The sequence below is a fragment of the Streptomyces sp. NPDC093586 genome, from assembly GCF_044764905.1.
Taxonomy (GTDB): Bacteria; Actinomycetota; Actinomycetes; order Streptomycetales; family Streptomycetaceae; genus Streptomyces.
In genome coordinates this window covers 282404-338045 of sequence record NZ_JBIWJA010000004.1, presented here as the reverse complement: position 1 = coordinate 338045, position 55642 = coordinate 282404, and the positions used below count along the sequence as shown (strand labels likewise).

Annotated in this window: 51 protein-coding genes, 9 tRNA genes and 1 other RNA gene (1 of these 61 only partly in view); 34 read left to right on the top strand and 27 right to left on the bottom strand. The window is 72.4% G+C overall.

Translation table 11 applies throughout. The features are described 5' to 3' along the window. The 3 genes from ACIRFH_RS07405 to ACIRFH_RS07395 form a co-directional block, all read right to left on the bottom strand. Window positions 1-1120, bottom strand: partial view of a DEAD/DEAH box helicase gene (locus tag ACIRFH_RS07405; protein ID WP_403517756.1) — the 5' portion only. Its footprint begins 1094 nt before the window's first position; 1120 of the gene's 2214 nt are visible here — the first part of the coding sequence; the start codon lies at window positions 1118-1120; the stop codon falls past the left edge of the window. A 295-nt stretch (window positions 1121-1415) separates the two neighbouring features. Beyond that, the gene (locus ACIRFH_RS07400; RefSeq protein WP_403517754.1) at window positions 1416-1973 is read right to left on the bottom strand and encodes a hypothetical protein; all 558 of its coding nucleotides are present in this window, start codon (window positions 1971-1973) and stop codon (window positions 1416-1418) included. Between the two features lie 123 nt (window positions 1974-2096). Continuing rightward, the gene (locus ACIRFH_RS07395) at window positions 2097-2447 is read right to left on the bottom strand and encodes a metallopeptidase family protein (protein WP_161165491.1); all 351 of its coding nucleotides are present in this window, start codon (window positions 2445-2447) and stop codon (window positions 2097-2099) included. A 97-nt stretch (window positions 2448-2544) separates the two neighbouring features. Between ACIRFH_RS07395 and ACIRFH_RS07390 the strand changes: the two genes are divergently transcribed. The 7 genes from ACIRFH_RS07390 (at window position 2545) to ACIRFH_RS07360 (ending at window position 9370) form a co-directional block, all read left to right on the top strand. Next, window positions 2545-4182 (top strand): metallophosphoesterase, encoded by a 1638-nt coding sequence (locus tag ACIRFH_RS07390; protein ID WP_403517752.1) that lies wholly within the window; start codon window positions 2545-2547, stop codon window positions 4180-4182. Between the two features lie 80 nt (window positions 4183-4262). Then, window positions 4263-4335: transfer RNA gene (locus ACIRFH_RS07385), tRNA-Glu, on the top strand. Window positions 4336-4384: 49 nt separating this feature from the next. Continuing rightward, a tRNA-Asp gene (locus tag ACIRFH_RS07380) sits at window positions 4385-4459 on the top strand. A gap of 24 nt (window positions 4460-4483) precedes the next feature. Beyond that, window positions 4484-4557 (top strand) — tRNA-Phe (locus ACIRFH_RS07375). Between the two features lie 149 nt (window positions 4558-4706). Beyond that, entirely contained in the window at window positions 4707-8675 is a 3969-nt protein-coding gene (gene hrpA / locus ACIRFH_RS07370; protein WP_403517750.1) for an ATP-dependent RNA helicase HrpA, read from the top strand. Window positions 8676-8782: 107 nt separating this feature from the next. Next, window positions 8783-8857 (top strand) — tRNA-Asp (locus ACIRFH_RS07365). 288 nt (window positions 8858-9145) lie between these two features. Continuing rightward, on the top strand, window positions 9146-9370 hold the full coding sequence (locus ACIRFH_RS07360; protein WP_403517748.1) for a DUF6274 family protein: 225 nt from the start codon (window positions 9146-9148) through the stop codon (window positions 9368-9370). A gap of 469 nt (window positions 9371-9839) precedes the next feature. Here ACIRFH_RS07360 and bldC read toward each other — a convergent pair whose 3' ends face one another. Both bldC and ACIRFH_RS07350 read right to left on the bottom strand, forming a co-directional pair. Beyond that, window positions 9840-10046, bottom strand: a complete 207-nt coding sequence (bldC, locus tag ACIRFH_RS07355; RefSeq protein WP_003949541.1) for a developmental transcriptional regulator BldC — start codon at window positions 10044-10046, stop codon at window positions 9840-9842. Between the two features lie 532 nt (window positions 10047-10578). Next, window positions 10579-11424: a hypothetical protein gene (locus ACIRFH_RS07350; protein ID WP_403517746.1), complete on the bottom strand. Its 846-nt coding sequence runs from the start codon at window positions 11422-11424 to the stop codon at window positions 10579-10581. A gap of 219 nt (window positions 11425-11643) precedes the next feature. Between ACIRFH_RS07350 and ACIRFH_RS07345 the strand changes: the two genes are divergently transcribed. After that, on the top strand, window positions 11644-12738 hold the full coding sequence (locus ACIRFH_RS07345) for a Leu/Phe/Val dehydrogenase (RefSeq protein WP_403517744.1): 1095 nt from the start codon (window positions 11644-11646) through the stop codon (window positions 12736-12738). A gap of 334 nt (window positions 12739-13072) precedes the next feature. Further along, window positions 13073-13321: a DUF3073 domain-containing protein gene (locus ACIRFH_RS07340; protein ID WP_403517742.1), complete on the top strand. Its 249-nt coding sequence runs from the start codon at window positions 13073-13075 to the stop codon at window positions 13319-13321. Between the two features lie 83 nt (window positions 13322-13404). On the opposite strand, the gene purM is transcribed toward ACIRFH_RS07340, so the two are convergent. From purM to ACIRFH_RS07310, 6 genes are all read right to left on the bottom strand, one after another. After that, window positions 13405-14472 (bottom strand): phosphoribosylformylglycinamidine cyclo-ligase, encoded by a 1068-nt coding sequence (gene purM, locus ACIRFH_RS07335; protein ID WP_403517741.1) that lies wholly within the window; start codon window positions 14470-14472, stop codon window positions 13405-13407. A gap of 54 nt (window positions 14473-14526) precedes the next feature. Beyond that, complete coding sequence (gene purF, locus ACIRFH_RS07330; RefSeq protein WP_403517740.1) at window positions 14527-16053, bottom strand: amidophosphoribosyltransferase; 1527 nt, start codon at window positions 16051-16053, stop codon at window positions 14527-14529. A 62-nt stretch (window positions 16054-16115) separates the two neighbouring features. Beyond that, a complete protein-coding gene (locus tag ACIRFH_RS07325; RefSeq protein WP_403517738.1) occupies window positions 16116-16922 on the bottom strand; it encodes an META domain-containing protein in 807 nt (268 codons plus the stop codon). Between the two features lie 36 nt (window positions 16923-16958). After that, a complete protein-coding gene (locus ACIRFH_RS07320) occupies window positions 16959-17756 on the bottom strand; it encodes a sterol carrier family protein (protein ID WP_403517736.1) in 798 nt (265 codons plus the stop codon). 10 nt (window positions 17757-17766) lie between these two features. Next, on the bottom strand, window positions 17767-18648 hold the full coding sequence (locus ACIRFH_RS07315; protein ID WP_403517735.1) for a M23 family metallopeptidase: 882 nt from the start codon (window positions 18646-18648) through the stop codon (window positions 17767-17769). A gap of 31 nt (window positions 18649-18679) precedes the next feature. After that, window positions 18680-19165 carry an ArsR/SmtB family transcription factor gene (locus tag ACIRFH_RS07310; protein WP_403517795.1) on the bottom strand — a complete coding sequence of 162 codons (486 nt, stop codon included), beginning with the start codon at window positions 19163-19165 and terminating at the stop codon, window positions 18680-18682. A gap of 147 nt (window positions 19166-19312) precedes the next feature. Here ACIRFH_RS07310 and ACIRFH_RS07305 point away from each other — a divergent pair, with 147 nt between their 5' ends. Further along, window positions 19313-19897 (top strand): Uma2 family endonuclease, encoded by a 585-nt coding sequence (locus ACIRFH_RS07305; protein WP_403517734.1) that lies wholly within the window; start codon window positions 19313-19315, stop codon window positions 19895-19897. Between the two features lie 55 nt (window positions 19898-19952). Here the strand turns inward: ACIRFH_RS07305 and purL are convergent, their stop codons facing one another. The 3 genes from purL to purS are packed head-to-tail and all read right to left on the bottom strand — an operon-like array spanning window position 19953 to window position 23157. Next, window positions 19953-22211, bottom strand: a complete 2259-nt coding sequence (purL, locus tag ACIRFH_RS07300) for a phosphoribosylformylglycinamidine synthase subunit PurL (protein ID WP_403517732.1) — start codon at window positions 22209-22211, stop codon at window positions 19953-19955. Further along, entirely contained in the window at window positions 22208-22888 is a 681-nt protein-coding gene (gene purQ / locus ACIRFH_RS07295) for a phosphoribosylformylglycinamidine synthase subunit PurQ (RefSeq protein WP_356557245.1), read from the bottom strand. The genes purL and purQ overlap by 4 nt, the downstream gene beginning before the upstream one ends. Continuing rightward, window positions 22885-23157, bottom strand: a complete 273-nt coding sequence (purS, locus tag ACIRFH_RS07290; protein WP_403517730.1) for a phosphoribosylformylglycinamidine synthase subunit PurS — start codon at window positions 23155-23157, stop codon at window positions 22885-22887. Before purS ends, purQ begins: the two co-directional genes overlap by 4 nt. Before the next feature lie 340 nt (window positions 23158-23497). On the opposite strand from purS, the gene ACIRFH_RS07285 reads away from it, so the two are divergent. From ACIRFH_RS07285 to ACIRFH_RS07250, 8 genes are all read left to right on the top strand, one after another. Continuing rightward, window positions 23498-23815 (top strand): Lsr2 family protein, encoded by a 318-nt coding sequence (locus tag ACIRFH_RS07285; RefSeq protein ID WP_127894179.1) that lies wholly within the window; start codon window positions 23498-23500, stop codon window positions 23813-23815. 176 nt (window positions 23816-23991) lie between these two features. Continuing rightward, window positions 23992-24063, top strand: a tRNA-Gly gene (locus ACIRFH_RS07280). Window positions 24064-24143: 80 nt separating this feature from the next. Then, window positions 24144-24216: transfer RNA gene (locus ACIRFH_RS07275), tRNA-Gly, on the top strand. A 135-nt stretch (window positions 24217-24351) separates the two neighbouring features. Next, window positions 24352-25314 (top strand): ABC transporter ATP-binding protein, encoded by a 963-nt coding sequence (locus tag ACIRFH_RS07270; RefSeq protein WP_403517728.1) that lies wholly within the window; start codon window positions 24352-24354, stop codon window positions 25312-25314. Continuing rightward, window positions 25311-26138 carry an ABC transporter permease gene (locus tag ACIRFH_RS07265; RefSeq protein WP_403517726.1) on the top strand — a complete coding sequence of 276 codons (828 nt, stop codon included), beginning with the start codon at window positions 25311-25313 and terminating at the stop codon, window positions 26136-26138. The genes ACIRFH_RS07270 and ACIRFH_RS07265 overlap by 4 nt, the downstream gene beginning before the upstream one ends. 59 nt (window positions 26139-26197) lie before the next feature. Next, the gene (locus ACIRFH_RS07260) at window positions 26198-27463 is read left to right on the top strand and encodes a sensor histidine kinase (RefSeq protein WP_403517793.1); all 1266 of its coding nucleotides are present in this window, start codon (window positions 26198-26200) and stop codon (window positions 27461-27463) included. Next, complete coding sequence (locus tag ACIRFH_RS07255) at window positions 27460-28074, top strand: response regulator (protein WP_403517725.1); 615 nt, start codon at window positions 27460-27462, stop codon at window positions 28072-28074. The genes ACIRFH_RS07260 and ACIRFH_RS07255 overlap by 4 nt, the downstream gene beginning before the upstream one ends. Before the next feature lie 34 nt (window positions 28075-28108). After that, window positions 28109-28184 (top strand) — tRNA-Gly (locus tag ACIRFH_RS07250). A 49-nt stretch (window positions 28185-28233) separates the two neighbouring features. On the opposite strand, the gene ACIRFH_RS07245 is transcribed toward ACIRFH_RS07250, so the two are convergent. The 6 genes from ACIRFH_RS07245 to ffs form a co-directional block, all read right to left on the bottom strand. Beyond that, on the bottom strand, window positions 28234-29130 hold the full coding sequence (locus ACIRFH_RS07245; protein ID WP_403517723.1) for a phosphoribosylaminoimidazolesuccinocarboxamide synthase: 897 nt from the start codon (window positions 29128-29130) through the stop codon (window positions 28234-28236). Window positions 29131-29214: 84 nt separating this feature from the next. Continuing rightward, a complete protein-coding gene (locus ACIRFH_RS07240; protein ID WP_403517718.1) occupies window positions 29215-30732 on the bottom strand; it encodes a N,N-dimethylformamidase beta subunit family domain-containing protein in 1518 nt (505 codons plus the stop codon). Window positions 30733-30897: 165 nt separating this feature from the next. Beyond that, the gene (locus tag ACIRFH_RS07235) at window positions 30898-32817 is read right to left on the bottom strand and encodes a hypothetical protein (RefSeq protein WP_403517716.1); all 1920 of its coding nucleotides are present in this window, start codon (window positions 32815-32817) and stop codon (window positions 30898-30900) included. 290 nt (window positions 32818-33107) lie between these two features. Continuing rightward, window positions 33108-34385, bottom strand: a complete 1278-nt coding sequence (purD, locus tag ACIRFH_RS07230; protein ID WP_403517714.1) for a phosphoribosylamine--glycine ligase — start codon at window positions 34383-34385, stop codon at window positions 33108-33110. A gap of 129 nt (window positions 34386-34514) precedes the next feature. Next, complete coding sequence (locus ACIRFH_RS07225) at window positions 34515-36791, bottom strand: DNA polymerase III subunit gamma and tau (RefSeq protein ID WP_403517713.1); 2277 nt, start codon at window positions 36789-36791, stop codon at window positions 34515-34517. Between the two features lie 45 nt (window positions 36792-36836). Continuing rightward, window positions 36837-36935: signal recognition particle sRNA small type (ffs, locus tag ACIRFH_RS07220), an RNA gene on the bottom strand. Between the two features lie 73 nt (window positions 36936-37008). Here ffs and ACIRFH_RS07215 point away from each other — a divergent pair. After that, window positions 37009-37096, top strand: a tRNA-Ser gene (locus ACIRFH_RS07215). A gap of 596 nt (window positions 37097-37692) precedes the next feature. Here ACIRFH_RS07215 and ACIRFH_RS07210 read toward each other — a convergent pair. From ACIRFH_RS07210 to ACIRFH_RS07195, 4 genes are read right to left on the bottom strand one after another with little or no spacing between them, the layout of a single operon-like run. Further along, window positions 37693-38457 carry an SDR family NAD(P)-dependent oxidoreductase gene (locus ACIRFH_RS07210; protein WP_403517711.1) on the bottom strand — a complete coding sequence of 255 codons (765 nt, stop codon included), beginning with the start codon at window positions 38455-38457 and terminating at the stop codon, window positions 37693-37695. Beyond that, a complete protein-coding gene (locus tag ACIRFH_RS07205; RefSeq protein WP_403517710.1) occupies window positions 38454-38933 on the bottom strand; it encodes a cupin domain-containing protein in 480 nt (159 codons plus the stop codon). Before ACIRFH_RS07205 ends, ACIRFH_RS07210 begins: the two co-directional genes overlap by 4 nt. Window positions 38934-38938: 5 nt before the next feature. Continuing rightward, a complete protein-coding gene (locus ACIRFH_RS07200) occupies window positions 38939-39547 on the bottom strand; it encodes a GNAT family N-acetyltransferase (RefSeq protein WP_403517708.1) in 609 nt (202 codons plus the stop codon). Beyond that, window positions 39540-41609 carry a penicillin acylase family protein gene (locus ACIRFH_RS07195; RefSeq protein ID WP_403517707.1) on the bottom strand — a complete coding sequence of 690 codons (2070 nt, stop codon included), beginning with the start codon at window positions 41607-41609 and terminating at the stop codon, window positions 39540-39542. Before ACIRFH_RS07195 ends, ACIRFH_RS07200 begins: the two co-directional genes overlap by 8 nt. A gap of 82 nt (window positions 41610-41691) precedes the next feature. Here ACIRFH_RS07195 and ACIRFH_RS07190 point away from each other — a divergent pair, with 82 nt between their 5' ends. From ACIRFH_RS07190 to ACIRFH_RS07175, 4 genes are all read left to right on the top strand, one after another. Beyond that, window positions 41692-42414 (top strand): siderophore-interacting protein, encoded by a 723-nt coding sequence (locus tag ACIRFH_RS07190; RefSeq protein ID WP_403517705.1) that lies wholly within the window; start codon window positions 41692-41694, stop codon window positions 42412-42414. Between the two features lie 236 nt (window positions 42415-42650). Beyond that, window positions 42651-43328: an HdeD family acid-resistance protein gene (locus tag ACIRFH_RS07185; RefSeq protein WP_403517703.1), complete on the top strand. Its 678-nt coding sequence runs from the start codon at window positions 42651-42653 to the stop codon at window positions 43326-43328. A gap of 324 nt (window positions 43329-43652) precedes the next feature. Further along, on the top strand, window positions 43653-43949 hold the full coding sequence (locus tag ACIRFH_RS07180) for a type II toxin-antitoxin system VapB family antitoxin (RefSeq protein ID WP_003999914.1): 297 nt from the start codon (window positions 43653-43655) through the stop codon (window positions 43947-43949). 160 nt (window positions 43950-44109) lie between these two features. Beyond that, on the top strand, window positions 44110-44730 hold the full coding sequence (locus ACIRFH_RS07175) for a LytR C-terminal domain-containing protein (RefSeq protein ID WP_403517791.1): 621 nt from the start codon (window positions 44110-44112) through the stop codon (window positions 44728-44730). A 27-nt stretch (window positions 44731-44757) separates the two neighbouring features. On the opposite strand, the gene upp is transcribed toward ACIRFH_RS07175, so the two are convergent. Continuing rightward, window positions 44758-45393, bottom strand: a complete 636-nt coding sequence (upp, locus tag ACIRFH_RS07170; RefSeq protein ID WP_403517701.1) for a uracil phosphoribosyltransferase — start codon at window positions 45391-45393, stop codon at window positions 44758-44760. Between the two features lie 139 nt (window positions 45394-45532). Here upp and ACIRFH_RS07165 point away from each other — a divergent pair, with 139 nt between their 5' ends. The 8 genes from ACIRFH_RS07165 (at window position 45533) to ACIRFH_RS07130 (ending at window position 50275) form a co-directional block, all read left to right on the top strand. Next, window positions 45533-45817 carry a hypothetical protein gene (locus ACIRFH_RS07165; protein WP_403517699.1) on the top strand — a complete coding sequence of 95 codons (285 nt, stop codon included), beginning with the start codon at window positions 45533-45535 and terminating at the stop codon, window positions 45815-45817. Between the two features lie 320 nt (window positions 45818-46137). Then, window positions 46138-46686 (top strand): hypothetical protein, encoded by a 549-nt coding sequence (locus ACIRFH_RS07160; protein ID WP_403517789.1) that lies wholly within the window; start codon window positions 46138-46140, stop codon window positions 46684-46686. A 95-nt stretch (window positions 46687-46781) separates the two neighbouring features. Then, window positions 46782-47216 carry a tRNA adenosine(34) deaminase TadA gene (gene tadA / locus ACIRFH_RS07155; protein ID WP_403517787.1) on the top strand — a complete coding sequence of 145 codons (435 nt, stop codon included), beginning with the start codon at window positions 46782-46784 and terminating at the stop codon, window positions 47214-47216. Window positions 47217-47281: 65 nt separating this feature from the next. Further along, window positions 47282-47366 (top strand) — tRNA-Ser (locus ACIRFH_RS07150). A gap of 157 nt (window positions 47367-47523) precedes the next feature. Next, a complete protein-coding gene (locus ACIRFH_RS07145) occupies window positions 47524-47700 on the top strand; it encodes a hypothetical protein (RefSeq protein WP_077801305.1) in 177 nt (58 codons plus the stop codon). Further along, entirely contained in the window at window positions 47700-47993 is a 294-nt protein-coding gene (locus tag ACIRFH_RS07140; RefSeq protein WP_403517698.1) for a Dabb family protein, read from the top strand. The genes ACIRFH_RS07145 and ACIRFH_RS07140 overlap by 1 nt, the downstream gene beginning before the upstream one ends. Window positions 47994-48170: 177 nt before the next feature. Further along, window positions 48171-49055, top strand: coding sequence for an RNA polymerase sigma factor SigF (locus tag ACIRFH_RS07135; protein WP_403517696.1), 885 nt, complete (start codon window positions 48171-48173; stop codon window positions 49053-49055). Between the two features lie 293 nt (window positions 49056-49348). Beyond that, a complete protein-coding gene (locus tag ACIRFH_RS07130) occupies window positions 49349-50275 on the top strand; it encodes an RNA polymerase sigma factor SigF (protein ID WP_403517694.1) in 927 nt (308 codons plus the stop codon). Between the two features lie 152 nt (window positions 50276-50427). Here ACIRFH_RS07130 and ACIRFH_RS07125 read toward each other — a convergent pair whose 3' ends face one another. Beyond that, complete coding sequence (locus tag ACIRFH_RS07125) at window positions 50428-50628, bottom strand: hypothetical protein (RefSeq protein ID WP_403517693.1); 201 nt, start codon at window positions 50626-50628, stop codon at window positions 50428-50430. A 206-nt stretch (window positions 50629-50834) separates the two neighbouring features. Here ACIRFH_RS07125 and ACIRFH_RS07120 point away from each other — a divergent pair, with 206 nt between their 5' ends. From ACIRFH_RS07120 to ACIRFH_RS07110, 3 genes are all read left to right on the top strand, one after another. Next, complete coding sequence (locus tag ACIRFH_RS07120; RefSeq protein WP_403517691.1) at window positions 50835-51335, top strand: MarR family winged helix-turn-helix transcriptional regulator; 501 nt, start codon at window positions 50835-50837, stop codon at window positions 51333-51335. 13 nt (window positions 51336-51348) lie between these two features. After that, complete coding sequence (locus ACIRFH_RS07115) at window positions 51349-53886, top strand: MFS transporter (RefSeq protein ID WP_403517690.1); 2538 nt, start codon at window positions 51349-51351, stop codon at window positions 53884-53886. A gap of 142 nt (window positions 53887-54028) precedes the next feature. Next, window positions 54029-54850: a YceI family protein gene (locus ACIRFH_RS07110; RefSeq protein WP_403517688.1), complete on the top strand. Its 822-nt coding sequence runs from the start codon at window positions 54029-54031 to the stop codon at window positions 54848-54850. On the opposite strand, the gene ACIRFH_RS07105 is transcribed toward ACIRFH_RS07110, so the two are convergent. Beyond that, the gene (locus ACIRFH_RS07105) at window positions 54833-55543 is read right to left on the bottom strand and encodes a GAF and ANTAR domain-containing protein (RefSeq protein WP_403517686.1); all 711 of its coding nucleotides are present in this window, start codon (window positions 55541-55543) and stop codon (window positions 54833-54835) included. The genes ACIRFH_RS07110 and ACIRFH_RS07105 overlap by 18 nt on opposite strands. Window positions 55544-55642 lie beyond the last annotated feature (99 nt).

Sequence of the window (55642 nt, the reverse complement as noted above, 5' to 3'; positions counted from 1 at the left end):
CGGCGCGGTGCAGGTAGTCCTTGTGGTCGCCGGCCGGGTCCACGTTCAGCACCAGGTCGATGCCGTCGACGTGGATGCCGCGCGCGGCGACGTCGGTGGCGACCAGGACGTTGACGTAGCCGTCCTTGAAGTCTGCCAGCGTGCGGGTGCGCGCGCCCTGGGTCATGCCGCCGTGCAGCGCGTCCGCCTTCACGCCCGCGTCGCGCAGCTGCTCGGCGACGCGGTCGGCGCCCAGCTGGGTGCGGACGAAGATGATGGTGCGGCCCTTGCGGGAGGCGATGGCCGCGGTGACCGGCGCCTTGTCCTTGGGCTTCACGATGAGGATGTGGTGCGACATGGTCGTCACCGCGCCCTGGGCGGCGTCGACCTCGTGGCTGACCGGGTTGTTCAGGTACCGGTCGACGAGGGTCTTGATCTCGTTCTCCATGGTGGCGGAGAACAGCATCCGCTGACCGCCCGGCGGCACCTGGTCGAGCAGCTCGGTGACCTCGGGCATGAAGCCCAGGTCGGACATCTGGTCGGCCTCGTCGAGGACGGCGATCTGCACGTTCTCCAGGGAGCAGGCGCCGCGGTTGATGATGTCGCGCAGACGGCCCGGCGTGGCGACCAGGATGTCGACGCCCTTCTCCAGGGCGTAGATCTGGTTGCCCATGGACGTGCCGCCGCAGACGACCTTCATGCGCAGCCCGACGACGTCCCCGTAGGGCTGCAGCGCGTCGGCGACCTGCATGGCCAGCTCACGGGTCGGCGTCAGGATGACGGCGCGCGGCTTGTGCTTCTCGGTGCGGCCGCCGGCCAGCGTGGCCAGGGCCGGCAGACCGAAGGAGAGGGTCTTGCCGGAGCCGGTGCGGCCCCGGCCGAGGATGTCCTTGCCCTCCAGCGCGTCCGGGATGGTCGCGGCCTGGATCGGGAAGGGGGTGGTCACACCGTTCTGCGCGAGCTTGCGCACGATGCCCTCGGGCAGACCGAGGTCGGCGAAGGTGACCTCGGGGGCGCCGGCGGCCTCGGAGGTCTCGACGACCTCGGGGGCCTCCTGAGCCTCGGAGACGATCTCGACAACGCCCTCGGCGTTGTCGGCGTTCTCGGGCACGACGGCGTGATCAGTACTGATGATGGACATGCGAATGCGAAACCTTCCGGAGTCTCTCGTCGGCACGCGCCCGTCAACTCCGTGAATCGCGATTCGCAATACGACCGCCTCGATGCGGTCCATCACGGCAAGGGAGAGAGTACGCGCCACACGGCGCGCTCTGCGATGGCGCCGGGCAAATGGGATCAAACGATCTACCACCATACGCACCCCCCACCCCTGATGGCAAACCGGATAGCACATGCCCAGCTCAGCCGGTCCTTCACCCCATCTGCGGACCCACGCCCGCACCCCCCGGCACCCGGCCCGGACCTCACCGCCCGGCCTACACCGGCGCCCCCGCCTCCGGCGCCGGCTCGCGATGCGCCAGCTGCGTCCCCGGCGGCTCGTGCGCCGACGAGGACGGCTCCGGCGTCGGCTCCGGGGGCGGAGAGGCGGGCGGTTCCGGGGGCGGCGTCGGCTCCGGGTCCACCGTCCGCGGGGGCTCCGGGTCCACCGTCCGCGGGGGCGTGGGCTCCTCCGGTCCGCCCTCCCCCGGGGCGGACGCGGTCGCGTGCGCGGAGGGCGGCCCCGAGGCGGACCTGTCCTCGCCCTCGCCCTCACCGTCCTTGCCGCGACCCTTGCCCTTCCGCTTGCCGCGGTCGCCCTCGCCCTTCTCCTCTTTGCCGTGTCCACGCCCCTCGCCGGTGACCGCCGGGCCGTTCCCGGCCCCGCCGCCCGGCGCCGCCGGCCCGCCGCCCGACGCCTCGCCGCCGCGCTCCCCGGCCGAGTGCGACGGCCCGGCCTCCCCTCCGGAGTCGTCACCGACGCTCATGCAGCCGGCGGCAGCGGCGACGGCCACGACCGTGGCGGCCAGACGGACAGGTACGGACAAGGGGCGCACGGCGGCCACCTCCGAGGGGTCAGGAGTCGCCGTGCCCAACTCCCGTCACCCGCGACAGGACACGCGCCCCGCGCCGAAGACCGTCACCCGCATCCCCGACCGCGGGCCGCCGCCCGGGGCCCCTCACCCGTAGCCGAGGGCGTGCAGGCGCGCGTCGTCGATCCCGAAGTGGTGCGCGATCTCGTGCACCACCGTCACCTCGGTCTCCGCGACCACGTCCTCACGGGTGTCGCAGAACCGCAGCGTCGGCCCCCGGTAGATGGTGATCCGGTCCGGCAGCACACCGGCGTACCACTCCCCGCGCTCGGTCAGCGGCGTCCCCTCGTACAGCCCGAGCAGCTCGGGATCGTCCGCCGGCGGCTCGTCCTCGACGAACACCGCGACGTTGTCCATCAGCCGCGTCAGCTCCGGCGGGATCCGGTCCAGCGCCTCGGCGACCAGTTCCTCGAACTCCTCGCGCGTCATCTCCAGCACAGACCCATTGTCGGGTACGACACATCGGGTACGACACCGCCGCCGCGCACCGCCCACCACTCGCATATCCGCCCGGGGACATGGGCATACGGGACCAATGGCCCGCGTCCCCGCCGCCGTCCCGCACGTCCCGACCGAGGTGATGAACCGCATCCGCAGCGCCCCGCGCGCCCTCGTCCGCCGCCGGCGCGCCCGCCCGGCGCCCACGACGACGGAGCTCGTCCCCCGCTCCCGCCCCTGGACCCGCGCCCTCGGCCTCGTCGTCGTCGTCCTGCTCGGGGCCTGGCTCGGCCTGCTGGTCGTGGGCAACGTGCGCGTCCCGGTCGGCCCCATGAACACGACGATGACCCTGCGCCCCTCCCTGGCCGGCGGCACGAAGATCAACATTTCACCGCTGGGCGCCCTCCAGTTCGACAGCCACATCGCCCCCGTCCGCCTCGACGTCAACGTCGACCAGCTCGACCCGGACCGCGCCCAGGCGCTCGTCGACCACCCCGAACGGCTCTCCGGCCTCCAGGACGAGGTCGCGAAGGACGTCGAGCAGGGCACCCTCGATCTGGCCGCCCGCTCCTGCGTCGCCGTCGTCACCGGCGCCACCGCCCTCGGCCTCGCCGTCTACCGCCGCCCCCGCCGCGCCCTGGCGGCCGGGGGACTCGCGCTCACCCTCCTGGTCGCCTCCGGCGGCACCGCGTACGCGACCTGGAACCCCGACTCGGTCCTGGAACCCCGGTTCTCCGGCCTGCTCTCCTCCGCGCCCTCCCTGGTCGGCAACGCGCGCAGCATCGTCACGGAGTTCGACGTCTACCAGAAGGAACTGGCCCGCCTGGTGACGAACGTGACCAAGCTCTACGACGTCACGTCCACGCTCCCCGCCTACCAGCCCGACCCCACCACCATCCGCGTCCTGCACGTGTCGGACATCCACCTCAACCCGGCGAGCTGGAAGATCATCGCCTCGCTGGTGGAGCAGTACAGGGTGAACGTGATCGTCGACTCCGGCGACACCATGGACCACGGCACGGCGGCGGAGAACGGCTTCCTGGACCCCGTCGAGGACCTCGGCGCCCCCTACGTCTGGGTCCGCGGCAACCACGACTCCCGCGTCACCCAGGACTACCTGGAGGGCCTGAGGAACGTGCACGTCCTGGACGACGGCCGGGCCCGCACGATCGCCGGCCTGCGCTTCGCCGGCATCGGCGACCCGCAGTACACCCCGGACCGCTCCGCGAAGCCCGGCGCCGACGCCTCCCAGGAACTGGCCGGCGCCCGACTGGCCTCCGCCCTGCGCGACCAGACCAGGGCGGGCACGCCCGTGGACGTCGCCGTCGCCCACGAGCCGTCGGCGGCCCGCGAGGTCGACGGGACGGTCCCGCTGGTGCTGGCCGGCCACGTCCACCACGAGGACATGCAGGTCATGAAGTACGGCACCCGGCTCCGTGTCGAGGGCTCCACCGGCGGCAGCGGCCTGCGCGCCGTCGAGGGCAAGCACCCCGACCCCGTCCAGGCGTCGATCCTCTACTTCGACCGGGACAGCCGGCGCCTGCAGGCCTGGGACGAGATCAAGCTCGGCGGTCTGGGGCTCACGACGGCCGAGGTCAGCCGCCATCTGCCGAAGGAGAACCAGCCGGGCGCGGCCCCGTCCCCTTCCGGCACCACCCCGTCTCCCTCCGGTGCGGCCCCCTCCCCCTCCGGCGGCACCCCCTCCCCTTCGGGTGCGACTCCCGGTCCTCCGTAAAGCGTTTTGGCGATACCTCTCGTCATCGCCTATGCTTCTCACGTCCCCGACGCGCTGAAAAGCGCCCAGGCGGGCCGATAGCCCTCATCGTCTAGCGGCCTAGGACGCCGCCCTTTCAAGGCGGTAGCACGGGTTCGAATCCCGTTGGGGGCACGCAGTACGGTGTGCGACACTTGGTTCGCTGGTTCGCACACATCCACTTGGTCCTGTGGAGCAGTTTGGAGTGCTCGCCACCCTGTCAAGGTGGAGGCCGCGGGTTCAAATCCCGTCAGGACCGCCGAGGTTTCACGTGAAACCTCTCGGCTGGGTAGCTCAGTTGGTACGAGCGATCGCCTGAAAAGCGATAGGTCGCCGGTTCGACCCCGGCCCCAGCCACAGTAAGGCCCCGATCTTCGGATCGGGGCCTTGTTGTTTAGGTCCATGGGTCTGCCGACCCCACCCGTCCTGCTGGTCCCGCACCACGCCGGGCCCCGGGGCAAAAGCGTTCGCCAGGAATTTCCCGGGGATGCGATCCTGGAAGCCGTATGTCTACGCACCCCGCCCCCGCCCTCGGCGCCCTCGCTCCCCGCCTGACCGAGCTGTCCCTGCGTGACGCACATCGGCTCGGGCGGAGGCTCGAAGGCGCACGGAAGATCCGTAAGCCGGAGGCCCGTGCCGCCGTTCTCGCCGAGATCGAGGCGGAGGTGGCCAAGGCCGAGCAGCGCATCGCCGAACGCCGGGCCCGTGTGCCCGCCGTCACCTACCCCGAACAGCTCCCGGTCAGCCAGAAGAAGGACGTGATCGCGGAGGCCATCCGTGATCACCAGGTCGTCATCGTCGCCGGTGAGACCGGGTCCGGCAAGACCACGCAGATCCCGAAGATCTGTGTCGAGCTCGGCCGTGGCGTCCGCGGCATGATCGGGCACACGCAGCCCCGCCGGATCGCCGCGCGCACCGTCGCCGAGCGGGTGGCGGACGAGCTGGACACGCCCCTCGGCGAGGCCGTCGGCTGGAAGGTGCGGTTCACCGACCAGGTGAATCCGGACGCCACGTTCATCAAGCTGATGACGGACGGCATCCTGCTCGCCGAGATCCAGACCGACCGCGAGCTGCGCGCCTACGACACGATCATCATCGACGAGGCGCACGAGCGGTCCCTCAACATCGACTTCCTGCTCGGGTACCTCGCGCAGCTGCTGCCGAAGCGGCCGGACCTGAAGGTCGTCATCACGTCGGCGACGATCGACCCCGAGCGTTTCTCCCGGCACTTCGGTGACGCGCCGATCATCGAGGTCAGCGGCCGGACGTATCCGGTGGAGGTGCGGTACCGCCCGCTGCTGGAGGAGGACGGCGACGACGCCGACCGCGACCAGATCACCGCGATCACCGACGCCGTCGAGGAGCTGATGGCCGAGGGGAAGGGCGACATCCTCGTCTTCCTCTCCGGTGAGCGGGAGATCCGGGACACCGCGGACGCCCTGGAGAAGAAGAAGTACAGATTCACCGAGATCCTGCCGCTGTACGCCCGGCTCTCCCACGCCGAGCAGCACCGGGTGTTCCAGCAGCACACCGGGCGCAGGATCGTCCTCGCCACGAACGTCGCCGAGACCTCGCTGACGGTGCCGGGCATCAAGTACGTCATCGACCCCGGATTCGCCCGGATCTCGCGGTACAGCCATCGCACGAAGGTGCAGCGGCTGCCGATCGAACCGATCTCGCAGGCCAGCGCCAACCAGCGAAAGGGCCGCTGCGGGCGGACCAGCGACGGTATCTGCATCCGCCTGTACTCCGAGGACGACTTCAACGCGCGGCCGGAGTTCACGGACGCGGAGATCCTGCGGACCAACCTCGCCTCCGTCATCCTCCAGATGACCGCGGCCGGCCTCGGTGACATCGAGAAGTTCCCGTTCATCGACCCGCCGGACCACCGCAACATCCGCGACGGTGTGCAGCTCCTCCAGGAACTGGGCGCCCTGGACCCGTCGCAGAAGGACCCGCGCAAGCGGCTGACGGACACCGGCCGCAAGCTGGCCCAGCTGCCCGTCGACCCGCGGCTGGCCCGGATGGTGCTGGAGGCCGACAAGAACGGCTGTGTCCGCGAGGTCATGGTCATCGCGGCGGCCCTGTCCATCCAGGACCCGCGGGAGCGTCCCTCGGACAAGCAGGCGCAGGCCGACCAGCAGCACGCCCGCTTCAAGGACGAGACCAGCGACTTCCTCGCGTTCCTCAACCTCTGGCGGTACGTGCGCGAGCAGCAGAAGGAGCGCGGCTCGTCGTCGTTCCGCCGGATGTGCAAGCAGGAGTACCTCAACTTCCTGCGGATCCGCGAGTGGCAGGACATCTACACGCAGCTGCGCACGGTCGCCAGGCAGATGGGCATCCACCTCAACGACCAGGACGCGCCCGAGGACCGCGTACACGTGTCGCTGCTGGCCGGTCTCCTCTCCCACGTCGGCATGAAGGACGTGAAGGACGCCGGGGGGGAGGGCGGGAGGAGCACAGCCAAGAACGAGTACCTGGGCGCGCGCAACGCCAAGTTCGCGATCTTCCCCGGCTCGGCGCTCTTCAAGAAGCCGCCGCGCTTCGTGATGTCGGCGGAGCTGGTGGAGACGTCCCGGCTCTGGGCCCGCGTCAACGCGAAGATCGAGCCGGAGTGGGTGGAGCCGCTCGCCGGGCACCTCCTCAAGCGCACCTACAGCGAGCCGCACTGGGAGAAGGACCAGGCGGCGGTGATGGCGTACGAGAAGGTGACGCTGTACGGCGTGCCGATCGTGGCGCAGCGCAAGGTGAACTACGGGCGGATCGATCCGGAGGTCAGCCGCGAGCTGTTCATCCGCAATGCCCTGGTGGAGGGCGACTGGCGCACGCACCACAAGTTCTTCGCGGACAACCGCCGGCTGCTGACCGAGGTCGAGGAGCTGGAGCACCGTGCGCGGCGCCGGGACATCCTGGTCGACGACGAGACGCTGTTCGACTTCTACGACCAACGGGTGCCCGAACACGTCGTCTCCGGTGCGCATTTCGACTCGTGGTGGAAGCACAAGCGGCACGAGCAGCCCGACTTCCTCGACTTCGAGCGCGAGATGCTCATCAACGAGAAGGCGGGTGCGGTCACCAAGGACGACTACCCGGACTCCTGGCGCCAGGGACCGCTGAAGTTCCGTGTGACGTACCAGTTCGAGCCGGGGGCGGACGCGGACGGCGTGACCGTCCACATTCCGCTGCAGGTGCTCAACCAGGTCACGGACGAGGGCTTCGACTGGCAGATCCCGGGGCTGCGGGAGCAGGTCGTCACGGAGCTGATCCGGTCCCTGCCCAAGCCGGTCCGCCGCAACTACGTGCCGGCGCCGAACTACGCGCAGGCGTTCCTGGAGCGGGCCGTCCCGATGCAGGAGCCGCTGACGGTGACCATGGCGCGGGAGCTCAAGCGCATGGTGGGCGTGCCCTTCGAGGCGGAGGACTTCGACTGGGCCAAGGTCCCCGACCATCTGAAGATCACGTTCCGGATCGTCGACGAGCGGCGCCGCAAGCTGGCCGAGGACAAGGACCTGGAGTCCCTGAAGCTCCGGCTGAAGCCGAAGGCGCGCAAGGCGCTGTCGCAGGCCGCGGCGGCCACCGCCGAGCGCAGCGGCGGCGAGTCCCTGGAGCGCTCCGGGCTGACGGACTGGACGATCGGCACGCTCTCCCGGGTCTTCGAGACGCGCCGGGCCGGTCAGCCGGTGAAGGCCTACCCGGCGCTGGTCGACGACGGGGACACGGTGTCCGTGCGCCTCTTCGACACCGAGGCCGAGCAGGCGCAGGCGATGTGGAAGGGCACGCGCCGACTGATCCTGCGCAACATCCCGGTCAATCCCGCGAAGTTCGCGTCCGAGAAGCTGACGAACCAGCAGAAGCTGGGCCTGTCCGCCAACCCGCACGGTTCCGTCCAGGCACTGTTCGACGACTGCGCGACGGCGGCGGCGGACCGGCTGATCGCGGACTTCGGCGGGCCGGCGTGGGACGAGGAGTCGTACCGCAAGCTCTACGACAAGGTCCGCGCGGAGATCGTCGACACCACCGTCCGCACGGTGGGGCAGGTGCAGCAGGTGCTGGCCGCCTGGCAGGCCTGCGAGCGCCGTCTGAAGGCCGTGCGCAGTCCCGCGCTGCTGGCGAACCTCCAGGACGTACGGGCGCAGCTGGACGGGCTGGTGAAGCCCGGCTTCGTCACGGAGGCGGGCATCGGGCGGCTGCCGGACCTGATGCGCTACCTGGTCGCCGCCGACCGGCGCCTCCAGCAGATGCCGGCCAACGTCCAGCGGGACACGACCCGCATGGAGAAGGTCCACGAGATGCAGGACGAGTACGCGTGGCTGCTGGAGCAGATGCCCCGGGGGCGGCCGGTCCCGCGGCAGGTCCTGGACGTCCGCTGGATGATCGAGGAGCTGCGGGTCAGCTACTTCGCCCACGCGCTGGGGACGGCGTACCCGATCTCCGACAAGCGGATCGTGAAGGCGATCGACGCGCTGGCGCCGTAGCGGCGGCGCCGTGACGAGGAGCGCACGGAGGGTGAGTTCGACCCCGGGCCCACCCTCCTGTAGAGTCTCTTCTCGCAGCGCAACGCACGAAGGGCGCCGCAAAACCTGGTCCTGTGGAGCAGTTTGGAGTGCTCGCCACCCTGTCAAGGTGGAGGCCGCGGGTTCAAATCCCGTCAGGACCGCAACAGGAAAGCCCCGCACCTCTCGGTGCGGGGCTTTCCTCATGTCCTCGTCCCCCCGTGCGAAGGCCGCGCCCGCGGCGCAGCCGCAGTCGGGGACAGCACGCCCCGTCAGGCCGCGGCAAGAAGGCCCGCACCCTTCGGTGCGGGCCTTCCGCGCGTGCCCGTAGTCCGGGTGCCCGGGAAGGCCCTCGAGGCGCTGAGCGCCCCTCTCGCGGCCTTGACGGCGTCACTTCCGCTCGGTACTCCGTAGGCAGGGCACGTTCTCCCTACGGCCCCTGGGGGTGGCGCATGGCGGCAGCGGTCAGGCACGAGACGCGGGCGCTGCTTCGCGCGCACCTGTCGGCCGCGTCGTCGTACCGTCACCTGACGCGTCACTGTCCGATCTGCCACCGGCTGCTGCGGCTGGCGTGGGACTCCGCAACTCCGCCGGCCCCGCCCCCGGCTCCGTCGCCGTCGCCGCCTCCGACGGGCCGTCAGGAGGCCGTCGAGGAGGGGAGCGCCGCCGCCACGTGAGCCCTCCCGTTCCCAACGTCCGCATCCTGGCGGGCTGCTGGAACCATCGGCCCCCTAACGCACATATGCCAGGGCCAACAAGCGGCAGCATGTGTGACGGGTGTCACCGTGTGAGTTTTCGAGACGGTGGCACTTACGCCTCTCCTACAACTGGTCGATTTAATATGTGCAATTGCACTGCCCCGAAGGGCACTTCCCCGCCTCCCCCACGGCCTTCCCGTAGCGGATCCGACAACCTCCCCCAGAGTCCGACAAGGCCGCCCCCGGCCGACCGACACCCGGCACAAAAAAATCGCGCTGGACCCGGCGGAGTCCAGCGCGATTCACGACGCACCCGGTCGGTCACCCGACACATTCGAACGGCTTGGGCGTGGGGCCTGTTGGGGCAGGACCCGCGTCGGTTGGAGCTGTGGTTCCAGGCGCTCCGGCAGGTTGGGGGGCCTGCCGTTCTGCCCGGTTATGCGGTTGTTCAGGCCTCGCTGCGCTGCTGCGGAATGCCCGCGAGCAGAGCGCGGACCTCGGCCTCGCGGTAGCGGCGATGCCCGCCGAGCGTGCGGATCGACGTGAGCTTGCCGGCCTTCGCCCAGCGCGTGACCGTCTTCGGGTCGACGCGGAACATGGTGGCGACCTCAGCCGGGGTCAGCAGCGGCTCGGCATCAGGGGTGCGAGCGGTCATGAGCGGCCTCCTCGGGAGAACCGAACCTTCTCGGTTCTTTCCTCTAAATTCTGCACCTTGACCCGCGTTGCCCGAAATGGCGGACGCGAGTCGAGTCGGTTATAGGACGAACGGCTTGTCCTCGGCACTACAACTACACCATCTGTCCAGCCGCGTCGGCCAAACCGATGGAATTGCCCTCCCAGGTGTTCATCAGCGACGGATGCCGATGGACCGTGCCATAGCGGACAGTCACGCCACTGTGACGATCAGTCACAGGATGATCAGACGCCACCAGACCCCCCAAAGCGTGCAATGCTGAGATTCCGCCCACAGTGCATCACAACAGGACGGAGGGAGACCTCCCCGGACTCCTTGTCCTATTTTGGCATGAGGAGGGGGAAGGGGCGCAAGAGTGGCGTACGTGCGGTCCGTCACGCTTGACACATACGCCCGGATCGGGACGTACGTCCCCTGGTGACGTTGTTTCAGGTCACACCGAACGGGTGTCTGAGCGAGAGACGAAACCCCACATCGGGCGGTACGTCAAACGTCAGTTCGCGGACCGCCGGTCCCGCACCGACCGCCACCGCTCCACCAGCCGCCCGTACGCGGCGCCCGCGGCCGCCCCGTCCCCGTCGCGCAGCGCCTCGATGCCCTCGGCCACGTCCGCCGCCGAGTGGTCGTCCTCCAGCTCGCCGGCCGGCAGGGCGTGCACCAGTCCGCCGTAGTCCAGCTCCACCAGTGAGCGCGGATGGAACTCCTCGAGCCAGCGCCCCACGTCCACCAGGCCGTCGATCAGCGGGCCCTCGTCCATGGCCTGTTTCAGCGCCCGCAGTCCCCGGGCGACCCGCCGCCGCGCCTGCACCATCGGCGTCCGGTAGCGCAGCACCGGCGCCCCGGTACCGTCGCCGCCCTTGTCGTACTCCCGCTCCTCGTCGGAGACCAGCACGAACCAGTTGATCGGCACCTGCCAGGTGGCCGTGCGGATCCAGGGACGGGCGTCGGGGTTGCCCTCCAGCCAGCGCTCGTAGTCCTGCCTGGTCTGGCGGCGTACGACCGGGGGGAGCAGGGCGTCCAGGACGGGCTCGGGGAAGTCCTCGGCCAGCTCCCCGAGGGCCTGCCAGCCACGCAGCCGGGTCCGCCAGGGGCACACGCAGACCACCCCGTCGGCCTCGGTCACGAAGGCGTCGCCGCTCTCGTGCACCGGGACCGGCACCGGCGGGGTGGGCAGCAGGTCGGCCAGGGAACGGCGCAGTTCGTCCTGGTAGGAGGGCAGATCGGTGCGGCGGGCGTAGCGGGCCCAGTGGCCTCGCTCCGGTTCGGGGAAGGCGGCCAGCGGCTCGTACACCCGCAGGTACGCCGCGTAGGGGACGATCACCGAGGACACCTTGGGCACGCCTGCTCCCTCCCCCGCACTCCGCTTCGAAAACCTGCGGGAGCCGATCACAAACGCGCGGGAACCTCTGCAAATCGTCGCACGCCTGTACTCCGTGCGGAGGTGATCCTGGGCACCGGGCGGCGGTCGGGCACCGTCAGGCTCTAATCTCGTGCCACAGTCCCCGCCACCCGCACGGGGACCCTCTCCACCCGCCGCACCTGCACAGGAGTCACCACCGTGACCGACGTAACCGGCGCACCTGCTGATGTACTGCACACCCTGTTCCACTCGGACCAGGGAGGTCATGAGCAAGTCGTGCTCTGCCAGGACCGTGCCAGCGGTCTCAAGGCCGTCATCGCCCTCCACTCCACCGCCCTGGGCCCCGCGCTCGGCGGTACGCGCTTCTACCCGTACGCGAACGAGGCGGAGGCCGTCGCCGACGCGCTGAACCTCGCGCGCGGTATGTCGTACAAGAACGCCATGGCCGGGCTCGACCACGGCGGCGGCAAGGCCGTGATCATCGGCGACCCGGAGCGGATCAAGAGCGAGGAGCTGCTGCTCGCCTACGGCCGGTTCGTCGCCTCGCTCGGCGGCCGGTACGTCACCGCCTGCGACGTCGGCACCTACGTGGCCGACATGGACGTCGTGGCGCGCGAGTGCCGCTGGACGACCGGGCGTTCCCCCGAGAACGGCGGCGCGGGTGACTCGTCCGTGCTCACCTCCTTCGGCGTCTACCAGGGCATGCGGGCCGCCGCCCAGCACCTGTGGGGCGACCCGACGCTGCGCGACCGCACGGTCGGCATCGCCGGCGTCGGCAAGGTCGGTCACCACCTGGTCGAGCACCTGCTCGCCGAGGGCGCGCACGTGGTCGTCACGGACGTGCGCAAGGACGTCGTCCGGGCCCTCACCGAGCGGCACCCGTCGGTGATCGCCGTCGCCGACACGGACGCGCTGATCCGGGTCGAGAACCTGGACATCTACGCCCCCTGCGCGCTCGGCGGCGCGCTGAACGACGACACCGTGCCGGTGCTGACCGCGAAGGTGGTGTGCGGCGCGGCCAACAACCAGCTCGCCCATCCGGGCGTCGAGAAGGACCTCGCCGACCGCGGGATCCTCTACGCGCCCGACTACGTGGTGAACGCCGGCGGTGTCATCCAGGTCGCCGACGAGCTGCACGGCTTCGACTTCGACCGGTGCAAGGCCAAGGCGGCGAAGATCTACGACACGACGCTGGCCATATTCGCACGTGCGAAGGAAGACGGCATTCCGCCGGCCGCCGCGGCCGACCGGATCGCCGAGCAGCGGATGTCGGAGGCACGCGCGCGGCGCTGATCCGGGACGGCGCCCCGCACGCTCCGGAGGGTGCTCCGGAGGCGGTCTTCGAAGGTTTGACCGGTACCCGCCGGGGGGTGGTTGGAGAGAACTCTCACTTCTCCCGGCGGGTCGGCCGTCGAAACGTGGTTAAAATCGCCGTTGACCAGCGAGGACGGGGCGCCTCGAAGGTCCTGGGCGTAGCCACGTCCTGCGGGCGACGTACCGTATGGGCGTGGGCTCAGGTACCGTGGAAGCCCTACGGACCGGTCTCTCCACGGAGAGCCCGTTCCGGACCATGAACGCGTGTCAAGACTCTGGGGCCGTCGAGCCCCGTCGTTGAGGGGGTCGAGCCATGGGGCGCGGCCGGGCCAAGGCCAAGCAGACGAAGGTCGCCCGCCAGCTGAAGTACAACAGCGGTGGGACTGATCTCTCCCGCCTGGCCGAGGAGCTGGGCGCATCGACGTCGAGTCCGCAACCGCCTAACGGCGAGCGGTTCGAGGACGATGAGCAGGACGACGAGCTGTACGCAAAGTACGCCGACCTCTACGAGGACGACGAGGACGAGGACACCCAGTCCCCGCAGCATCGTCGCGGCGCTTGACCCTGCACTGAGCACTCGCCCGGTCGGTGACTTCGGTCACCGACCGGGTTCTGTGCTACCCGCATCGCCGTGCCGGTCTCGGCTCAGCGGGCGTAGTCGCCGGTCATCGTGGCGCCCGTCGCGTGGTCGCCGCGTGCGGTGATCTCGCCGGCCACCCAGGCGTCGACGCCGCGGTCGGCGAGGGTCGCCAGCGCCACGTCGGCGGACTCCCGGGGCACGACGGCGATCATGCCGACGCCCATGTTGAGGGTCTTCTCCAGCTCCAGGCGCTCGACCTTGCCCGTCCGTCCGACGAGGTCGAAGACCGGCGCCGGGGTCCAGGTGGAGCGGTCGACGCTCGCGTGCAGGCCGTCGGGGATCACGCGGGCCAGGTTGGCCGCGAGGCCGCCGCCGGTGACGTGGCTGAAGGCGTGCACCTCGGTGGTGCGCATCAGGGCCAGGCAGTCCAGCGAGTAGATCTTCGTCGGCTCCAGGAGCTCCTCGCCGAGGGTGCGGCCGAGCTCGTCCACGTGCGCGTCCAGGGCCAGGCCGGCCTCGTTCAGCAGCACGTGGCGGACGAGTGAGTACCCGTTCGAGTGAAGACCGGAGGCGGCCATCGCGACGACCGCGTCCCCCTCGCGGATGCGGTCCGGGCCGAGCAGCCGGTCGGCCTCCACGACGCCCGTACCGGCGCCGGCGACGTCGAAGTCGTCCTCGCCGAGCAGGCCGGGGTGCTCGGCCGTCTCGCCGCCCACCAGGGCGCAGCCGGCCAGGACGCAGCCCTCGGCGATGCCCTTGACGATGGCGGCGACGCGCTCGGGGTGGACCTTGCCGACGCAGATGTAGTCGGTCATGAACAGCGGCTCGGCGCCGCACACCACGATGTCGTCCATGACCATGGCGACCAGGTCGTGACCGATGGTGTCGTAGACGCCGAGCTGCCGGGCGATGTCGACCTTGGTGCCGACACCGTCCGTGGCGGAGGCCAGCAGGGGGCGGTCGTACTTCTTGAGGGCGGAGGCGTCGAAGAGGCCGGCGAAGCCGCCGAGGCCGCCGAGGACCTCGGGGCGCTGCGTCTTCTTCACCCACTCCTTCATGAGCTCGACGGCGCGGTCGCCCGCTTCGATGTCGACGCCCGCGGCTGCGTAGCTGGCACCAGTCGTGTCAGACATGACGATGAGAACCTCTGACTCTTGTGTCGTACGGCAGGTATTGCGGACGGACGGCTACGGGCGACGGATGGCGTCGGCGGCGGCCGTACCGGCGGGCCCGGCGGCCAGCTCGGTCTCCAGGAGCTGCTTGCCGAGCAGCTCGGGGTCGGGGAGCTCCATCGGGTACTCGCCGTCGAAGCAGGCGCGGCACAGGTTCGGCTTGGCGATGGTGGTCGCCTCGATCATGCCGTCGATGGAGATGTACGCCAGGGAGTCGGCGCCCAGCGAGGTGCCGATCTCCTCGATGCTCATGCCGTTGGCGATGAGCTCGGCGCGGGTGGCGAAGTCGATGCCGAAGAAGCAGGGCCACTTCACGGGCGGGGACGAGATCCGGATGTGGACCTCGGCCGCGCCGGCCTCGCGGAGCATGCGGACCAGGGCCCGCTGGGTGTTGCCGCGGACGATGGAGTCGTCCACGACGACCAGCCGCTTGCCCTTGATGACTTCCTTCAGGGGATTCAGCTTGAGGCGGATGCCGAGCTGGCGGATGGTCTGCGAGGGCTGGATGAAGGTGCGCCCGACGTAGGCGTTCTTCACCAGACCGGCGCCGAAGGGGATGCCGGATGCCTCGGCGTACCCGATCGCGGCGGGGGTGCCGGACTCCGGGGTCGCTATGACGAGGTCGGCCTCGGCGGGGGCCTCCGCGGCCAGCCTGCGGCCCATCTCGACGCGCGAGAGGTAGACGTTGCGGCCGGCGATGTCGGTGTCCGGGCGGGCCAGGTACACGTACTCGAAGACGCAGCCCTTGGGCTTCGCTTCTGCGAATCGCGACGTGCGCAGACCGTTCTCGTCGATGGCGATGAACTCGCCCGGCTCGATCTCGCGGACGTAGGAGGCGCCGCAGATGTCGAGGGCGGCGGACTCGGAGGCGACGACCCAGCCGCGCTCCAGGCGGCCGAGGACCAGCGGGCGGATGCCCTGCGGGTCGCGGGCGGCGTAGAGCGTGTGCTCGTCCATGAAGACGAGGCTGAAGGCGCCGCGCACCTGGGGCAGCACCTTGGCGGCCGCGTCCTCGATGGTCAGCGGCTTGCCGTCGTCGTCGACCTGGCCCGCGAGCAGCGCGGTGACCAGGTCGGTGTCGTTGGTCGCCGCGACCCGCGTGGAGCGGCCGTCCTGCTTGGGCAGGTCGGCGACCAGCTCGGCGAGCTGGGCGGTGTTGACGAGGTTGCCGTTGTGGCCGAGCGCGATGGAGCCCTGCGCGGTGGCCCGGAAGGTGGGCTGGGCGTTCTCCCACACGGACGCGCCGGTGGTCGAGTAGCGGGCGTGACCGACCGCGATGTGACCCTGGAGCGAACCGAGCGAGGTCTCGTCGAAGACCTGGGACACGAGGCCCATGTCCTTGAAGACGAGGATCTGGGAGCCGTTGCTGACCGCGATTCCCGCGGATTCCTGGCCCCGATGCTGGAGGGCGTAGAGCCCGAAGTACGTGAGCTTTGCGACCTCTTCGCCCGGAGCCCAGACACCGAAGACGCCGCAAGCGTCCTGGGGGCCCTTCTCGCCGGGGAGTAGATCGTGATTGAGTCGACCGTCACCACGTGGCACGTTCCCGAGTGTAGGCGAGGTCGACCACTGGTCCGAATTGGGGATCCCGGATCACCTGCGGCTCATTCGTCGGCCACGGCCCGGACGGTGGTGCCGTCTTCGCTGGTCAGCGTCATGGTTTCGTGGTCGATCCGGTAGTCGACCCGACCCTCGAAGAAGCGGAGCATCCGCTTCTCGGCGTCCATGAGTGAGCCTTCGCACATCATTCGGGTGGTGGCCGGGGCTCCCAGGGTGATATGTCCGTCGCGGACGGTGGCCCCGGCACTGACGCGATTGCAGGGGAGGCGGCCGGAGACGGTGCCCGCCGCCTTGTCGAAGGTGAGGTGGGCTCGGCCCTCTCCGCCCGGGGCGGTGACGGTCCACTCCGTGCCGTACAGGGGCGCGTCCTCGGTCCTGCTGAGGCGGACGGTGTCGCCGGCGGAGGAGGTGAGGGTCAGGCGGTCGCTCGCCGTGTCGGCGGTGAGGGGGCCGCCGGTGAGGACGCGGCCGAGGGACTTCTCGAAGTCCATGGACGTCTCCTCGCAGCCCCTCTCGGTGAACGTGGCGTCGCTGAGCCGGACGCGCTCGCCGTCGATGTCGGCACGGGCGCCGAAGGTGTTGCAGCCGGTGCTGCCGGCCGCCTCGCCGCTGTCGTCGATCCGGACCCGCGCGGTGTCCGGTGCCTGGTGGGTGGTGCCGTCGACGGTGACGCTGTCGATGCTCCACCGGACGCCGGTGAAGGACCGGTCCGCGCCCACCGAGCCGCTGCCGCCGTCCGCCTTCTCGCTGCCGCAGGCCGCCGCGAGCGGGGCGAGCGCGGCGAGGACCGCCACGGTCAGGGTGATGCCGTGCTGCTGCTTCTGCCTCTGCCTCTGCTTCTGCCTGTACATGCCGATTCGACGGAGGCGCGGAGGGTCTGGTTCCCCTCAGCTCATCAGCGGCAGCAGCCCGCCGAGGTCGGCCCGTTCGCCGCTCGCGCTCACCTTCGCGTCCGCCACGGCGTCCTTCCAGGCCAGCCGCCCGGTCGCGAGCCGGACCCAGGTCAACGGGTCGGTCTCGACGACGTTGGGCGGGGTGCCGCGGGTGTGCCGGGGGCCCTCGACGCACTGCACGACGGCGTACGGCGGCACCCGCACCTCCGTCGACCCGCCGGGCGCCTTCACGGCGAGCGCGTCGGCGAGCAGCCGGGTCGCGGCGGCCAGGGCCTGCCGGTCGTACGGGAGGCCGAGACCGGGCACGGCGGCGTTGAGATCGTCGGTGTGGACGACGAGTTCGACGGTGCGGGTGACGAGGTAGTCGTCCAGGGGCAGGGCGCCCGCGTTGGTCTCCAGGAGCCGGCTTCCGGGGTGCTCGGCGAGCAGCGCGCGCAGGTTCTCCTCGATGCCGGCGAGGTGGGCGTCGAGGTCGGGGTGGTCCGCGGCGAGCTTCCGGGTGAAGCCGTCGATCGCCGTGGAGTTGGCGGCGGTGGCGAAGGGCCACTCGACGACCTGGACGTCCTGCCTGGGCGGGGCGGGCCGGTCCACGGCGCGGTGCAGGGCGGTCAGGGCCATCCCGATGTGCGCCACCAGCTCCCGTACGGTCCAGTCCCCCAGGCGGGTGGGCAGCGCGAGCTGCTCGGGGGTGAGCGTGGCGACGGCGGTCCGTACGTGCCCGAACTGGGCGAAAACGGCGGCGCGGGTGCGGACGGGGTCGTAGCTGCGGGCGCGTTTCCTGGCAGGCGGCATGGCGGCGAGCCTAGTCCGCGAGACCGGTGGGCCGCTCGGGAAGCACCGGGTTCGTGCGGGGCCGGCCGGCCGGGGAGGGTTCGGGTACGTCGAAGAGCTCTCCGTTGCGGGGGACGCCGATGCCGCGCCAGGTGAAGGGGACGCCCCGGGCGGTGTCCGGGTCGGGGCCGTCCATCAGCTGGAAGTGGACGTGCGGCTCGGTGGAGTTGCCGGAGTTGCCGCACCGGGCGACGACCTGGCCGGCGTGCACCCGGTCCCCCTCGCGGACGGTGAACGTACCGCGCCGCACATGCGCGTACATCGCGTACGTGCCGTCACCGAGGTCCAGCACCAGATGGTTGCCGACGATGCGGCGGACCCCGGCCAGCTCGCGGACCGAGCCCTCGACGAGCATCAGGTACAGCAGCGCGGGCAGGGATGTGCGGCTGAGGTGGTCGCGCTGGCCGTCATCGGCCCGTACGACCATGCCGTCGGCCACCGCGAGCAGCGGGGCGCCGAACGCCGGGAAGTCGCGGCTGCGGCGGGCGAGCGGCCACAGGGCGCGGAAACCGGGACGGGCACCGGGCCCCGGCTCGGCGACGAGGTCGATGGCGAAGGTCTGGCCGTAGGCGTGGACGCCGTGGCTCGGGGTGCGGTCGGCCGGGCTGTTCAGCGCGGACCAGCGGCCGGTGACGGGCGGGGCGACCTCGACGGGCTCACGGGCGGTGCGCGGGGCGTCCGGGGCGCCGCCCCAGCGGTTGACCACGGTGATCAGGACGTACGCCAGGACCAGAGGCAGGAGATCCAGCCAGAAGGGGTGGTCCAGGCCGAAGAGGATGTCGGCGGCCACCAGGGCGACGAACCCCAGTTGCAGCGCCCGGAAGGTGATCATGGCGAGCTTGCGGACGGACATCGTGCCCCCTCGTCGATCGTGTCGTTCCCGGTCAGTGCCGGGCCGTCGACAGCGCCACCAGCAGCGGTACGACCCGCCCCGGCGGCACCTCGTGGCGGCCCCGGCCTGTGGTGTGCAGCCAGCCGGCGCCGGTGAGCTGGCGCAGGTGGTGGTAGATCTGGCCCGTCGTGCCCACCCCGTCCAGCTCGGCCAGTTCGGCGGCGGTGCGCCGGCCGCCGAGGATCTCGCGCAGCAGCCGCAGGCGGACGGGGTGCCCGAGCGCGGCGAACGCCTCGGCCGCCTCGGCCCAGTCGGCGTCCATCAGATCCTCGGTGAGCGCACCGTGCTGCCAGTCGTACCGCTCTCCGGTCGGCAGGCGTACCGAGCCGGTGAACAGCACCCCGCCGTCCGCCGCCTCCGACTCCGAGAGCTGCTCCTTCAGCCCCTCCAGGGCCCAGAAGTCGCCCTCGCCGGGAGAGGGCGGGGCGGGCCGGCCGGCGGCTTCCAGCGCGGCGAGGCGCCGTTCGAGGTCGGCCACGCGTCGTTCCAGTTGCTTCACTCAGTAGAGATTACGTAGTTTCGTAATTCCGTTCAACCGTCACTCGTACGTGTGTCTGGCAGTGCGGACCCGCCCCGGAGCGCCGCAGCCCGGAAACACTGGTCCGCGCCTGGAAGGAGGTGCAACATGACGGTTATGGCCGAGCACACGTCTCAGATGTCGGTGGACGAGTTCGAAACGATCGCCTCCGCCGCTCCCGAGACCGTCACGTTGGAGTTCGTTGACGGACGGATCGGGGTCAAGCCGGTGACAGACGGGGATCACAACAGCATCGTGTCCTGGCTGGCCAAACGCTGTATGCAGACCCGGCCTGACCTGGACCTGTATCAGACGCAGGGGCTACGGGTCGACGCCTACCGGCAGAGCAGGGCACGGCCGGACGCCGTGCTCGCACCCGAGGCCCACTTCGCGGGACACGGCGAATGGGCCGACCCGGCCGGAACGCTCATGGTCGTCGAGGTCACCTCGTACGACTCGGACACGGACCGGCGGGACCGGCACGAGAAGCCGGCCGCGTACGGGCAGGCGGGGATCCCCCTGTACCTCCTGATCGACCGGGACACCTGCACGATCACGGTGCACAGCAGCCCGGACCGGCGGGTCGGTGGCTACCGGGACGTCCGCGTCGCGAAGTTCGGCGAGACGGTCGTCCTTCCCGACCCGGTCGGCATCGAACTCGACACGGAGATCCTCAAGAACTACGTCCGCTGAGACGACGAGGTCCCGCCCGGAAGCGACCGGGCGGGACCTCTTCCTGTACGGCCGCTTACGCCAGCAGCGCCGGGATCGTGCCCTCGTGGGCCTCGCGCAGCTCGGTCAGGGGGAGGGTGAACTCGCCCTGGACCTCCACCGCGTCGCCGTCCACCACGCCGATGCGGGTCGCCGGCAGACCGCGCGCGGCGCACATGTCGGTGAAGCGGAGCTCCTCCGAACGCGGGACGGCGACGACCGCGCGGCCCGCCGACTCCGAGAACAGGAAGGTGAAGGCGTCCAGCCCGTCCGGGACGACCAGACGCGCGCCCTTGCCGCCGAGCAGCGCCGACTCCACGACCGCCTGGACCAGGCCGCCGTCGGACAGGTCGTGCGCCGAGTCGACCATGCCGTCGCGGGAGGCGGAGATCAGGATCTCGCCGAGGAGGCGCTCCCGCTCCAGGTCGACCTTCGGGGGCAGGCCGCCGAGGTGGTCGTGGATCACCTGGGACCAGGCCGAGCCGCCGAACTCCTCGCGGGTGTCGCCGAGGAGGTAGAGCAGCTGGCCGTCCTCCTGGAAGGCGACCGGCGTACGGCGGGCCACGTCGTCGATGACGCCGAGGACCGCGACCACCGGGGTGGGGTGGATGGCGGCCTCGCCGGTCTGGTTGTAGAGCGAGACGTTGCCGCCGGTCACCGGGGTGCCGAGCTGCAGACAGCCGTCGGCCAGACCGCGCACGGCCTCCGCGAACTGCCACATGACCGCCGGGTCCTCCGGCGAGCCGAAGTTCAGGCAGTCGGAGACCGCGAGGGGCTTCGCACCGGTGGTGGCGACGTTGCGGTACGCCTCCGCCAGCGCCAGCTGCGCGCCCGTGTACGGGTCGAGCTTGGCGTAGCGGCCGTTGCCGTCCGTGGCGATGGCGACGCCGAGGCCGGTCTCCTCGTCGATGCGGATCATGCCCGAGTCCTCGGGCTGGGCGAGGACGGTGTTGCCCTGCACGAAGTGGTCGTACTGCTGGGTGATCCACTGCTTGGACGCCTGGTTCGGGGAGGACACCAGCTTCAGGACCTGGTCCTTCAGCTCCTCACCGGACTGCGGCCGGGGCAGCTTGTTCGCGTCGTCCGCCTGGAGCGCGTCCTGCCACTCGGGGCGGGCGTACGGGCGCTCGTAGACCGGGCCCTCGTGCGCGACCGTGCGCGGGTCGACGTCGACGATCTTGCCGCCGTGCCAGTAGATCTCCAGACGGTCGCCGTCGGTCACCTCGCCGATGACGGTGGCGATGACGTCCCACTTGTCGCAGATCTCCAGGAAGCGGTCGACCTTGCCGGGCTCGACCACCGCGCACATGCGCTCCTGCGACTCGCTCATGAGGATCTCCTCGGGCGAGAGCGTGGAGTCGCGCAGGGGCACGTCGTCCAGGGTGACGCGCATGCCGCCGGAGCCGTTCGACGCCAGCTCGCTGGTCGCGCAGGACAGGCCCGCGGCGCCGAGGTCCTGGATGCCGACGACCAGCTTCTCCTTGAACGCCTCCAGGGTGCACTCGATGAGGAGCTTCTCCTGGAAGGGGTCGCCGACCTGGACGGCGGGGCGCTTGGACGGCTTCGCGTCGTCGAAGGTCTCCGAGGCCAGGATCGAGGCGCCGCCGATGCCGTCGCCGCCGGTGCGGGCGCCGTAGAGGATGACCTTGTTGCCCGCGCCGGACGCCTTGGCGAGGTGGATGTCCTCGTGCCGCATGACGCCGATGGCACCGGCGTTGACCAGCGGGTTGCCCTGGTAGCAGGCGTCGAAGACGACCTCGCCGCCGATGTTGGGCAGGCCCAGGCAGTTGCCGTAGCCGCCGATGCCGGCGACGACGCCGGGCAGGACGCGCTTGGTGTCGGGGTGGTCGGCCGCGCCGAAGCGCAGCGGGTCCACGACCGCGACCGGGCGGGCGCCCATCGCGATGATGTCGCGGACGATGCCGCCGACACCCGTGGCCGCGCCCTGGTAGGGCTCCACGTACGACGGGTGGTTGTGCGACTCGACCTTGAAGGTGACCGCGTAGCCCTGGCCGACGTCGACGACGCCGGCGTTCTCGCCGATGCCGACGAGCATCGCGTCGTTGGCGGGGGCCTTCTCGCCGAACTGACGGAGGTGGACCTTGGAGGACTTGTACGAGCAGTGCTCGGACCACATGACCGAGTACATGGCGAGTTCGGCACCGGTGGGCCGACGGCCGAGGATCTCCACGACCCTCTCGTACTCGTCCTTCTTCAGGCCCAGCTCGGCCCAGGGCAGCTCGACGTCGGGGGTCGCGGCCGCGTGCTCGACCGTGTCCAGAGGCGTCCGGCTCATGCGTTGACCAGCTTCTTGAGGATCGAGGTGAAGAACGGGAGGCCGTCGGTGCGGCCGGTGCCGATCAGCGGCTCGACGGCGTGCTCGGGGTGCGGCATCAGGCCGACGACGTTGCCCGCCGCGTTGGTGATGCCGGCGATGTCGTTGAGCGAGCCGTTGGGGTTGACGTCGAGGTAACGGAAGGCGACGCGGCCCTCGGCCTCCAGCTCGTCCAGCGTGCGCCGGTCGGCGACGTAGCGCCCGTCCATGTTCTTCAGCGGGATGTGGATCTCCTGGCCGGCGCTGTAGTCGCCGGTCCAGGCGGTGTCCGCGTTCTCCACCCGCAGCTTCTGGTCGCGGCAGATGAAGTGCAGGTGGTCGTTGCCGAGCATCCCGCCGGGCAGCAGGTGGGCCTCCGTGAGGATCTGGAAGCCGTTGCAGATGCCGAGCACGGGGAGGCCGGCCTTCGCCTGGTCGATGACCGTGTCCATCACCGGCGAGAAGCGTGCGATGGCCCCGGCGCGCAGATAGTCGCCGTAGGAGAAACCGCCGCACAGCACCACGGCGTCGACCTGCTTGAGGTCCTTGTCCTTGTGCCACAGCGCCACGGGTTCGGCGCCGGCGACGCGGATCGCGCGCTGCGTGTCCCGGTCGTCGAGGCTGCCGGGGAAAGTGACGACGCCAATACGAGCGGTCACTTCACGGCCTCCGCGGCGACATCCCCGGACTCGACCTTGACGGTGAAGTCCTCGATCACGGTGTTGGCGAGGAAGGATTCCGCAAGATCGTGGATGCGGGCGAGGGCGGCCTCGTCGACCGGCCCGTCAACTTCCAGTTCGAAACGCTTTCCCTGGCGGACGTCCGAGATCCCCTCGAAACCCAGTCGCGGCAGTGCGCGCTGCACCGCCTGGCCCTGGGGGTCGAGGATCTCCGGCTTGAGCATGACGTCGACTACGACGCGTGCCACTGGCACTCCCGGTGTGTGGTGCTGAGCAGGTTCCTTCAGACTACCCGTACAAAATTTCTACGCGCGTAGCCTTGGAGGAAAGCACGTGACGTCTGTCACGGTTCCCCATCGGGGGGAGATCCGCGAGAAAAGGTTCGGGAAAGATCCCGGATCCACCGCGGACGCCTATTGCGCGGCAGACACGCGGAGAGATTTAGTCGGGCTTCCCATTGCAATGCCGGGCACTGTACAAATGAAATGTCATTAGCCGATACTTTGCCCAATTACAGGCGAACAGTCGGCATCATCGCGGCGTCCTGGCACGTCATCGCGGAGATGCCGCACGAAGGGACCGATATTCGTGGCGCAGCGTGTCGTGGTCACTCTCTTTGACGACATCGACGGCTCGGAAGCGGCGGAGACGATCGCCTTCGGGGTCGACGGCCGGATGTACGAGATCGACCTGAACGAAGCCAATGCCCGGAAACTGCGCAAGGCCCTCGAGCCCTACGTGTCGGCGGGCCGGAAGCGGTCGCGGTCCGGGAAGGCGTACCGGCAGACGGAGGTCGCGCCCGATCCGGCGGCCGTCCGGGCCTGGGCCCAGGCGAACAGGATGGACGTGCCCGCGCGGGGCCGGATCCCGAAGAAGGTCTACGAGGCGTTCGCCGAGGCGCAGTGAGCGGTCGCGGCCGGCCCCGCCCGGCCGCCGCCCCGGCGGTCCGGCGGCCGGGCGGGGGCCGCCGACGGCCGCTCAGCCGCCCGCCGCGGCAGCCGACTTGCGCAGCACCCCGGGTGATCAGCTAAAGTCTGGAGCACGCCGAGGGGCGAGGCCGAAAAGCCCAGCTCACGGAACATGCGGGTGTAGTTCAGTAGTAGAACATCCCCCTTCCAGGGGGAAGGCGCAGTGTGCAATTCCTGTCACCCGCTCTGCACCGCCGTACCGATCACTCAAGTCGATCAGGTAGGCTGGTGCTCGCACCGATCGGTGAACGCCGGTCGGAGGCAACGCGGACGTAGCTCAGTTGGTAGAGCGCAACCTTGCCAAGGTTGAGGTCGCGAGTTCGAGCCTCGTCGTCCGCTCGGGAATCAGACCCCGGTCCTCCAGGACCGGGGTCTTTTCGTGTGCCCTGTTCCAGAACGTCGTCTGACATTTGTCATGCCGAGCGATGACGGCACGCACTGCCGCAGGGACCGCGGTGCCGGGACGCTTGGGGCATGCGAGCAAACGGACACGAGCACGTGATCGAGGTCACCGACCTGCGGCGTGTGTACGGGGGCGGGTTCGAGGCGGTGCGCGGGATCGACTTCTCCGTGCGCCGCGGGGAGATCTTCGCGCTGCTGGGCACCAACGGAGCCGGCAAGACCTCGACGGTCGAGCTTCTCGAGGGTCTCGCCGCACCGGCCGGCGGGCAGGTGCGCGTCCTCGGACACGACCCGTACACCGAGCGGGCCGCCGTACGCCCCCGCACCGGCGTGATGCTCCAGGAGGGCGGTTTCCCCTCCGAGCTGACCGTCGCCGAGACCGCGCGGATGTGGGCGGGCTGCGTGAGCGGGGCCCGGCCCGAGGCGGAGGTGCTGGCGCTGGTCGGGCTGTCGGGCAAGAGGGGCACCCGCGTGAAGCAGCTCTCCGGCGGCGAGCGGCGCCGCCTGGACCTGGCACTCGCGCTGCTCGGCGAGCCCGAGGTCCTCTTCCTCGACGAGCCCACCACCGGACTGGACGCCGAAGGCCGCCGCGACACCTGGGAGTTGGTGCGCTCGCTGCGCGACGCGGGTACGACGGTGCTGCTGACCACGCACTACCTGGAGGAGGCCGAGGACCTCGCCGACCGGCTCGCGATCCTGCACGAGGGCCGCATCGCCGCCACCGGGACCCCGGCCGAGGTGACCGCCACCCAGCCCTCCCGGATCTCCTTCGAGCTGCCCGAGGGCTACTTCGTCGGCGACCTGCCGCCGCTCGGCGAGCTGGGCGTGAGCGAGCACCGGGTCGACGGGCGGGTCGTGCGGCTGCGCACCCGGGAACTCCAGCGGGCGGCCACCGCGCTGCTGGTGTGGGCCGAACGGGCCGGCGTCGAACTGCGCGGACTGGACGTGCGGTCCGCGTCCCTGGAGGAGGCGTTCCTGCGGATCGCCGAGGAGGCGTCCGCGGGGACCACGGCGACGAAGGAGTACGCGGCATGACCGGCACCGGAACCGGAACCGGAACCAAGGAGCGTGCGGCGCGGGAGGGCGGGCCGGCCGTCACCACGCCGCTGGGCCGGATGACCGCGCTCGCCCGCGCCGAACTGACGCTGCTGGGACGGAGCAAGGGCACGCTCGTCGCCGCCCTGTTCGTGCCGCTGGTGCTGCCGGTCAGCGTGCGGTCGGCGGCCGACGAGATGGACCTCGCCGGGGCCGGACTGACCGTCGGCACGGTCGTCCTGCCCGCCGCGATCGGCTTCTCCCTGCTGTTCGCCGTCTACGCGGCCCTCGTCGGCGTCTTCGTCGTCCGGCGCGAGGAACTCGTGCTCAAGCGGCTGCGCACCGGCGAGCTGCGGGACGCCGAGATCCTCGGCGGTGCCGCGCTGCCGGCCGCCGTCATCGGACTCGTGCAGTGCCTGCTGCTGACGGCGGGCTGCGCGGTCCTGCTCGGCCTCTCCGCGCCGTCCGCGCCCCATCTGGCCGTCATCGGCGTGCTGTTGGGCCTCGTCCTGTGCGCCGGCCTCGCGGCGGTCACCGCGGGCTTCACCCGGACCGGCGAGAGCGCGCAGGTCACGCCGATGCCCCTGATGATCGTCTCGATGATCGGCTCCGGCCTGTTCGTCCCGCTGGAACTGATGCCCGACCGGGTGGCCTCCGTCTGCGAGCTGCTGCCGCTGACCCCCGTGGTCACGCTGGTCCGCGGCGGCTGGACCGGTGATCTGTCGGCCTTCGAGGCCCTGGGCGCGATCGCCACGGCGGTGGCCTGGACCGTGATCGCGGTGTTTGCTGTACGGCGATGGTTCCGCTGGGAACCGCGACGCTGACGTACGGGCGGGCCGGGACCGGGGCCGGAGAGAGCGGGATGGACGGGGTGAGCGGGGACATGCGCAGGCCACAGCGCTGGTGGCGGCGGAAGAGCACACCGGCGAAGGTGGAGACGTACACACGGTGGTCGTTCCACTTCTTCGGGGTCATCGAGGTCCTCGCGCTGGGGGTGACGAACTACGGCCAGGTCGGGCCGCGGCTCGCGACCGGGATGTGCCTGCCGGTCGTCGCCCACGCCGTGCTCTGCATGCTGGTCGCATCGCGGGCACTGGACTGGACGCGCGGCCGGCGTGCGCAGCCCGTCCGGCTGCTGTGGGCGCTCGCCGCGCTCACCGCGGTGATCGCCGTCGCCGCGATCGGTCTCGCCGAGCGCGGACCGGGCGGGCAGGACGTGGACTCCGCGGCAGGGGGGATCTTCGGAGGGGTGCTCTGCTTCGGCGCCGGCACGATCACCCTCGGCGTGCACAACCGGCGCCGGGTGGTCGCCGTCGTCGGCGGCTTCGCGTTCGGTGCCGGAGTCGTGTCCTTCCCGTTGGGCATGCCGGGCCTCGCCTCGCTCATGGTGGCGTGCTTCGTGCTGGTGGGCGGCGGGTTCCTCGCCTTCACCTCGATCTTCTCCGTCTGGCTGCTCAACGCGGTCTACGCGCTCGACGAGGCCAGGGAGACCCGGGCCCGGCTCGCCGTCGCCGAGGAACGGCTGCGGTTCGGCCGCGACCTGCACGACGTGATGGGGCGGAACCTGGCCGTGATCGCGCTCAAGAGCGAGCTGGCCGTGCAGCTGTCCCGGCGCGGACGGCCCGAGGCGGTGGAGCAGATGATCGAGGTGCAGCGCATCGCGCAGGAGTCGCAGCGGGAGGTCCGCGACGTCGTCCGCGGTTACCGGGAGGCCGACCTGGAGGTCGAACTCGCCGGTGCCCGGGGCGTGCTGATCGCGGCCGGGATCGACTGCGAGGTGCGCGGCGACACGGCCGGGCTGCCCGCCGAGGTGCAGTCGGCGCTGGGCTGGGTGGTGCGGGAGGCGGCCACGAACGTGCTGCGGCACGGGGACGCGGAACGGTGTGCCGTGGTGGTGCGGTTGTCGGAGGGGCGTGTGGTGCTGACGGTGGAGAACGACGGGGTGACGGAGCCGGCCGGGGCGGGGTCCCCCGGTGTCCGGGGCGGCCCCGGGACCTCCGGCGGCTCGGGGCTCGCGGGGCTGCGGGAACGGCTGTCCGCCGTGGGCGGCACGCTGGAGGCCGGGCCCACCGGCAAGGGCGTGTTCCGGCTCACGGCCGAGGTGCCGCTGCCCCTGGCCGTCGGCTCCGTGCTGGAGGTGGCGTCGTGACGGACCCCGTGCGCGTTCTGCTCGCCGACGACGAGCATCTGATCCGTGGTGCGCTGGCCGCCCTGCTCTCCCTGGAGGACGACCTCGTGGTGGTCGCCGAGGCGGCCACCGGCCCGGAGGCCCTGGCGATGGCCCGGGCGCACACGCCGGACGTGGCCGTACTGGATCTCCAGATGCCCGGCGCGGACGGTGTGAAAGTCGCCACGTCCCTGCGGACGGAGGTGCCCGGCTGCCGGGTGCTGATCGTGACCAGCCACGGTCGGCCCGGGCATCTGAAACGGGCCCTGGCCGCCGGGGTGCGCGGCTTCGTCCCCAAGACGGTCAGCGCCCAGCGCCTCGCGGAGATCATCCGCACGGTGCGGGCCGGAAACCGTTACGTCGACCCGGAGTTGGCCGCGGACGCGATCTCCGCCGGGGACTCGCCGCTGACCGCGCGGGAGGCCGAGGTGCTGGAGCTCGCGGCCGACGGGGCGCCCGTCGCGGAGATCGCCGAACGGGCCGCGCTCGCCGAGGGGACCGTGCGGAACTACCTGTCGTCGGCCGCCACGAAGCTCGGTGCGGAGAACCGGCACGCGGCGGTGCGTCTCGCGCGGGAGCGGGGTTGGGTATAGTGGCTGTCGCACCACGGCGAAGACCGCGGCGCAGGCGAACGTAGCTCAGTTGGTAGAGCGCAACCTTGCCAAGGTTGAGGTCGCGAGTTCGAACCTCGTCGTTCGCTCCACGGAAGAAGCCCCCGGTTCCGGCCGGGGGCTTCTTCGTGTCTCCGCGTCCTACCAGCGCACGCCCGTCAGGCGCTCGTACGCCTCGACGTACTTGGCACGGGTCGCGTCCACGACGTGCTGCGGCAGCGGCGGCGGGGGCTGCTCGCTCCTCCGGTCCCAGCCGGACTCCGGCGACGTCAGCCAGTCCCGCACGAACTGCTTGTCGTACGACGGCTGCGCACGGCCCGGCTGCCACTGGTCGGCGGGCCAGAAGCGGGAGGAGTCCGGGGTGAGGACCTCGTCGGCGAGGACGAGGTCCTCACCCTCGAAGCCGAACTCGAACTTGGTGTCGGCCAGGATGATCCCGCGCTCGCGGGCGATGTCCCGGGCGCGGGAGTAGACGGCCAGGGTGGCCTGGCGCAGGCGGGCCGCGGTGTCCGCGCCGGTCCGGCGGGCGACCTCCTCGTAGGAGACGTTCTCGTCGTGCTCGCCGACCTCGGCCTTGGTGGCCGGGGTGAAGATCGGGGCGGGCAGCTCCGAGCCGTCGACGAGGCCCTCGGGGAGGGCCAGGCCGCAGACGGTGCGGGTCTCGTCGTACTCGGCCAGGCCCGAGCCGGTGAGGTAGCCGCGGGCCACGCACTCCACGGGGACCATGCGCAGCGACTTGCAGACCAGGGTGCGGCCCTGCCAGTCGGCGGGGGCGCCCTCGGGCAGCGCGGTGCTCAGGACGTGGTTGGGGGCCAGGTCGGCGAGCTGGTCGAACCACCACAGGGAGAGCTGGGTGAGCACCCGGCCCTTGTCGGGGATCTCGGTGGGCAGCACCCAGTCGTAGGCGGACATGCGGTCGCTGGCGACCATCACGAGGTCGCCCGCCTCGTTCCGGTACAGGTCGCGCACCTTGCCGGTGTGCAGATGCACCAGGCCCGGAACCTCAAGCGGCTCGGGCTTTTCGACGAATCCGGACACGGTTCCTCCCCGTGGTTCTGTCCAAGTACGTCGATTCTCCCGTACGCGGCGGCCGGTCTCCCCGCGGGGTGGCCGCGGGCGGGATCAGTCGCGTTTGCAGATGCGGTCCAGGAGGTTGGCGGTGGCCCGCTGGACACGCGGGTCGACGTGGCCGGGGCGGTCCAGGGCCGGGGACCAGGCGAACGTCCCGGACGCGAAGACCCAGGCGCCGGACGGCGCCCGGTACAGGGACGTCTCCTGGTGGCGCCGGGCGCCGCGGACGTCGGTGTACGGGGAGTGGGCGAGCAGCACGCGCTCGTCGTGCTCGGGGAGCGGGGTGCGCGGGAAGTAGCGGTCGGCCTCGCCCGCGACCAGGCCCTCGATCCCGTCGCCCTCCTGGGCGCCGGTGGCCTCCCACAGCCAGTGGCCGGCGTTGCGGACGATCAACGGGTGCGGTTCGGGGACGCGGCCGGCGTACTGGATGCCGAGCAGTTGCTGCTCGGCGCGGTCGATCTCCCGCCACAGCACCGGACGGCCGGGGCCCTGGCGTTTGCGGCAGGTCAGCAGGCGGTCGGGGACGCCGGAGGGGGAGGGGGACAGCTCCACCTGCCAGTACATGGTGTTGGCGGACAGGAAGACCAGGGAGGTGCCGTGGTCGCGGGCCTGCTCGGTGGTGCGGCGCATGGCCGCGGACCAGTACTCGTCGTGGCCGGGGAAGACCAGGCCCCGGTAGCGGGTCGGGTCGACGCGGCCGGAGTGCAGGTCGCGGGCTTCGGCGTAGGCGAGGTCGTAGCCGTAGCGCTCGGCGAAGCGGATGAAGTCGTAGGCGTGACCGACGTGCAGGGGCAGGCCGGCACCCGCGTAGGGGCGGTCGAAGGAGACGGTCGTCGCGGCGTCCGCCTCGCCGAGCAGCCGGCCCTCCTCGTCCCAGGCGTGGTAGAGGCTGGCGCCGGTGCGGCCGTCCTCCGGGTAGAGGTTGTACGCCTGCCAGGTGATGTCCGGCAGGAGCAGCAGGAGGTCGGCCGGGTGGTCGTCGCGGACCGTGAAGGGGACGTGGGAGCGGTAGCCGTCGGCGGTGGTGAGGACGGCGACGTACGCGCCGATGTTCCAGTACGACGGTATCTGCAGCCGCCAGGACAGCCACCAGTGGTGGCAGGAGACCGTGCGGTCGGCGGCGAGCGGCGCGGGCTGGACGATGCCGGACAGGCGGGGGCTGGTGGTGATCTTGGCGGCGCCGTCCCCGCCGTAGTGGCCGATCCGGTAGACGTCGACGCTGAACTCCTGCGGCGGGTCGACGGTGATGTGGAAGTCGATGGCCTCGCCGGGTGCGACGGCTCCGGTGGCGGTGAAGCCCTTGATCTGGCGGCGGACGTCGTCGGCGGCGCGGGGACCGCCCGTGGTGGAGCGCCGCTCGGGGCCCCGCCTGCCTGTCCCGGCCCGGGAGCCGGCCCCGGCCGGGTCCGGGTCGGGTTCCGGGTCCACGTACCAGGGGACGACCTGGCCGGTGTCGCTGAAGTAGGTCTCGCTGCCGCGCAGCCAGGGGACGGGGCCCTGGCCGAAGGGATCCGTCACGGCGTGCGCGAGTGCTCCCGACTCCCAGCGGCGGATGTGCTCGGGCCCCATGGGACTGTCCCCTCCCTCGTGCCCCCGTGGGCGTGCGTATGACGAACGCCTTTGCCTGTGCGCGATCGGTCCCAGCACATCACATTCAGCGCGCGCGTTGTCACTGTTCGTTGTGAAGTGACCGAAAGTGGAGTCGATGAGTCCGACTCCCGGGGAGCCGTGGCCTCAGACCAGGCGTACCGGTTTCTCCGCGCGTATGCCGAGCTCCGTCAGCCAGGCGCGCAGGGGGGCCGGGTCGCCGGTCTCGACGAGGCTGCGGACGCGGGGGGCCAGGTCCGCGGCGCGGACGCCGTTGACCAGGAGGGACGGGCCGTCGAGCCAGTCCAGGCCGGGGGTGGCTCCGGCGGTGTCCATCGCGGCGCAGCACACCATCGCCGTGATGTGGTCGGTGAGGACCTCGCGGCCGGTGCGCGGGGGCTGGAGCGGGAGGAGGGGCAGCACGCGGTCGTCCCAGAGGGCGCTGTCGGGGCCGGCCCGGCCCGCGGCCGCTCCGGATCCCCGGGTCCGGCTCCCGGCGGTTCCGGTCTCCTCGCGAGCCAGTTGCGCGCTGAGCCCGGCGGCCAGGGCGGCGCCCCGGGGGGTGGTGTCGGCGAGGTCGTCATCGTCGTCGCCGGGGGCGGGAGCGGGGGCCTGGCGGGGGGCGGTGGTGAGCACGGGATCGTGGACGACCGGCTCGGCGCCGACCCCCGTGCGGTCCCCGGTCCCCGCCCGGTCCCCGGTCTCCGCCTCGGGCCTGGCCCCGGACTCGGTCTCGTGCCCGTCCCGGTCCACCGACGGGCCGGACGTCGGCGTGGCGGGGCGGTCCGTGAGGTGGTCCAGGACGCGGGCCAGGGTGGGGCCGTCGGTGCCCGGGGCGGCGTCCTCGGCGGTGCGGCGGACGCCCAGGGTGTCCAGGACGCGGTGGAGGCGGGCGGCGTCCGCGCGCCAGGTCCGGTCGACGACCTCCTCCGGATACTCGTCCCATCCCACCGGCGCCCAGTCCGGGCCGGTCTGTGCCGGTCCTCCGTGGAAGAGGCGCGCGGCGAGCAGGGAGACCGCCTCGTCGACCAGTCCGGGCTCCTCCAGCAGGTCGCAGGCGGGACGCTCGCCCAGGCGTGAGGTGAAGCCCTCGGCCAGGCGGTCGCGGCGGGACAGCTCCGTGAGCGCCGCGACGACGCCCATGTCCAGGCGGGCGGGCCAGCGGCCCATCCGCCAGGCGGGCAGCGCCACCCGCGTCAGCAGCCGGTCCCAGCCCGCGTACGCCAGCCCGACCTGCTCCTGGGCGACGATCCGCAGCCCGTAGTCCACGGCCTGTGCGCGCTCGGCGGCCGCCGCCGCGACGCCCCGCTCCATCTCGGCGGCGTGGACGCGGCAGCTGCGCAGCAGCAGCCGGGACACCTGGCCGAGGCCGGCCCACACCGCACGGGGCAGCAGGCGGCGGTTCCGCGCCGAGGCCACCGCGACCGCGGCGTCCAGGCCCCGTATGAAGCGCCGGGCGGCGGCTATGTCGGGGTGCGCCGACGGTCCCGTACCGGCGACGACCGGGGCGAGGACCGCGCGCAGCTCGCCCACGCGCATCCACCACAGGAAGGGCGAGCCGATGACGAGGACGGGCGCGGCGGGACCGCCGCGGCGGGCGGGTCCGCCCGGACCGGCCACGTCCCCGTGCCGCTCCTCGGGCGGCGGACCGTGGGCGGGGTGGGTGCGGTCCTCCAGCCAGCTGTCGCAGTCCGGCGTGAGCGCTATCGCGGACGGGGCGGGCACCTCGAGCCGGTCGGCGAGGTCGCGCACCATCCGGTAGAGGTCCGGCGCCGACCCCTCGGCGACCGGGACCGTCGGGGTCATGGCGGGCCGGGCACGGGCGACGACCAGGGCGATCCCCGCGGCGACCGACAGGACGAGGAGGGCGAGCGCGGACACGGTCCAGCGGGCGGCGTCCCAGCCCGCGCCCACGAGATGGCCGGTCCGGCCGCCCGCGAGCAGGATCACGGCGGCGGCGGCGGGCAGCAGGGCGACGGCCAGCGCCCGGCTGCGGACGCGCAGCACGGCCAGCGCCCGGGAACGCGCGGCCTGCGCACCCGCCTCCACACCACCGATACCGGTCACGACCTGACCTCACCCCCTCCTTGCCGCCCTGGGACCGCGCTCTCGCTGTTGCTCACTCCCCCACTGTGGCACCCGCCACTGACATCGCAATGCCGGTGGGCCAAGTGCCGGAACGCTTGCGCGGCACCCTAGTTGGGGCCTTCGCGCCCGTCAGCCGTATGGCGCATCGGTCACTCGATGGAATGGCTTTGGGGAAAGGTGGATGACGGACAGCAAGGATCAGGCCCCGGCTCCTGGGACGGAACCGGGGCCTGTCGGGCCGGGTGCGGAGAGGCCGTTCTCCGGGGAGGTCAGGCCCCCGTCGCGCCCTGCGCCGCCGCGTCCGCCGCCGCCTTCGCCGCGATGTCCGTGCGGTGCTGGGAGCCGTCGAGGCCGATGCGGGCGACGGCCCGGTAGGCGCGGTCGCGGGCCTCGGTGAGGTCCGCGCCGGTGGCCGTGACGGACAGGACGCGGCCGCCGGCGCTGACCACGGCGTCGCCCTCGCGCCGGGTGCCGGCGTGCAGGACGTAGGCGTGCGGGGCGTCCTCGGCGGCCACCTCGTCGAGACCGGTGATCGGATCGCCGGTGCGCGGGGTGCCGGGGTAGCCGTGGGAGGCGACGACCACGGTGACGGCCGCCTCCTCGCTCCAGCGCAGGGGCTCCAGGTCGGCGAGGTTGCCGGTGGCGGCGGCCATCAGCAGCCCGGCGAGCGGGGTCTTCAGGCGGGCCAGCACGACCTGGGTCTCGGGGTCGCCGAAGCGGGCGTTGAACTCGATCACGCGGACGCCCCGGGAGGTGATCGCGAGACCGGCGTAGAGGAGGCCGGAGAACGGGGTGCCGCGGCGGCGCATCTCGTCGACGGTCGGCTGGAGCACGCTCTCCACGACCTCGTCGACGAGCTTGGGGTCGGCCCACGGCAGCGGCGAGTACGCGCCCATGCCGCCGGTGTTCGGGCCCTCGTCGCCGTCGAGGGCGCGCTTGAAGTCCTGGGCGGGCTGGAGCGGGCGCACGTTCTCGCCGTCGGTGACGGCGAAGAGGGACACCTCCGGGCCGTCGAGGTACTCCTCGACGACCACGCGCTCGCAGGCGTTCGCGTGCGCCCTGGCGGCCTCGATGTCGTCGGTGACGACGACGCCCTTGCCGGCGGCGAGTCCGTCGTCCTTGACGACGTACGGGGCGCCGAAGGCGTCGAGGGCCGCATCGACCTCGGCCGGGGTCGTGCAGACGTAGGAGCGGGCCGTGGGTACTCCGGCGCCGGCCATCACGTCCTTCGCGAAGGCCTTGGAGCCCTCCAGTTGCGCGGCCCGGCCGGAGGGGCCGAAGACCGGGATGCCCGCCTCGCGCACGGCGTCGGCGACCCCGGCGACGAGGGGCGCCTCGGGTCCGACCACGACCAGGTCGGCACCCAGCTCGGTGGCCAGCGCCGTCACGGCCGCGCCGTCGAGGGCGTCGACCTGGTGCAGTTCGGCGACCTCGGCGATACCGGCGTTGCCGGGTGCGCAGTGCAGCGCGGTGACGTCGGGGTCGAGGGACAGGGAACGGCACAGGGCGTGTTCGCGGGCGCCGCCGCCGATGACAAGGACCTTCACGGGGGTCAGCCTAATGGGAACGGGCCCCGGCGGTTTGTGCGGGCTTCCGAAGGGGCGGGCGGGGAGGGCTTGTGCGTTCCTCCAGCAGGCGCCCCCCTTGCCGGGCCGTGCCCGGGCGGCGGAGGGCGCCTACTCGTGCGCGATCTCCTCCACCACCGTCGCCCCCAGCTCCCGTACGAGCAGGTCCTTGCCGGAGAGGGCCGACTCGTCGAGGTCCGGGTCGTCGTCCTCCGGGATGTCGTCCTCCGGCGAGACCGGGGGCGGCGGCTCGGGAGCCGCGGGCCGGGGAGCGGGGTCGCCCGCCGGAGCAGCCGAGCCGTGGGCGGGGGGAGCCGCGGGGGCCCCCGCGCCCTGGGCCGGCGGGCCCGCGGGTGCCGGTGCCGCCGACCGCTGAGCGGGCGCGACGCCGGCCGGTCCCCCGTAGCCACCGCCGCCGTACCCGCCGTACCCGCCGGACGGGGCGGCGGAGGGCGGGGGCGCCGAGCCACCGGAGGGGTCGACGACCGCGTCGACCTTCCACTGCACGTTGAACTGCTCGGCGAGGGCCTGCCGCAGCACGTCCTCGCTGCCGCTGCTCAGGAAGTTGTCGCGGGCCCCGGCGTTGACGAAGCCGATCTGGAGGGTCGTGCCGTCGAAGCCGGTCACCTGGGCGTTCTGGCTGAGCAGGATCCAGGTGAACCGGCGGCGGTTCTTGACCGCCTCCAGGATGTTGGGCCACAGCGAGCGCGGGTCGGGTCCGCCGGCCGGGACCGGCGCCGGGGCGGCGGGCGGCACGACGGCGGCCGGCGCGGGGGCGGCGGGAGGCTGGGCCGGGGCGGCCGGCGCCTGGGGCTGTCCGCCGCCCGCCGGGGCTGCCGTGGGCCATCCTCCGGGTCGCCGCCCGCCGCCCGCGGGAGCCGCGGTGGGCCAGGCGCCGGGCGCGGGCGCGGCGGGTGCCGGAGCGGGCGTCGGCGTAGAGGCGGGAGCGGGCGTCGGCGCCGGAGCAGGAGTGGGCGTCGGCGCAGGAGCGGGGGTGGGCGCAGGAGCGGGGGTGGGGCCGGCGGCAGGCGCCGAAGGCGCGCCTTCCCCGGCCGCCGCGCCCTGGCCGCCGACGCCGGCTCCCCGTACCGCCGCCCGGGCCGCGGCCGGACCGCCACCCGGCGGGACCGGCGCGGCGGCCGCCGGGCTCGCGGCACCCACGGCACCGGTGTGCGCCTCGGGCCCGGGCACGTGTCCCATGGCGGGCGCCTGGGAGCCCGCCGAGAACTGCACCCCGCGTTCGATCCGGTCCAGCCGGGCCATCACCGACCGCTCGTCCCCGTACGCGGCGGGCAGCAGCACGCGCGCGCAGATCAGCTCCAGCTGGAGGCGGGGCGAGTGGGCGCCGCGCATCTCGGTGAGGCCCTCGTTGACGAGGTCGGCGGCGCGGCTCAGCTCGGCCGCGCCGAAGGACCGCGCCTGGGCCTGCATCCGCTCGACGACGTCGGCGGGGGCGTCGATGAGCCCCTTCTCCGCGGCGTCGGGCACGGCGGCGAGGATGACGAGGTCGCGGAGCCGCTCCAGCAGGTCGGTGACGAAGCGCCGCGGGTCGTTGCCGCCCTCGATCACCCGGTCCACGACCTCGAAGGCGGCCGAGCCCTCTCCCGAGGCGAACGCCTCGACGACGGAGTCGAGCAGCGAGCCGTCCGTGTAGCCGAGGAGGGCCGTCGCCATGGCGTACGTCACACCGTCGGCACCGGCTCCGGCGAGGAGCTGGTCCATGACGGACATGGAGTCACGCACCGAACCGGCACCCGCCCGCACGACCAGCGGCAGCACGCCGTCCTCGACGGGGATGTCCTCCTTGGCGCACACCTCGGCGAGGTAGTCGCGCAGGGTGCCGGGCGGCACGAGCCGGAACGGGTAGTGGTGGGTCCGCGACCGGATGGTCCCGATGACCTTCTCGGGCTCGGTGGTCGCGAAGATGAACTTCAGGTGCTCCGGCGGCTCCTCGACCACCTTGAGCAGGGCGTTGAAGCCCGCCGACGTGACCATGTGGGCCTCGTCGATGATGTAGATCTTGTACCGGCTGTGGGCGGGCCCGAAGAACGCCTTCTCGCGCAGGTCACGGGCGTCGTCCACGCCACCGTGCGAGGCGGCGTCGATCTCGATGACGTCGATCGAACCCGGCCCGTTCCTCGCCAGGTCGCGGCAGGACTGGCACTCGCCGCACGGCGTGGGCGTGGGGCCCTGCTCGCAGTTCAGGCAGCGGGCCAGGATGCGCGCGCTGGTCGTCTTGCCGCATCCGCGCGGTCCGCTGAACAGGTACGCGTGGTTGACCCGGTTGTTCCGCAGCGCCTGCTGCAGCGGGTCGGTGACATGCCCCTGCCCGATGACCTCGGCGAAGGACTCCGGGCGGTAACGGCGGTAGAGCGCGAGAGACGACACGCATACGAGGTTATAGGCGCCCACCGACAACCGGACCGCCCCGAGAAAGCGAGCGCCCCCCACGCACCCGCCAGAGCCGACCTACCCTTGCTGCCTTCCGGCCCTGGGGGAGTTCAGTCAGATAGCGCCGCGTGAGGGGCTGGGCCACACGTTACCCGATCCGGGGGCCCGAGAACGAGTTCGCAAGCACGCTCCGACGTCATGTAATGTTTGCCGCGGAGGATTCGCCTAGAGGCCTAGGGCGCACGCTTGGAAAGCGTGTTGGGGGCAACCCCTCACGAGTTCGAATCTCGTATCCTCCGCCAGTGCCTCACCGGGCACGATGTCGAAGGGCCCCCTGGAAACAGGGGGCCCTTCGACGTTGTCCGGCGTCGCCGTCCTCGCGGTCGTCCCCGCCCGTGTCGTACGCCACAGGGTCAGGGCAGGATCCGGATCCGCCTCGACTCGCTCACCTGGTCCACCTCCGTCACGCGGACCGCCGCCTTCCTGGTCCAGGTGCCCGGGAGGGGGAGGGTGAGGGGGTCGGCGCTCCAGTAGCCGCCGCGGTCGACGTGCTCGGCGGCGATCGGGCCGATCTTCCGGTCGGGGAGCGTGAAGGAGAGGCGCGGTCAAGGACAGGGTGACGGTGCGGGGCGCGCGGGAGGACGGTGCCGTCGCCGGGGTCGGTGGAGCGGAGGGCGGCGTGGGCGGACGCCGGTCCGGCGCCGCCGAGGACCAACAGGACCAGCACGGCCGCCGACGGAACCGGCCCCCGTGCCCTTCGGAACCTCGGGGCCGGACCGCCACGCCTCGGGGCCGGACCGCCACGCCTCACGTCGCGCCTCCGCCGCCGGGCCCCACCGCTTCGGGAGTACGTACGGACGCGGGCGCCGTCGCGCTCACCGCGGGGCCGGGCCGGCCCTCACCACGTCGGGCGGGCCGTGACCCCGCCGTCCACCACCAGGTCGTGGCCCGTGATCCAGGACGCCAGCCGCGAGGCGAGGAACACGCACGCGTCGCCCACGTCCTCCGGGCGCCCCAGCCGTCCGGTGGGCGCCGCCCGTCGCCACCGCCGTACGCCGTCCGGCCAGGTCTCCTCCAGCCCTTCCCGGTCGATGAGGCCGGGCGAGACGGAGTTGACCCGCACGCCCCACGGGCCGTACTCCAGGGCCGCCGAACGGGCGTGCGCCACGACCGCCGCCTTGGAGGCGCCGTAGTGCGCGTGGCCGGGAGCGGGGGCGCCGGCCTCGACGGAGGCGATGTGGGTGACCGTGCCGCCGCCGTCCTGGGCCCGCATGATCCCGGCGGCGGCCTGGGTGCACGCGAAGACGCCGGTGAGGTTGGTGTCCACCACGGTCCGCCACTCGGCGGCCGTCATCCCGGCCAGCTCCCGCACCGGCTGCACGCCCGCGTTGTTGACCAGCGCCGTCAGCCGTCCGCCGCCCCAGTCGGCGGCCTCCTCCACCAGGCGCCGGCAGGCGTCCTCGTCGGTGAGGTCGGCCCGCAGCACCACCGCCCGGCCGCCGTGCCCCCGGATCCGCGCGACCGCCTCCCGTGCCGCCCGGACGCCCGTGCGGCAGTGCAGCGCGACCGCCGCGCCCTCCTCGGCGAACCGCAGCGCGATGCCCCGGCCGATGCCGCCGCCCGCGCCGGTGACCAGGGCGACCTGTCCGTCGAGGAGCGTCATGGCCGGCACAGTCCCACGATCCGGGCGGCCTCGGCCGGATAGCGCGCCGTGAGGACGGCCGGGTCGCCGTGCTCGTAGTCCCCGTAGGTGAATCCGGGCGCCATCGTGCAGCCGAACAGCGTCCACGCGCCGCCCGCCGCGACCCGGCCGCCCATCCAGGTCCCGGCGGGGACGGTGAACTGCACGTGCTGCCCGCCCAGGACGTCCGGTCCGAGCACCGCCGTGCGCGCGCCGCCGTCCGGGCCGAGGAGCAGCAGTTCCAGCGGATCGCCGAGGTAGAAGTGCCAGACCTCGTCGGCGGGCAGGCGGTGCAGGGCGGAGAAGTCGTCCGGGCGGGCGGTCAGCAGGGCGACGACGGCGGAGCCGGTGGGGCGTCCGTCCGGGCGCGGCGGACCGGCCCAGGTGCGCCGGAACAGGCCGCCCTCGCGCGGGATCGGCTCCAGCCCGTAGTGCGCGACGAGATCCTCAGGGGTCACCGGGGTCACCCGCCGAAGGCTACCTCCCGGCGCAGGAACGCGAGTTGGGCCTTCTTCTCGGGCAGGTACACGTCCGGCAGGTCGATCTCGGGCAGCACGACCCGCGGCCCGGCGGTGAAGCCCTGCTTGAGGAAGCGGGCGATCGCCTTGTCGTTGCGCACGTCCGGGTCGACCACGATCCGCTCGCGGTCCAGTCCCAGCAGGACGTAGGCGACGAGGGCCCGCGACAGCGCGGCGGTCCAGCCGGGCCGCGCGCCGTCCTTCCCGGCCGGGGCGAGCAGCAGGTGGACGCCGATGTCGCCGGGTTCGACGTCGTAGCACTCGCTCACCCGGTCGGCCCCGGGTTCGTAGGTCTGGAACAGGGCGACGGGCTCGCCGTCCCGGACCACCAGGAAGGCGTGGTGGGTGTCGAGGCCGGCCATGTGGGCGTAGATCCCGGCGACCTGGTCCCGGGTGAGGCCGTTCATGCCCCAGAAGGCGGCCCGCTCCTCGCTCACCCAGCGGTGGACCACCCCGGCGTCCGCGGTGGGGTCGAGGGGCAGGATCCGGACGGTGCCGAAACCGTCGAGCACCTGCTCGTGGACGGCGGGACGGGAGAGGTACGGGTCAGACATCGGACTCCTTCACGAGCCGGTCGAAGTCGGTGACCACCGGGACGAGTTCCCCGGCGAGCCACAGGGGCTGCTGGTCGCGGTGGTGGGGCGAGCCGGGGAGGCCCGAGGCGCCGTGGGGGACCACCCAGCGGCTGTCCTGCCGGTCGGCCAGGTCCCAGACGTACCGGGCGGCGGGGCCGCGGGCGGCGCGGTCGGTGAGGCCGGGGACCGCGGAGGTGCACAGCACGCAGTCGTGGTCGCCGGACAGGCCGGGTTCCTCCGCGGAGGCGTCCGGCAGCGCCCGCCAGGGGGCGAGGCGGTGGGTGTCGCCCCAGGTGCCCGTGGGTTCCCGGGCGGCCACCTCCTCCAGGGCCGCGCGGACGGTGCCGGCGCGGTCGATGCCGTACAGGTCCTCGGCGCGCAGCAGGTGTTCGAGTGCGTAGGCGACGCGCGGCACGAGCGCGAGCCACGGCAGGAACACCTCGGGGTAGGCGGGCGCCGCGGCGGCCTCGGCGAAGGCCGGGTGGGCCGCCAGGCGCCGTACGACCGCGCCGCGCACGGCCGCGTAGGCCGCCGCGCCGGTGCTGTCGGCGTCCATGCGGCGGTCCCAGGCGAGGAGGCGGTCGCGCAGGGCGCGGGCCGCGGGGGTCAGGCCGTCGAGGGCCGCCAGCAGGTCGAGGAGCGGGGCGGCGGAGGCGAGGTGGGTGTCGGTGTGGATCGCGGACATGCCGGCGGCCGACCAGCGGTCCTCGGCGGCGAGCAGGGCGGCGATGCGCTCGGCGCGGTGCGGCGGGGCGAACTCGACGCCGAGGGGGGCGGCCGGGCCGCGCTGGTTGGCCATCACGGCGACGCCGTCGGTGAGGCCCGCGCGGGGCGTCTCGTGCCAGCCGGTCCACTCGTGCCCGGGCTCCCACGCGGGCACGGTGCGTACGCCGTTGGCGGCCGCGCGCACCGGCACGCGGCCCGCGACCCGGTGCAGCAGCCCGCCCTCGGTGTCGGCGGCCTGCACGACGTTGACCGGTTCCACCCACGCGTCCAGGGCGCGGTCCACGTCGGCGGCCCGGCGGGCCCGCAGCAGCGGCAGCAGGGCGGAGAAGCCCAGGTCGGCGGCGACGCGCGGCGGGTGACGCAGGCTCAGGGCGAGCGGGGTGCCGTCGTCCAGACCCTCGGGCCCGCCGGCGATCACCGGGCCCCGGTCGGTCTCGACGACCTCGACCTCGACGGGCTCCTCCCCCGCGACCCGGATCAGCTCGGTGTGCCGGGCGGCCCGGTGCCAGCGGCCGTCGGGGCCCAGCGCCTCGACGCCGGCGCCGGTGCGGCGCAGCCGTTCGCGGTACAGGTCCTGGTAGTCGGCCATGGCGTTGGTGATGGCCCAGGCGACGGTGCCGGTGTGGCCGAAGTGGGCGATGCCGGGGACTCCGGGCACGGCGAGGCCGACGACGTCGAACTCCGGGCAGGACAGGTGGATCTGCTGGTAGACGCCGGGTTCCTCGATGTAGCGGTGCGGGTCGCCGGCGATGACCGCGTGCCCGGTCACGGTCCGTTCGCCGCTCACCAGCCAGCCGTTGCTGCCGGCGGTGCCGGGTCCGTCGGTGGCGAACAGGGCGACGGAGTCCGGTCCGAGGTGCCCGGCGATGTGCTCGCGCCAGAGCTTGGCGGGGAACCCGGCGAAGAGGATGTGGGTGGAGAGCCAGACGGCGAGCGGGGTCCAGGGCTCCCAGCGGCCGGGGGCGAGGCCGGTGCGCGCGAACTCGGGGGCGGGGGCGTCCCGGGCGAGCGACTCGTTGACGCCGTCGGTGTACGCCCGTACCCAGGCGGCCGTCTCCGGGTCCCGTTCCTCCAGGGCCGCGAAGCAGCGCCGGGCGGTGTCGGCCAGCAGGGCCCGGCGGGCGAACCGGTCCCAGGGCAGGGCCTCCGCTCCGAGGAAGGACGCCGAGGTGCCCTGGGCGCGGTGCCGTTCGACCTCCAGCTGCCAGGCCCGGTCGCGGGCGGTCACGCGGCCCTGGGCGCGGGCGAGTTCGTGCACGCCGTCCGCGCGCAGGTGCGGTATCCCCCAGGCGTCGCGGTATATCTCGGCGCTCACCCCTGTGCCCCTACTTTCCTTTAGGTTAGGCTCACCTAAGTCATACGTCGTGGCGGAATCGTACGCGAAGGGTGAAGAGCCGATGGGGCAGGGGCGGGGCTGGGAAGGCGCGGTCCTCAGGCTGATGCGCGCGAAGGACTTCACGTTCACCGTGACGGACGCCGAGGACGTGACCCCGGACTTCCGGCGGCTGCGGCTGTCCGACGGCGGGATGCTGGCGGCGACCGGCGTCCACCCCACGATGTGGGTGCGGCTCTGGTTCGACGACGCGGGCAAGCCGCACCAGCGGGCGTACACGCTGGTCGACCCGGACCCGGCGGCCGGCACCTTCGGCCTGGAGTTCGCCCTGCACGAGGGGTGCGCCAGCGACTGGGCGCGGGCCGCGAAGCCCGGCGACACCATCGAGGCGACGGTCCAGGGCACCGGCTTCCAGCACCCCGACCCGGCGCCCTCGCGCCTCTTCGCCGTCGCCGACCCGGCGTCCCTGCCGGCCCTCAACTCGCTGCTCGACGCGCTGGACACGGTCCCGGCGACCATCTGGTTCGAGGGCGAGACCACCGGCCTGCCCCTGCGCACCGATCCGGCCCGGCACGAGATCCGCACGGTCCCGCGCCGCGACGGGGGCGCCCGCCTGGTCGCCGAGGTGCGGGAGGCGCTGCCCGGGCTGCTCCGCGACACCACCGAGCCGTACGTCTGGATCGCCTGCGACACGGCGACGACCCGCGCCCTGTCCACCCACGTCCGCAAGGACCTGGGCGTGCCGAAGCAGCGGGTGAACGCGCTGGGGTACTGGCGCGCGACCTGATCCCGCGCGCGCGGCCGCCCGGCTCCGACAAGCGGGAGGCACAGGTCTTCCCGGCCCCGCCGGGCAGGAAGTCCGGCATCCGCCCCGAGGACCGGGGCGGCGGGCGGCGGGAACGTCGCGCCCGGACCGGGGCGGCCGGGCCCGGCCCCTGGCCGCGGCCCCGGAGCCGCCCGCGCGGTCAGCCCACCGGACCGCTCCAGGTGGCGGGGACGTCACGGCCGCACCCAGCATGGACCATGACCGAGCCACCGAACAGCTCCCCCGGGGGCCCGCCGTACGACGACCGCGGGGTCCACGCCCGGCACGGGACCCGCACCGGACCCCCCGGCGGACACGAGCCCGAACCGCCCTTCGAAGGGCCCCTGCACCTGCTGTCCCGCACCGCCTGGCAGACGGTCCTGCTCACCGGGATCGCCTCGCTGGTGCTCGGCGTGCTGGTCCTGGTCTGGCCGGGCGCGTCCCTGCTCGTCGCCGGTGTGCTGTTCGGCCTCTACCTCCTCGTCAGCGGCGTCCTGCAGCTCGCGGCCGCGTTCGGCACGCACAGCAGGACCTCGCTGCGGGTCCTCGCGTTCATCAGCGGGGCCGTGTCGATCCTGCTGGGTCTGTTCTGCTTCCGCGGCCCGCTCCAGTCGGTCCTGCTGCTCGCGCTGTGGATCGGCATCGGCTGGCTGTTCCGCGGCATCACCCAGACCGTGGCCGCCGTCCACGACCCGGCGATGCCCGCGCGCGGCTGGCAGATCTTCCTCGGGATCGTCACCGTGCTCGCCGGTATCGTCCTGATCGACTCTCCGGTCGAGTCGGTCGCCGTCCTCACGCTGGTCGGCGGCTGGTGGCTCGTCGCCGTCGGCGTGGTCGAGATCGTCACGTCCCTGGGCATCCGCAGCCGGGCCCGCCGGGTCCCGCACACCGTGTGAACGGCGTGCGCCGGGCGGGGACACGGACCCGCGTGAGCCCCGTTCCGCACGCCACCGCCCCGGACCGCGCCGAACGCACGCCACGCGCCGTCCGCGCCGTCCGCGCCGTCCGCGCCGGGCGCCCCGTGCGAACAGCGGCCGCCCGCACGGGAGGAGAGGCGTGACCGACGGAGAAAACAGCGGTCACCGCGCCCGGGCGGGACGTTCCCGCAGCCACCCCGCCGGGGTCCCCTTCCCGTTTGCCCTCGTTTACGGCGTCTTTTCCGGCGCCGCACTGCGCCGCCATGGCTGCGCCCGCGACGCCCGGGCCGGTAGGCTTTCCGTGTGATCTTCAAGCGCATCGGAAACGGCCGGCCGTACCCCGACCACGGCCGGGAGAGCACCCGGCAGTGGGCGGACGTCGCGCCGCGCCCGGTCCGCCTCGATCAGCTCGTGACGACGAAGGGTCAACTGGACCTGGAAACCCTCCTCGCCGAGGACTCCACGTTCTACGGCGACCTCTTCGCGCACGTCGTGAAGTGGCAGGGCGACCTGTATCTGGAGGACGGCCTCCACCGCGCGGTCCGCGCGGCGCTGCAGCAGCGCCAGGTGCTGCACGCGCGCGTCCTCGAACTCGACTGACCGGGACCCGCGGCGGCCTCCCCACCGGCCTCCGCAACACCGTGGCTTGACCCTTTCGGGTGACATTGCGCCGAACCACGGATCACCGACTGATCATCTAATAGGCATCGCCGTCCGGGCGCACTACGCTGCGCCCATGAGCATGCTGACTCCCCCTGGCATGGGCGGCCAGTACAAGATCACGGGGGACAAGTACCCGCGGATGCGACCGGCCCGCCGACGCGGCAGGCTCGCGTTCGCCGCCGTCGCCTGTGCCACCGTCCTCGGGGTCCTCGGCTGGGGCACGATGCAGCTCATCGACGTCTTCACCGGCGGCGACGAGGCGTCGGCGGCCGGTGCCGCGGCGGGCTGCCGGGCCGCCCCGGCCCGCGCGAGCGCGTCGCCCGCCGCCGCGGCCGTGCCGAAGCCGGCGCAGGTCACCGTCAACGTGCTCAACGCGACGACCCGCGGCGGCCTCGCCCAGCAGACCGCCGACGAGCTGAAGAAGCGCGGCTTCCGCATCGGCGACGTGGGCAACGCGCCCAAGGAGTTCGACAAGAAGCTCGACGCCTCCGGCGTGCTGCTCGGGCCCGCCTCGGCTTTGAAGGGATCGCTGCCCGTGCTCGGCACCCAGCTCCCGGCCGCCGAGCGCCGCACCGACGCGGCCCGCGGGGGAACCGCCGTGGACCTGATCATCGGCAACGGCTTCAAGGGACTGGCGAAGCCGGCGGACGCCGACGCGGCGCTGGCCCGGCTGACCGCGCCGCAGCCGACGCCCGCCGCGGAGAAGAAGGGCTGCTGAGCAGCCGTACGGACGCGCCGCGAGCGGCTACTCGGCCGCTCCGTACATCCGGTCGCCCGCGTCGCCGAGGCCCGGCACGATGTAGCCCTGGTCGTTGAGGCGCTCGTCGACCGAGGCCGTCACGACCGTCACCGGAGTACCGGCCAGCTCGCGCTCCATCACCTCGACGCCCTCGGGGGCCGCCAGCAGCACCACGGCCGTGACGTCGTCGGCGCCGCGCTTGATCAGCTCCCGGATGGAGGCGACCAGCGTGCCGCCGGTGGCCAGCATCGGGTCCAGGACGTACACCTGGCGTCCGGACAGGTCGTCCGGCATGCGGGTGGCGTAGGTGGAGGCCTGCAGCGTCTCCTCGTTGCGCACCATGCCGAGGAAACCCACCTCGGCGGTCGGCAGCAGCCGGACCATGCCGTCGAGCATGCCGAGGCCGGCGCGCAGGATCGGCACCACCAGCGGGCGCGGGTGGGAGAGCTTGACGCCGGTGGTCTGCGTGACCGGCGTCTGGATGTCGACCTGTTCGGTGCGCACGTCGCGCGTGGCCTCGTAGGCGAGCAGGGTGACCAGCTCGTCGGCGAGACGGCGGAAGGTCGCGGAGTCGGTGCGCTGGTCGCGCAGCGTGGTGAGCTTGTGGGCGACCAGGGGGTGGTCGACGACGTGGAGACGCATGTCCCCCACAGTAACCGGGCCCCGCCGCACCGGCGTCCCCGCGCCCGGGCAGACCCGTGACGGGCGCTTCACCCGCTCACCGGCGTCAAACCGTCCGTCCGGGGGAAGGTGGGAGGGACGGACGCGGGGTGGTGAGACTGTGCCTGACCGGGACACGCACGACACGTCGTCCCCGAGCGAGGAGCCGGGGAAACGGCGGACGACGGGGACACGGCCGAGGACGGGGCCGGAGCACGGGCCGGGACCGGGGCCGGGGCCGGAGTACCGGCCGGGGCCGGAGGCGGAGGCCGAGCGCCGCCGGCGCCGGGCCCAGTTCCTGCGCGACCTCGCCGAGGCCCGGGAGCTGCGGGACCGCGTCCAGCCGCGCCGCGCCAAGGCCGCCCGGCTGCGCCACGCGATGCGCATGCGCACGTTCCGCTGGTGACGCGCGGGCCCGCTCCAGGGCCCGTCGGGGGAAGATCGCGCGCCGCGCCGACGGCACGGGAACGCGGTGCACGGCCCCGCGGAAAAGCCGCGTACGATCCGCGAGTGGCGGCACGCACTGCGCCACCGGGTCCGGTTCGGACACGTACGCACGGACCCGCGATCGAAACGGCGGGACACAGGGCGCCGAAGACGTCCCCCGAGGGCCTTGTTTCTGCCACGATTCCGAGTGGGTGGGGCTCGGAGGAACGCTTGCCCCGCCCACAGCCTCCGCCGGGGGGACCCCCAACCGGCACGCCTATGACCAGTGGGAGAGTCACGGTGTACTTCGCCGCACTGCTCGCGCGCACCGAAGACGGGTGGGAAGCGAGCGACACGGAGCTCGACGATGTGGAGACCCTGTCGGATCTGGCCGACCTGGCCCGGGAAGCCTCTCCCGACGAGGACACGGTGCTCGTGCTGATCGAACAGGAGGACGCGTGGTTCGGAGTCGTCCGCGTGGACGGCGAGGAGGATCCGCGCATCTACGTCTCGGACGCCGCCGCGGCCGCCCGCAGCAGCTACGGGGAGATCCTGCTCACCGACGAGCTGCTCGGCCGGGATCCCGGTGACGACGCCACCGACCTCGACGCCCTCGACCTCGACGGCACGGAGGACGGTGAGTCCGATGACGACGACGGTGCCGACGGCGACGACGACGCGGCCGCGGGCCCCGGCGAGTCCGCCGTGCCGCACGGCCCCGTCGGCGACGCGGAGGTCCTCGAGGACCTCGGCGTGAGCGAGAAGGAGCTGCGGTCGATGTCCGGGGACGCGGTCGGTGAGATCGCCGAGGCGCTGGGCGCCTCCGAGGTGCTGGAGACGGTCCGCTGACCGCACCGATCGACGAGGGACCCGGTCCGGTGCCGACGGAACCGGGCCGGGAACCGGCCGTGCCGGACCCGGTGCGCGACCGGTGGCGGCCCGCGATGCGGCTCGCCCTGGCCGAGGCCGGGCACGCCGCCCGGGACGGGGACGTTCCGGTCGGCGCCGTCGTGCTGGCCCCGGACGGCAGCACCGTGCTGGCGGCCGGGCACAACGAACGCGAGGCCACCGGTGACCCGACCGCCCACGCGGAGGTGCTGGCGATCCGGCGGGCCGCGGCCCGGCTCGGCGACCGGTGGCGGCTGACCGGCTGCACGCTCGTCGTCACCCTGGAGCCGTGCACGATGTGCGCGGGCGCGCTCGTGCAGTCCCGGGTGGACCGCGTCGTCTACGGCGCCCGCGACGACAAGGCGGGCGCGGCCGGCTCCCTGTGGGACGTCGTCCGCGACCGGCGGCTCAACCACCGGCCCGAGGTGATCGAGGGCGTGCTCGCCGAGGACTGCGCCCTGCTGCTCACCGACTTCTTCCGCGACCGCTGACGTACGCCGCCGGGGCCCGGATATCGATTTCGAACCATGCCGCACTGTGCTGTAAGGTCTCTCTCGGTAGCGTGTCCGAGCGGCCGAAGGAGCTCGCCTCGAAAGCGAGTGTGGCGCAAGTCACCGAGGGTTCAAATCCCTCCGCTACCGCAGCAGAAGGGCCCGATCTTTCAGATCGGGCCCTTCGTCTTTCCCGGGTGACGGCGCGGCCGGCCACCGGAACGAGGCATTGATCGCACACGGGAGCGGACGGCTACACTCACCGCCGGTAGCGCAGAGTCCGAGGAAGTCCCAGGGGGAGGCCGCGGTGGCGGTGAACGCGAAGAAGATCGCCGTCTACGTGCTCGTGGTCTTCGTGCTGTACGTGATCATCACGGACCCGGCCAAGGCCGCCGACTACGTCCAGATCGGGTTCCAGGGCATCTCCGACGCCGCGGGAGCGGTGGGCGACTTCATGACCTGGGCCGCCAACGGAGGAAAGTGATGATCCGTCACCTGGTGCTGTTCAAGCTCGACGAGGGCGTCGAGCGTGACGACCCGCGCGTCGTGAAGGGTGTCGAGGCCTTCCGGGCCCTCGGCGGCCAGATCGAGGAGCTGCGCTTCTGGGAGTGCGCCTGGAACATCAGCGACCGCCCCATCGCCTACGACTTCGCCATCAACTCCGCCGTGGACGACACCGACGCCCTGCGGCGCTACCTGGACCATCCGGCGCACCAGGCGGGCGTCGCGCTGTGGCGCGAGTTCGCCACCTGGGTGATCGCCGACTACGAGTTCTGAGGCACCGCGCGCCCCCAGCCCCCCGCCGTTCCCGGCGGGGGGCTGGTCCGCGTACGGGAACCGCCTCGCCCCGTACACCCCGAATGCCCTCAACACGGCGTTATGGGGTACTTGCGCACGGTGCACATGTCTTGTGATGCTATGACCGCTTTTGACGGAGAGTTGACCGATGAGTTGATGGATCACGAGGTGGAGTTGACCGTGCCGGCCAGTACTGCGCCTCAGGCACCGCCCGCACCCCCCGCACCCCCCGCACAGGCCCAGGAAGCACCCGCGGGGCACGCCACGCCACAGCGCAGCCGGGGTGCCGACACCCGGGCCCTCACCCAGGTGCTCTTCGGACAGCTCAAGGGACTCGAGCCGGGCACGCCGGAGCACGACCGCGTGCGCGCGGCGCTCATCGAGGCCAACCTCCCGCTGGTGCGCTACGCCGCCGCGCGCTTCCGCTCGCGCAACGAGCCGATGGAGGACGTGGTCCAGGTCGGCACCATCGGGCTCATCAACGCCATCGACCGCTTCGACCCGGACCGCGGCGTGCAGTTCCCGACCTTCGCCATGCCCACGGTGGTCGGCGAGATCAAGCGCTACTTCCGCGACAACGTGCGCACCGTGCACGTACCGCGCCGGCTGCACGAGCTGTGGGTGCAGGTCAACAGCGCGACCGAGGACCTGACGACCGCCTTCGGGCGCTCCCCGACCACCGCCGAGATCGCCGAGCGGCTGCGCATCGGCGAGGACGAGGTGCTCTCCTGCATCGAGGCGGGACGCTCGTACCACGCCACCTCGCTGGAGGCCGCGCAGGAGGGCGACGGGCTGCCCGGGCTGCTCGACCGGCTCGGCTACGAGGACCCCGCGCTGGACGGCGTCGAGCACCGCGACCTCGTCCGCCACCTGCTCGTCCAGCTCCCGGAGCGCGAGCAGCGCATCCTGCTGCTGCGCTACTACAGCAACCTCACCCAGTCGCAGATCAGCGCGGAACTCGGCGTCTCCCAGATGCACGTGTCGCGGCTCCTGGCGCGCAGTTTCCAGCGGTTGAGATCCGCCAACCGGATCGACGCGTAATCCGGACGCGCCATCCGGCGCACATCCGAAAGCATGAGCGAGCAGTCACCGCTGCGAGCGAATCGCTCACCAGGGCCGATGCGGGCGGATTCCGTCCGACAGTCCGTCAGACCCCCTCTTTCCAGGGGGTTTTCGCGTCTCGGATGTCGACATGTCACTACAGCGCGTTGCCGACATGTGACATTCTGCCGGAAGCGCGTTTGCCGGGGCTTCGGCGCCGGTATTCAGGTGAAGGCTGCGTTCCCACCGTGGGAGCGTGCGCCGCGACCGTCCCGCGACCCAAAGGGGGTGGCATGTCCGTAGACCAGGGCAGCTCGAAGGTGCTCGCGCTCGCGGAGAGCGAGACCGCGCCCGACGCGCTCCAGGCGCTCGGCTCCATCGATGACGTCCCGACCCTCGACGCCGTGCCGGCTCAGGCCCTCCCGGCAGCCGAAGCCCCCGCCCTGGCGGCCTCGACGACCATCGACACCCGCACCCTGTCCCGCTCCCTGTTCCTGCGGCTCGCCGCCCTCGACGAGGACAGCCCGGAGCGCGCGTACGTCCGGGACACCCTGATCGAGCTCAACCTCCCGCTGGTGCGCTACGCCGCCGCGCGCTTCCGCTCGCGCAACGAGCCGATGGAGGACATCGTCCAGGTCGGCACCATCGGACTGATCAAGGCGATCGACCGCTTCGACTGCGAGCGGGGCGTGGAGTTCCCGACCTTCGCGATGCCGACGGTCGTGGGCGAGATCAAGCGGTTCTTCCGGGACACCTCGTGGTCGGTGCGCGTCCCGCGCCGGCTCCAGGAGCTGCGCCTGGCGCTGACCAAGGCCAGCGACGAGCTCTCCCAGAAGCTGGACCGCTCCCCGACGGTCGGCGAGCTGGCCGCCGTGCTGGGCGTGTCCGAGGAGGACGTCGTCGACGGCCTCGCGGTCGGCAACGCCTACACCGCCTCCTCGCTGGACTCCCCCGCCCCGGAGGACGACGGCGGCGAGGGCTCGCTGGCGGACCGGCTCGGCTACGAGGACACGGCGCTGGAGGGCGTGGAGTACCGCGAGTCCCTCAAGCCGCTGCTGGCCAAGCTGCCGCCGCGGGAGCGGCGGATCATCATGCTGCGCTTCTTCGCCAACATGACCCAGTCGCAGATCGGCGAGGAGGTCGGCATCTCGCAGATGCACGTCTCCCGGCTGCTCACCCGCACCCTGGCGCAGCTGCGCGAGGGCCTCATCTCCGACTGAGGACCGAACGGACCGGAGCGGACCGGACCCGCCCCGCCGTCGGCCGGCGGGGCCCCACGACGGCAAGACGACAGCAAGACGACAGCAAGGCGACCGCCGCGGCACCCCTGGGTGCCGCGGCGGTCGCGTGGTCCGTGGGTCCGCTCCCCGCCCTACTTCAGCGCCAGCCAGGCCACGGCCGCGACGACCACCACGACGGCCACGACGCCGACGATCAGGCCGATGCGGGGGCCGGAGGAGGCGACGGGGTCCGCCTGCCGGGACTGGGGGGCGCCCTCGTCGACGAACGCGCGGAACATCTGGGTGCTGCCTGCGGGGTCGTAATTGCCCTGGGGGCCCTGGTTGTTAGCCATGGGCCGAGACACTAGCGAATCCGCCGGTACGGCCCAAGTGCGGGGCTCCGAAGACCCGTTGCCCCAGGCCACCGGCCCCCACCTGGATGTTTACTATCGCAATACTTGCCTTTGCCAACTTTTTATGGGCGGACCCCCGTTTTTATTTGCCTGTAGCAACCAACCGCTCGTATGGTTGCCCTAAGCAACGAATGCGGGAGGTGCGCATGGCCGAGAGGGCGCAGTACGAGGAGCTGATCCGTCAGTTCAGCGCCTTCGGCGTCGTGAAACGGGAGATGAGCCGGATCCTGCCGGCCGAGTGTCCCAGCGGATCCGCCGCCGTACTGACGCTGCTGGGCCGCCATGGCGACATGCGCATGAGCAAGCTCGCGGAGCTGCTCGCCGTGGACATGTCGGTGACCAGCCGCCATGTCGCCCACATCGCCGAGCGGGGCTGGATCGAACGCTCCCCGGACCCGGCGGACAAGCGCTCGCGCATCCTTCACCTGACGCCCGCGGGCCAGGCCCAGCTGGACGACCTGTCCGAACGGACGACCCAGCTGCTGGCCCACCGCCTGAGCGACTGGACCGACGAGGAGGTCGGCCAGCTCACCCGGCTCATGACCAGGCTCAGGGCGAGCTTCGACGACTGCCGGTCCCCCGTGGGCCGGCCCGCCGTACCACCCGCGGTCGAACAGACCACCCGTACACCCGCAGTCACCACGTAAGTAAAGGAAGTCCATGGCAACGACCACACCAGCCGGTGTGCGGGCTCATGCCAAGCACGGGGGAGGCTCCTCGGGAGACGCTCCGATGACGCACCGGCAGATCATGGAGGCGCTGTCCGGGCTGCTGCTCGGCATGTTCGCCGCCATTCTGTCCTCCACGATCGTCACCAACGCCCTGCCCGAGATCATCGGTGACCTGGGCGGTGGCCAGAGCGCCTACACGTGGGTCGTCACCGCCTCGCTGCTGGCGATGACCGCCTCCACCCCCCTGTGGGGCAAGCTCGCGGACCTGTTCAGCAAGAAGGCCCTGGTCCAGATAGCCCTCTGCGTCTACGTCCTCGGCTCCGTCGTGGCCGGTCTGGCGCAGAACCCGGCGATGCTGATCGGCGCGCGGGTCATCCAGGGTCTGGGCGCCGGCGGTCTGTCCGCCCTGGCCCAGATCATCATGGCCGCGATGATCTCGCCGCGTGAGCGCGGCCGGTACTCCGGCTACCTCGGCGCGACCTTCGCCGTCGCCACCGTCGGCGGTCCGCTGCTCGGCGGCGTCATCACCGACACCAGCTGGCTCGGCTGGCGCTGGTGCCTCTACGTCGGTGTGCCCTTCGCGCTCATCGCGCTGCTCGTGCTCCAGAAGACGCTGCACCTGCCGGTGGTCAAGCGCAAGGTCAAGGTCGACTGGGCCGGTGCCTTCTTCGTCACCGCGGCCGTCTGCCTGCTGCTGATCTGGGTCACCTTCGCCGACGACAAGTACGACTGGATGTCCTGGCAGACGGGCGTCATGGTCGGCGGCGCGATCGTCCTGTCGGCGATCTTCTGCTTCGTCGAGACCAAGGCCAGCGAGCCGATCATCCCGCTGCGCCTGTTCAAGAACCGCACCATCAGCCTGGCCTCGCTGGCCTCGCTGTTCGTCGGCATCGCGATGTTCGCGGGCACCGTCTACTTCAGCCAGTACTTCCAGCTGGCCCGGGACAAGTCCCCGACCATGTCGGGCGTCATGACCATCCCGATGATCGGCGGCCTGTTCGTGTCGTCGACCGTCTCCGGTCAGGTCATCACCAAGACCGGCAAGTGGAAGGCGTGGCTGCTGGCCGGCGGCGTCCTGCTGACGGCGGGCCTCGGCCTGCTGGGCACCATGCGGTACGACACCCCTTACTGGCGCATCGCGATCTTCATGGCGCTGATGGGTCTCGGCGTCGGCATGATGATGCAGAACCTCGTGCTCTGCACGCAGAACCAGGTGGCTCCGAGCGACCTGGGTGCCGCGTCCTCCACGGTGACCTTCTTCCGGTCCCTCGGCGGTGCGGTCGGCGTCTCGGCGCTCGGCTCCGTGATGTCCTCCCGGATCAGCCACTACGCCTCGGACACCATCGGCTCGCTCAGCCCGCAGGAGCAGGCGGCGGCCGCCAAGTCCTCCGGCAGCGGCGCGATCCCCGACATGGACCTGCTGCCCCCGGGCATCCGCAACTGGCTGGAGAGCGCCTACGGGCACGGCATCGCCGACATCTTCCTGTACGTCGCGCCGATCGCCCTGCTCGCCTTCCTGGTGACCCTGTTCATCAAGGAGGTCCCGCTGCGCACCACCGGTGCCCTGGCCCAGGCGGCGGAGTCCACCACCGAGACCGCCTCCCCGGCGGCCCCGGCTCCGGCCGAGGCCACCCGGGTCGCCGAGCCGGTCCCGGCCGGCGCGGTCGCCACCGCCGCGCAGGACGCCGACACCGCCGTCCAGCCCGCGGCCACGCAGCGGCTCGCCGCCGTCGCCACGACGGCCGGCCCCGAGGCCCCCGTCTCCGGCGGCATCCCGGTCCGCGGCTTCGTCCGCGGCGCCGAGTCCGCGCCGGTCCCGCAGGCCGCCGTCACGCTGATCTCGCTGGCGGGCCGGCAGCTGGGACGGTCGGTCGCCCAGGCCGACGGCTCCTACGCGGTCGACGCGCCGAACGCGGGATCGTACGTCCTGATCGCCTCCGCCGACGGCTTCCAGCCGCAGGCGTCCACGATCGTCGTCAACGACGAACCGGTCGCCTACGACATCCTGCTCAGCGGCACCAGCGGGCTCACCGGCCTGGTCCGTGCCGCGGAGAGCGGGCAGCCCGTCAAGGACGCGATGGTGATCGTGACCGACGTGCGCGGTGACCTGCTGGCCACCGCCGCCACCGGGGACCAGGGCGAGTTCGACTTCGCCGAGCTGGTGCCGGGCACGGTGACCGTCGCGGTGAACGCCGCCGGGTACCGGCCGCGCGCCCTGCCCGTCGAGGTGGGCGGCACCGGTGTCACCCGCGTCGAGGTCGACCTGCAGGCCGGCGCCCAGGTCCAGGGCGTCGTGCGGGCGCCGCACGGTGTGCTGGCCGACGCCCGCGTGACCCTGGTCGACGCGGCCGGCAACGTGGTCGGCACGGCCACCACCGGCGCGGACGGGGCGTACGCCTTCACCGACCTGGACGCCGGTGAGTACACCGTCATCGCGACCGGCTACCCGCCGGTGGCGACGGCCCTCACGGTCGCCGGCCAGGGCGTCGACGACCACGACATCGAGCTCGCCCACCCCGGCGAGTAGCGATACCCCGGCCCGTGGCGGCCCGCGCGCTCCGAGCGGAGGCGCGCGCCGTCACGGGCCGGTCTCTTTCGACCGATACAAGACTTCTCGGGCCCGTACAGACCTGTGGGCCCGCTTCCTGGGGAGAACAGGGGAAAACGGGATGGGACTGACCGCGAGGATCCGTACGCGGGACGGATGGGCCGTGTCGCACGCGGTCGTCACGGTGACCGACATGACCGGCACACAGGTGCTGCGGGCCGAGGCGGACGCCGAGGGCGCCGTCCGGGACACCACGCAGCTGGCGCCGGGCGCGTACACCGTCATCGTCACGGCCGTCGGCTACGCGCCCGCCGCCTCCAGCGCCATCGTCACCGCGAGCGGCCGGGCCGAGGTCGGCACCGTGACGCTGGCCCGCCAGGGCGGCACCGAACTGCCGCCGCCCGGGCCGTGGACGATCGACCCGGTGCACTCCACCGTGGCCGCGGTCGCGCAGCACCTGGGCATCTCCAGCGTGCACGGCCGCTTCACCGACTTCTCCGGCACGGTCGAGATCGCGCCGGACGACGTCACCAAGTCCCGGGTGGAGGCGGTGATCAAGGCGGCCTCCATCGACACGGGCAACGGCATGCGCGACACCCACCTGCGCTCCGCGGACTTCCTCGACGTCGAGCGGTTCCCGGAGATCACCTTCCGGTCCACCGGGGTGACCCAGGCCGGCACCGACCGCTGGACCGTCCACGGCGAGCTGGGCCTGCACGGCGTCGTCCGCCCGGTCGACCTGGACCTGTCCTACCTCGGCACCGGCGCCGACCCGTGGGGCGGCACCCGGGCGGCGTTCCGCGCGACCACGGAGCTGCGGCGCGAGGACTTCGCCATGAACTACAACCAGGTCCTCCAGGCGGGCATCGCCGCCATCGGCACCACGCTCAGGGTCGAGCTGGACATCCAGGCCGTCCAGGGGGACTCACTGCCGGCCGCGTGAGGCGCCGTCGGACGCCCGGGCCACCAGCTCGTCGCACAGGTCCCGGAGTTTGACGTTCGTGTGCTGCGAGGCGTGGCGCAGCCGTTCCATGGCCCGGTGGGCGTCGATCCGCTCCCGGGCCATGAGGATGCCGACCGCCTGGTCGATGACGCTGCGGGAGAGCAGGGCGGTGCGCACGTCGGCCGCCGAGGACCGCTGCCGCTCGATGCGCAGGGCCTCGTTCACCGCGTCGGCGGCCCGCACCGCGAAGGTGCGGGCCGCTTCGCGTCCCTCACCCAGCGAGCCGGGTTCGAGGCCGTAGAGGTTGAGCGCGGCGCCCGTCTCGCCCTCGACGGTCAGCGGCAGCGCCAGCACACAGCGCACCCCGGTGGCCAGCGCGTACTCCGTGTAGGCGGGCCAGCGGGTCTCCTCGGCCAGGTCGGGGGAGTACCGGGGGCCGCCGGTCTCGGCGGCGTCCACACAGGGGCCCGAGCCGTTCTCGTACTGGCGCAGGTCCAGGCCCCGGGGGAGGCCGGAGCTGCCGGCCAGGGTCATCAGCCGGTCGGCGCGGCGCACCGTGATCGAGCAGGCGACGGCACCGGGCACCTCCCGCACCGCGCGGTCGGTCAGATCGCGCAGCAGGGTGTCGAGCCCCTGACTGCGCGCCAACGCCCGGTCCAGCGTCTCGGAGCTCTCGGGGCTCTGTGCGGTCATGCCCGTACGCATATCCCGACGGTGCCCATCGATGCCCGACGGTGCCCGTCGATGCCCGCCGGTGCCCGTCGATGCCCGCCGGTGCCCGTCGCCCTCTCG

What these genes read in the sequence shown, in the direction of transcription:
- ACIRFH_RS07120 (WP_403517691.1), top strand. Translation starts at nt 50,835, where the DNA reads ATGGCCGAGAGGGCGCAGTACGAGGAGCTGATCCGTCAGTTCAGCGCC.
- ACIRFH_RS07320 (WP_403517736.1), bottom strand. Translation starts at nt 17,756, where the DNA reads ATGCCGCCTGCCAGGAAACGCGCCCGCAGCTACGACCCCGTCCGCACC.
- hrpA (WP_403517750.1), top strand. Translation starts at nt 4,707, where the DNA reads ATGTCTACGCACCCCGCCCCCGCCCTCGGCGCCCTCGCTCCCCGCCTG.
- ACIRFH_RS07135 (WP_403517696.1), top strand. Translation starts at nt 48,171, where the DNA reads ATGGATCACGAGGTGGAGTTGACCGTGCCGGCCAGTACTGCGCCTCAG.
- upp (WP_403517701.1), bottom strand. Translation starts at nt 45,393, where the DNA reads ATGCGTCTCCACGTCGTCGACCACCCCCTGGTCGCCCACAAGCTCACC.
- ACIRFH_RS07115 (WP_403517690.1), top strand. Translation starts at nt 51,349, where the DNA reads ATGGCAACGACCACACCAGCCGGTGTGCGGGCTCATGCCAAGCACGGG.
- ACIRFH_RS07325 (WP_403517738.1), bottom strand. Translation starts at nt 16,922, where the DNA reads ATGTACAGGCAGAAGCAGAGGCAGAGGCAGAAGCAGCAGCACGGCATC.
- ACIRFH_RS07110 (WP_403517688.1), top strand. Translation starts at nt 54,029, where the DNA reads ATGGGACTGACCGCGAGGATCCGTACGCGGGACGGATGGGCCGTGTCG.
- ACIRFH_RS07315 (WP_403517735.1), bottom strand. Translation starts at nt 18,648, where the DNA reads ATGTCCGTCCGCAAGCTCGCCATGATCACCTTCCGGGCGCTGCAACTG.
- ACIRFH_RS07190 (WP_403517705.1), top strand. Translation starts at nt 41,692, where the DNA reads ATGGGGCAGGGGCGGGGCTGGGAAGGCGCGGTCCTCAGGCTGATGCGC.
- ACIRFH_RS07140 (WP_403517698.1), top strand. Translation starts at nt 47,700, where the DNA reads ATGATCCGTCACCTGGTGCTGTTCAAGCTCGACGAGGGCGTCGAGCGT.
- ACIRFH_RS07265 (WP_403517726.1), top strand. Translation starts at nt 25,311, where the DNA reads ATGACCGGCACCGGAACCGGAACCGGAACCAAGGAGCGTGCGGCGCGG.
- ACIRFH_RS07340 (WP_403517742.1), top strand. Translation starts at nt 13,073, where the DNA reads ATGGGGCGCGGCCGGGCCAAGGCCAAGCAGACGAAGGTCGCCCGCCAG.
- ACIRFH_RS07125 (WP_403517693.1), bottom strand. Translation starts at nt 50,628, where the DNA reads ATGGCTAACAACCAGGGCCCCCAGGGCAATTACGACCCCGCAGGCAGC.
- purL (WP_403517732.1), bottom strand. Translation starts at nt 22,211, where the DNA reads ATGAGCCGGACGCCTCTGGACACGGTCGAGCACGCGGCCGCGACCCCC.
- ACIRFH_RS07105 (WP_403517686.1), bottom strand. Translation starts at nt 55,543, where the DNA reads ATGACCGCACAGAGCCCCGAGAGCTCCGAGACGCTGGACCGGGCGTTG.
- purM (WP_403517741.1), bottom strand. Translation starts at nt 14,472, where the DNA reads ATGTCTGACACGACTGGTGCCAGCTACGCAGCCGCGGGCGTCGACATC.
- bldC (WP_003949541.1), bottom strand. Translation starts at nt 10,046, where the DNA reads ATGACCGCTCGCACCCCTGATGCCGAGCCGCTGCTGACCCCGGCTGAG.
- ACIRFH_RS07175 (WP_403517791.1), top strand. Translation starts at nt 44,110, where the DNA reads ATGGGCGGCCAGTACAAGATCACGGGGGACAAGTACCCGCGGATGCGA.
- ACIRFH_RS07260 (WP_403517793.1), top strand. Translation starts at nt 26,198, where the DNA reads ATGCGCAGGCCACAGCGCTGGTGGCGGCGGAAGAGCACACCGGCGAAG.
- ACIRFH_RS07390 (WP_403517752.1), top strand. Translation starts at nt 2,545, where the DNA reads ATGGCCCGCGTCCCCGCCGCCGTCCCGCACGTCCCGACCGAGGTGATG.
- ACIRFH_RS07360 (WP_403517748.1), top strand. Translation starts at nt 9,146, where the DNA reads ATGGCGGCAGCGGTCAGGCACGAGACGCGGGCGCTGCTTCGCGCGCAC.
- ACIRFH_RS07240 (WP_403517718.1), bottom strand. Translation starts at nt 30,732, where the DNA reads ATGGGGCCCGAGCACATCCGCCGCTGGGAGTCGGGAGCACTCGCGCAC.
- tadA (WP_403517787.1), top strand. Translation starts at nt 46,782, where the DNA reads ATGCGGCTCGCCCTGGCCGAGGCCGGGCACGCCGCCCGGGACGGGGAC.
- ACIRFH_RS07210 (WP_403517711.1), bottom strand. Translation starts at nt 38,457, where the DNA reads ATGACGCTCCTCGACGGACAGGTCGCCCTGGTCACCGGCGCGGGCGGC.
- ACIRFH_RS07185 (WP_403517703.1), top strand. Translation starts at nt 42,651, where the DNA reads ATGACCGAGCCACCGAACAGCTCCCCCGGGGGCCCGCCGTACGACGAC.
- ACIRFH_RS07200 (WP_403517708.1), bottom strand. Translation starts at nt 39,547, where the DNA reads ATGTCTGACCCGTACCTCTCCCGTCCCGCCGTCCACGAGCAGGTGCTC.
- ACIRFH_RS07305 (WP_403517734.1), top strand. Translation starts at nt 19,313, where the DNA reads ATGACGGTTATGGCCGAGCACACGTCTCAGATGTCGGTGGACGAGTTC.
- ACIRFH_RS07130 (WP_403517694.1), top strand. Translation starts at nt 49,349, where the DNA reads ATGTCCGTAGACCAGGGCAGCTCGAAGGTGCTCGCGCTCGCGGAGAGC.
- ACIRFH_RS07270 (WP_403517728.1), top strand. Translation starts at nt 24,352, where the DNA reads ATGCGAGCAAACGGACACGAGCACGTGATCGAGGTCACCGACCTGCGG.